52 protein-coding genes and 1 tRNA gene (2 of these 53 only partly in view) are annotated in these 57,671 nt (G+C 52.7%); 19 read left to right on the forward strand and 34 right to left on the reverse strand.

Translation table 11 applies throughout. The features are described 5' to 3' along the window. The 4 genes in view from U5L07_02900 to U5L07_02915 are tightly spaced (at most 3 nt apart) and all read right to left on the reverse strand, a layout consistent with a single transcriptional unit that may run on beyond the window. A protein-coding gene (locus tag U5L07_02900) for a histidinol phosphate phosphatase domain-containing protein (protein MDZ7830680.1) crosses the window boundary here: on the reverse strand, positions 1–595 show its 5' portion. The gene continues 68 nt to the left of window position 1, outside the view; the window shows 595 of its 663 coding nt (coding positions 1–595); its start codon is at positions 593–595; its stop codon lies off the left edge, out of view. A 3-nt stretch (positions 596–598) separates the two neighbouring features. After that, the gene (locus U5L07_02905) at positions 599–1,096 is read right to left on the reverse strand and encodes a bifunctional nuclease family protein (protein ID MDZ7830681.1); all 498 of its coding nucleotides are present in this window, start codon (positions 1,094–1,096) and stop codon (positions 599–601) included. Then, entirely contained in the window at positions 1,086–2,516 is a 1,431-nt protein-coding gene (gene miaB / locus U5L07_02910) for a tRNA (N6-isopentenyl adenosine(37)-C2)-methylthiotransferase MiaB (GenBank protein MDZ7830682.1), read from the reverse strand. The genes U5L07_02905 and miaB overlap by 11 nt, the downstream gene beginning before the upstream one ends. After that, positions 2,513–2,746 (reverse strand): DUF4911 domain-containing protein, encoded by a 234-nt coding sequence (locus U5L07_02915; GenBank protein ID MDZ7830683.1) that lies wholly within the window; start codon positions 2,744–2,746, stop codon positions 2,513–2,515. The genes miaB and U5L07_02915 overlap by 4 nt, the downstream gene beginning before the upstream one ends. 449 nt (positions 2,747–3,195) lie before the next feature. On the opposite strand from U5L07_02915, the gene recJ reads away from it, so the two are divergent. From recJ to U5L07_02930, 3 genes are all read left to right on the forward strand, one after another. Beyond that, positions 3,196–4,920: a single-stranded-DNA-specific exonuclease RecJ gene (recJ, locus tag U5L07_02920; protein MDZ7830684.1), complete on the forward strand. Its 1,725-nt coding sequence runs from the start codon at positions 3,196–3,198 to the stop codon at positions 4,918–4,920. Positions 4,921–5,023: 103 nt separating this feature from the next. Then, positions 5,024–5,446, forward strand: a complete 423-nt coding sequence (locus U5L07_02925; protein MDZ7830685.1) for a hypothetical protein — start codon at positions 5,024–5,026, stop codon at positions 5,444–5,446. Between the two features lie 3 nt (positions 5,447–5,449). Further along, complete coding sequence (locus U5L07_02930; protein MDZ7830686.1) at positions 5,450–6,475, forward strand: ribonuclease Z; 1,026 nt, start codon at positions 5,450–5,452, stop codon at positions 6,473–6,475. 32 nt (positions 6,476–6,507) lie between these two features. On the opposite strand, the gene U5L07_02935 is transcribed toward U5L07_02930, so the two are convergent. From U5L07_02935 to ileS, 10 genes are all read right to left on the reverse strand, one after another. Next, positions 6,508–7,125 carry a TetR/AcrR family transcriptional regulator gene (locus U5L07_02935; protein ID MDZ7830687.1) on the reverse strand — a complete coding sequence of 206 codons (618 nt, stop codon included), beginning with the start codon at positions 7,123–7,125 and terminating at the stop codon, positions 6,508–6,510. Positions 7,126–7,664: 539 nt separating this feature from the next. Continuing rightward, positions 7,665–8,066 (reverse strand): iron-sulfur cluster assembly scaffold protein, encoded by a 402-nt coding sequence (locus U5L07_02940; protein MDZ7830688.1) that lies wholly within the window; start codon positions 8,064–8,066, stop codon positions 7,665–7,667. A gap of 328 nt (positions 8,067–8,394) precedes the next feature. After that, positions 8,395–9,945 carry a DUF3369 domain-containing protein gene (locus U5L07_02945; protein ID MDZ7830689.1) on the reverse strand — a complete coding sequence of 517 codons (1,551 nt, stop codon included), beginning with the start codon at positions 9,943–9,945 and terminating at the stop codon, positions 8,395–8,397. After that, positions 9,942–12,020 carry a sensor histidine kinase gene (locus U5L07_02950; GenBank protein MDZ7830690.1) on the reverse strand — a complete coding sequence of 693 codons (2,079 nt, stop codon included), beginning with the start codon at positions 12,018–12,020 and terminating at the stop codon, positions 9,942–9,944. Before U5L07_02950 ends, U5L07_02945 begins: the two co-directional genes overlap by 4 nt. An 11-nt stretch (positions 12,021–12,031) precedes the next feature. Beyond that, positions 12,032–14,911, reverse strand: coding sequence for a DEAD/DEAH box helicase (locus tag U5L07_02955; GenBank protein ID MDZ7830691.1), 2,880 nt, complete (start codon positions 14,909–14,911; stop codon positions 12,032–12,034). A gap of 35 nt (positions 14,912–14,946) precedes the next feature. Next, the gene (locus U5L07_02960; GenBank protein ID MDZ7830692.1) at positions 14,947–15,150 is read right to left on the reverse strand and encodes a hypothetical protein; all 204 of its coding nucleotides are present in this window, start codon (positions 15,148–15,150) and stop codon (positions 14,947–14,949) included. A 224-nt stretch (positions 15,151–15,374) separates the two neighbouring features. Continuing rightward, positions 15,375–16,823: a hypothetical protein gene (locus U5L07_02965; protein MDZ7830693.1), complete on the reverse strand. Its 1,449-nt coding sequence runs from the start codon at positions 16,821–16,823 to the stop codon at positions 15,375–15,377. After that, a complete protein-coding gene (gene lgt / locus U5L07_02970; GenBank protein MDZ7830694.1) occupies positions 16,816–17,595 on the reverse strand; it encodes a prolipoprotein diacylglyceryl transferase in 780 nt (259 codons plus the stop codon). The genes U5L07_02965 and lgt overlap by 8 nt, the downstream gene beginning before the upstream one ends. 23 nt (positions 17,596–17,618) lie before the next feature. Next, entirely contained in the window at positions 17,619–18,113 is a 495-nt protein-coding gene (gene lspA / locus U5L07_02975; GenBank protein MDZ7830695.1) for a signal peptidase II, read from the reverse strand. Between the two features lie 13 nt (positions 18,114–18,126). Further along, positions 18,127–20,928: an isoleucine--tRNA ligase gene (gene ileS / locus U5L07_02980; protein MDZ7830696.1), complete on the reverse strand. Its 2,802-nt coding sequence runs from the start codon at positions 20,926–20,928 to the stop codon at positions 18,127–18,129. A 219-nt stretch (positions 20,929–21,147) separates the two neighbouring features. Between ileS and U5L07_02985 the strand changes: the two genes are divergently transcribed. The 3 genes from U5L07_02985 (at position 21,148) to U5L07_02995 (ending at position 23,434) form a co-directional block, all read left to right on the forward strand. Beyond that, positions 21,148–21,582, forward strand: a complete 435-nt coding sequence (locus tag U5L07_02985) for a four helix bundle protein (protein ID MDZ7830697.1) — start codon at positions 21,148–21,150, stop codon at positions 21,580–21,582. Between the two features lie 138 nt (positions 21,583–21,720). After that, positions 21,721–22,176, forward strand: a complete 456-nt coding sequence (dtd, locus tag U5L07_02990; GenBank protein ID MDZ7830698.1) for a D-aminoacyl-tRNA deacylase — start codon at positions 21,721–21,723, stop codon at positions 22,174–22,176. Between the two features lie 7 nt (positions 22,177–22,183). After that, positions 22,184–23,434 carry a D-alanyl-D-alanine carboxypeptidase gene (locus U5L07_02995; GenBank protein ID MDZ7830699.1) on the forward strand — a complete coding sequence of 417 codons (1,251 nt, stop codon included), beginning with the start codon at positions 22,184–22,186 and terminating at the stop codon, positions 23,432–23,434. Between the two features lie 247 nt (positions 23,435–23,681). On the opposite strand, the gene folE2 is transcribed toward U5L07_02995, so the two are convergent. The 9 genes from folE2 to lon form a co-directional block, all read right to left on the reverse strand. Beyond that, a complete protein-coding gene (gene folE2, locus U5L07_03000; GenBank protein MDZ7830700.1) occupies positions 23,682–24,467 on the reverse strand; it encodes a GTP cyclohydrolase FolE2 in 786 nt (261 codons plus the stop codon). A gap of 57 nt (positions 24,468–24,524) precedes the next feature. Further along, positions 24,525–25,247 carry an ATP-binding protein gene (locus U5L07_03005; GenBank protein MDZ7830701.1) on the reverse strand — a complete coding sequence of 241 codons (723 nt, stop codon included), beginning with the start codon at positions 25,245–25,247 and terminating at the stop codon, positions 24,525–24,527. Between the two features lie 31 nt (positions 25,248–25,278). Then, on the reverse strand, positions 25,279–25,500 hold the full coding sequence (gene rpoZ / locus U5L07_03010; GenBank protein MDZ7830702.1) for a DNA-directed RNA polymerase subunit omega: 222 nt from the start codon (positions 25,498–25,500) through the stop codon (positions 25,279–25,281). A 19-nt stretch (positions 25,501–25,519) separates the two neighbouring features. After that, positions 25,520–25,987: a transcription elongation factor GreA gene (gene greA, locus U5L07_03015; GenBank protein MDZ7830703.1), complete on the reverse strand. Its 468-nt coding sequence runs from the start codon at positions 25,985–25,987 to the stop codon at positions 25,520–25,522. Between the two features lie 3 nt (positions 25,988–25,990). Next, complete coding sequence (locus U5L07_03020; GenBank protein ID MDZ7830704.1) at positions 25,991–27,070, reverse strand: 3-isopropylmalate dehydrogenase; 1,080 nt, start codon at positions 27,068–27,070, stop codon at positions 25,991–25,993. A 47-nt stretch (positions 27,071–27,117) separates the two neighbouring features. Then, the gene (locus U5L07_03025) at positions 27,118–27,792 is read right to left on the reverse strand and encodes a phosphatidylserine decarboxylase family protein (GenBank protein MDZ7830705.1); all 675 of its coding nucleotides are present in this window, start codon (positions 27,790–27,792) and stop codon (positions 27,118–27,120) included. 138 nt (positions 27,793–27,930) lie between these two features. Beyond that, positions 27,931–28,314: a four helix bundle protein gene (locus U5L07_03030; protein MDZ7830706.1), complete on the reverse strand. Its 384-nt coding sequence runs from the start codon at positions 28,312–28,314 to the stop codon at positions 27,931–27,933. 309 nt (positions 28,315–28,623) lie between these two features. Further along, entirely contained in the window at positions 28,624–29,370 is a 747-nt protein-coding gene (gene tsaB / locus U5L07_03035; protein MDZ7830707.1) for a tRNA (adenosine(37)-N6)-threonylcarbamoyltransferase complex dimerization subunit type 1 TsaB, read from the reverse strand. Beyond that, the gene (gene lon / locus U5L07_03040; GenBank protein MDZ7830708.1) at positions 29,367–31,823 is read right to left on the reverse strand and encodes an endopeptidase La; all 2,457 of its coding nucleotides are present in this window, start codon (positions 31,821–31,823) and stop codon (positions 29,367–29,369) included. Before lon ends, tsaB begins: the two co-directional genes overlap by 4 nt. 348 nt (positions 31,824–32,171) lie before the next feature. On the opposite strand from lon, the gene U5L07_03045 reads away from it, so the two are divergent. From U5L07_03045 to U5L07_03055, 3 genes are all read left to right on the forward strand, one after another. Next, positions 32,172–32,954, forward strand: a complete 783-nt coding sequence (locus U5L07_03045; protein MDZ7830709.1) for a prepilin peptidase — start codon at positions 32,172–32,174, stop codon at positions 32,952–32,954. A 411-nt stretch (positions 32,955–33,365) separates the two neighbouring features. Beyond that, positions 33,366–33,635 (forward strand): HU family DNA-binding protein, encoded by a 270-nt coding sequence (locus U5L07_03050; protein ID MDZ7830710.1) that lies wholly within the window; start codon positions 33,366–33,368, stop codon positions 33,633–33,635. Between the two features lie 78 nt (positions 33,636–33,713). After that, on the forward strand, positions 33,714–35,030 hold the full coding sequence (locus U5L07_03055) for a DUF401 family protein (GenBank protein ID MDZ7830711.1): 1,317 nt from the start codon (positions 33,714–33,716) through the stop codon (positions 35,028–35,030). A 270-nt stretch (positions 35,031–35,300) separates the two neighbouring features. On the opposite strand, the gene U5L07_03060 is transcribed toward U5L07_03055, so the two are convergent. After that, positions 35,301–35,498 (reverse strand): hypothetical protein, encoded by a 198-nt coding sequence (locus tag U5L07_03060; protein MDZ7830712.1) that lies wholly within the window; start codon positions 35,496–35,498, stop codon positions 35,301–35,303. A gap of 369 nt (positions 35,499–35,867) precedes the next feature. On the opposite strand from U5L07_03060, the gene U5L07_03065 reads away from it, so the two are divergent. After that, positions 35,868–36,320, forward strand: a complete 453-nt coding sequence (locus tag U5L07_03065) for a four helix bundle protein (GenBank protein MDZ7830713.1) — start codon at positions 35,868–35,870, stop codon at positions 36,318–36,320. A 143-nt stretch (positions 36,321–36,463) separates the two neighbouring features. Continuing rightward, positions 36,464–36,883 carry a nucleoside-diphosphate kinase gene (gene ndk / locus U5L07_03070; protein MDZ7830714.1) on the forward strand — a complete coding sequence of 140 codons (420 nt, stop codon included), beginning with the start codon at positions 36,464–36,466 and terminating at the stop codon, positions 36,881–36,883. A gap of 345 nt (positions 36,884–37,228) precedes the next feature. Here the strand turns inward: ndk and lepA are convergent, their stop codons facing one another. Then, positions 37,229–39,022, reverse strand: a complete 1,794-nt coding sequence (gene lepA / locus U5L07_03075) for a translation elongation factor 4 (GenBank protein MDZ7830715.1) — start codon at positions 39,020–39,022, stop codon at positions 37,229–37,231. 125 nt (positions 39,023–39,147) lie between these two features. Here lepA and U5L07_03080 point away from each other — a divergent pair, with 125 nt between their 5' ends. Both U5L07_03080 and U5L07_03085 read left to right on the forward strand, forming a co-directional pair. After that, positions 39,148–39,669, forward strand: a complete 522-nt coding sequence (locus U5L07_03080; GenBank protein MDZ7830716.1) for a four helix bundle protein — start codon at positions 39,148–39,150, stop codon at positions 39,667–39,669. Between the two features lie 83 nt (positions 39,670–39,752). Continuing rightward, positions 39,753–40,664, forward strand: a complete 912-nt coding sequence (locus U5L07_03085) for a diguanylate cyclase (GenBank protein MDZ7830717.1) — start codon at positions 39,753–39,755, stop codon at positions 40,662–40,664. A 4-nt stretch (positions 40,665–40,668) separates the two neighbouring features. Here U5L07_03085 and U5L07_03090 read toward each other — a convergent pair whose 3' ends face one another. The 4 genes from U5L07_03090 to U5L07_03105 form a co-directional block, all read right to left on the reverse strand. Beyond that, positions 40,669–41,661 carry a rhomboid family intramembrane serine protease gene (locus tag U5L07_03090; protein MDZ7830718.1) on the reverse strand — a complete coding sequence of 331 codons (993 nt, stop codon included), beginning with the start codon at positions 41,659–41,661 and terminating at the stop codon, positions 40,669–40,671. A 62-nt stretch (positions 41,662–41,723) separates the two neighbouring features. Then, positions 41,724–42,596: a carboxylating nicotinate-nucleotide diphosphorylase gene (gene nadC / locus U5L07_03095; protein MDZ7830719.1), complete on the reverse strand. Its 873-nt coding sequence runs from the start codon at positions 42,594–42,596 to the stop codon at positions 41,724–41,726. 2 nt (positions 42,597–42,598) lie between these two features. Then, complete coding sequence (locus U5L07_03100; protein ID MDZ7830720.1) at positions 42,599–45,265, reverse strand: valine--tRNA ligase; 2,667 nt, start codon at positions 45,263–45,265, stop codon at positions 42,599–42,601. A 468-nt stretch (positions 45,266–45,733) separates the two neighbouring features. Further along, entirely contained in the window at positions 45,734–46,357 is a 624-nt protein-coding gene (locus U5L07_03105) for a hypothetical protein (GenBank protein MDZ7830721.1), read from the reverse strand. A gap of 187 nt (positions 46,358–46,544) precedes the next feature. On the opposite strand from U5L07_03105, the gene U5L07_03110 reads away from it, so the two are divergent. Both U5L07_03110 and U5L07_03115 read left to right on the forward strand, forming a co-directional pair. Next, positions 46,545–47,294 (forward strand): 16S rRNA (uracil(1498)-N(3))-methyltransferase, encoded by a 750-nt coding sequence (locus U5L07_03110; GenBank protein ID MDZ7830722.1) that lies wholly within the window; start codon positions 46,545–46,547, stop codon positions 47,292–47,294. Positions 47,295–47,336: 42 nt separating this feature from the next. Continuing rightward, a tRNA-Phe gene (locus U5L07_03115) sits at positions 47,337–47,412 on the forward strand. Positions 47,413–47,529: 117 nt separating this feature from the next. On the opposite strand, the gene U5L07_03120 is transcribed toward U5L07_03115, so the two are convergent. The 5 genes from U5L07_03120 to U5L07_03140 form a co-directional block, all read right to left on the reverse strand. Then, entirely contained in the window at positions 47,530–47,763 is a 234-nt protein-coding gene (locus tag U5L07_03120; protein ID MDZ7830723.1) for a S16 family serine protease, read from the reverse strand. Next, the gene (locus U5L07_03125) at positions 47,672–48,424 is read right to left on the reverse strand and encodes a PglZ domain-containing protein (protein ID MDZ7830724.1); all 753 of its coding nucleotides are present in this window, start codon (positions 48,422–48,424) and stop codon (positions 47,672–47,674) included. The genes U5L07_03120 and U5L07_03125 overlap by 92 nt, the downstream gene beginning before the upstream one ends. A 19-nt stretch (positions 48,425–48,443) precedes the next feature. Further along, positions 48,444–49,910 (reverse strand): ATP-binding protein, encoded by a 1,467-nt coding sequence (locus U5L07_03130; GenBank protein MDZ7830725.1) that lies wholly within the window; start codon positions 49,908–49,910, stop codon positions 48,444–48,446. A 549-nt stretch (positions 49,911–50,459) separates the two neighbouring features. Further along, positions 50,460–50,942 (reverse strand): permease, encoded by a 483-nt coding sequence (locus tag U5L07_03135; protein MDZ7830726.1) that lies wholly within the window; start codon positions 50,940–50,942, stop codon positions 50,460–50,462. Continuing rightward, positions 50,939–51,487 carry a permease gene (locus tag U5L07_03140; GenBank protein MDZ7830727.1) on the reverse strand — a complete coding sequence of 183 codons (549 nt, stop codon included), beginning with the start codon at positions 51,485–51,487 and terminating at the stop codon, positions 50,939–50,941. The genes U5L07_03135 and U5L07_03140 overlap by 4 nt, the downstream gene beginning before the upstream one ends. Before the next feature lie 318 nt (positions 51,488–51,805). On the opposite strand from U5L07_03140, the gene U5L07_03145 reads away from it, so the two are divergent. The 4 genes from U5L07_03145 to U5L07_03160 all read left to right on the forward strand — a co-directional run. After that, a complete protein-coding gene (locus tag U5L07_03145; GenBank protein ID MDZ7830728.1) occupies positions 51,806–54,076 on the forward strand; it encodes a hypothetical protein in 2,271 nt (756 codons plus the stop codon). 318 nt (positions 54,077–54,394) lie between these two features. After that, the gene (locus U5L07_03150) at positions 54,395–54,991 is read left to right on the forward strand and encodes a hypothetical protein (protein MDZ7830729.1); all 597 of its coding nucleotides are present in this window, start codon (positions 54,395–54,397) and stop codon (positions 54,989–54,991) included. Positions 54,992–55,072: 81 nt separating this feature from the next. After that, a complete protein-coding gene (locus U5L07_03155) occupies positions 55,073–57,202 on the forward strand; it encodes a copper-translocating P-type ATPase (protein ID MDZ7830730.1) in 2,130 nt (709 codons plus the stop codon). Positions 57,203–57,312: 110 nt separating this feature from the next. Next, positions 57,313–57,671 carry the 5' portion of a multicopper oxidase domain-containing protein gene (locus U5L07_03160; GenBank protein MDZ7830731.1) on the forward strand. 256 nt of this gene lie beyond the right edge of the window, so only the first 359 of its 615 coding nucleotides appear in the window; it begins with the start codon at positions 57,313–57,315; its stop codon lies off the right edge, out of view.

Consider the following 57,671-nt stretch of genomic DNA (forward strand, 5'->3'; position numbering starts at 1 on the left):
CCTCTTCCCCCAGTCCGGCCCCGGCCGCCACCCGGCGGGCCATATTTGAATCAATCAGATCCCCGGGCGCATGCGCATCCGTATTAATCACCATTTTAGCGCCGAGATCCTTTGCCAATCCAGCCACATGCCCGTTGGTCAGGCAATGGCCCTTGCGGGCGGAAATCTCTATCAACACCCCATGCTCACGGGCGGCCATCATACATTCTTCGCTGATTAAGCCGGGATGGGCCAGCACATCCACCCCCGCCTTGACGGCCGCATGATTGGTCCCCGGCGCCACGGGTTCGGCGATGGTTTCCCCGTGCGCGATCACTATCTTTGCGCCCAGTTCACGGGACTTGGTCACAATTTCGGCATACAGGTCGGGCGGCACATGGGTAATCTCGATGCCGGGGATCACGTGAATGCGCATCACCCGGTTCAGGATTTCAGCGACCCCCAGAACCCGGGGAATGATAAAATCAATATTGGAAAAATCACCGTGATCAGTGATCCCGATGGCGGTCAAGCCCTTATGCTCGGCCCTTCTCGCCAGTTCCGAAGGGATCAGGGCGCCGTCGCTGAAAATGGAGTGGGCGTGCAGATCAATCATATATCAAACTTTATACTTGCCGAAATCATCCGGGGAGAGGTTTTTGAGATATTCTTCCCACTCTTTGCCCTGTTCGCTGTCATCCAGGCTTTCATACTCGCCGTCCTTGACTTTCAGCCGCTCGACCACCCGCTCATCAACAAATATGGCGCTTTTCAGCCGAAGCGCCAGGGCAATGGCGTCGCTGGGCCTTGCATCCATGATGAACTCTTCGTCCCCGGCGACGCAGTAAATCTTGGCAAAAAAGGTATTGTCCTTTAGATCACAGACCTCTATTTTGGGAACCGTCACATTGAGTTTTTCAATGAAATTCTTGAACAGGTCATGGGTCATCGGGCGATCAAAGGAAATATCCTGCAGCACCGATGCGATGGAAGCGGCTTCCAGCAGGCCAATCCAGATGGGGATGGAAAAATCCTTATTAACCGCGTTCAGCAGAAGAATCGGGGCATTGGATGACGGGTCCATGGCCAGACCGCCAACAGACACCTCATGCAACATATACATACCCTCCTTTGGTTTGAGGCTCGGCAGATGCCGTCTCAGCCGGAATCCCCCAGAGTGAATTGGAAAATGCCTTTTCAATCTTAATACTTATAATCTGTCCTTTTAAATCCCGGATGTCAAGGCTGCAATCGGTATTCCGGTAAAAGTTGACGATTCGGTTGCCCGATGTCCGGCCGGTCAATTCAAGCGGCGCCTGAGCGTCTTTGTCGGTTAGCTTTTGCTGCCGCTTGCTCTCCCCTTCAATCAACACTTCAACGGTTTTTCCCACCATGGCCTGCTGTTTCTTTCGGGAGATCGTCTCCTGCAGGGCAAAGAGTTCACGCAGCCGGCGGTTTTTCTCATCCGGGGCCACCTTGTGCTTGAAGTGGCGGGCCGGCGCATCCGGCCGATCCGAATATTCAAAGGCAAACAGGCTGTCGTATTCAACCTGCTCAATCAAATCAAGCGTCTGCTTGAAATCCTGTTCGGTCTCGCCCGGAAACCCGGCAATAATATCCGTGGTAACGGCCATATCCGGCGCTGCCGCCCTGAGACGGCGGACTTTATCCAGGTATTCATCTGCCGTATATTTCCGGTTCATCTTTTTTAAGATCCGGTCAGAGCCGGACTGGACCGGCAAATGGATGTGGCGGCATAATTTTTCAAGCCGGGCAAACGCGGCAATCAGCTCATCCGATAAATCCTTGGGGTGGGAGGTGACAAACCGGATGCGTCTCAAACCGCTTATGGCATTTACTTTTTCAAGGAGCTCCGGAAAGGCGCACAGGCCCTCTTTTTTGCCGTAGGAGTTGACATTCTGGCCCAGGAGGGTCACCTCTTTCATGCCGGATTTGACCAGGGCCCTGATTTCCGAAACAATATCATCCGGATGCCGGTTGATCTCAGGGCCGCGCACATAGGGCACCACGCAGTAGGTGCAGTAATTGTCGCAGCCCCGCATGATGGTCACAAATTCGGAAATATCCGTCTGGTGATGCGCAAGCAGCATCTCCGTATCGGTTTTTTCAAGGCTCTCGGTCATTTCCGTCTCAACCAGCGGGCCGCCGCCGGCTGAAACTTGTTCCAGCATGGCCGGCAGGCGCGGAAAGGCGTGGGTGCCCACCACAATATCGACATACGGAAACCGCTCGATAATTTTTCTGCCCAGCTGCTGGGCCACGCAGCCGGCCACCACGATCCGGGCCCCCGGGTTTCTGCTTTTAAGCCCGGAAAACCGGCCGATAAAGGAGGCCATTTTCTGAACCGCCTTTTCCCGGATGGCGCAGGTGTTGACAATAATTACATCCGCCGCCTCCGGCGCCCCGGTTTCCTCAAACCCCCGGGCATTTAAAATCGCCATCATCTGCCCGGAATCGTAAACATTCATCTGGCAGCCGATGGTGTTGATATGAACTTTTTGACCATATTCAATCAATTGATATGCTCCATCAAATATTCTTTCCGCAAATCATTTAATACCGCGTCCACCTCAGCTTCGCATCCGGGTGCGACATATAGGGCAATTAAGGCCGCATGGGGATCAATGGTTTCCATCTGGGCGATACCGTCATAGGCTTCGAAGATAAACTTGATATAGCACACCGCCTTTCGGTCCACCCGGAATAACTGCCGGCTGGTGGATTCAAATGTTTTGTTTTCCTGCATCGTAATTATTTACCATTGCGCCTGAGGGCTGAGCAATAAAAAATAAGGTTTTTGGTGGATGCGCTGCCGCTTATCCACCCTACGGAATCTACGGAATCTAACCGCAAAGCCCATAACCGCGGTCCTGTTAACGGATCGATAGTCGGCACGGTGGCCGACTCTACGACGCATGTCGCCGTAGGGCAGGCCACCGTGCCTGCCTAAAAAAAGACAGAACAAATTTACCGTGAAGGTTTTTGGTGGATGCGCTGCCGCTTATCCACCCTACGAAACTGCCGCTTATCCACCCTACGGAATTACGAAACTCAATTGAGGAAAAAATAAGGTTTTTGGTGGATGCGCTGCCGCTTATCCACCCTACGAAATCCTGCCAGGCAATAGCAAACAGACTGCTGCCGGCGCCGGAAAAACCATTGTCTGTGCACTGATCATAGGGTATACAACGGCATATGGAAAAACGCATTCACCTGATGAGCCCTGATGAAAACCTGATCCGGCAGGTCCGGCAAAAGGCCCGCTGCCATCCGGTGACCGCGGCGGTACTTGCCAACCGAAACATTACAGACGAAGCCGCCATCCGGGAGTTCTTTAATCCCACGTTCCAATCCATTCCCAACGGATTCTCCATGGCCGATATGACGCCCGCCGTTAATCGCATCGCCCGCGCCATCTGCCACAGCGAAAAAATTCTGGTCTTTGGCGACTATGATGTGGACGGCATCACCGCCACCACCCTGCTCCATGAATTTTTGACAGCCTGCGGCGCATGGGTTTCCTGGTATATCCCGCATCGCGTGGATGAGGGCTATGGCCTGAAAACGGATCACATTCATGACGCGGCCGCCAAAAACCATATTGATCTCATTATAACGGTCGACTGCGGCTCCGGCAGCGGAGACGCCGTTATCGAAGCCAATCGCCGGGGAATTGACGTTATCATTACGGATCATCACGCCATTTCAGATCCCATGCCCCCGGCGGCCGCGGTGGTGAACCCCTGCCGCTGCGACTGCACCGCAGGAACCGACTGCCTGGCCGGGGTAGGCGTGGCCTTTCTGCTGCTGGTCTGTCTGCGAAAGCACCTTCGCGATATCAATTACTGGACGGACCATGAAGAGCCCAATCTGAAGGCCCTGTGTGATCTGGTGGCCCTGGGCACGATCGCCGACATCGTTCCCCTGGTCAATGAAAACCGGGTGCTGACAAAAATCGGGCTTGAAGTGATAAACACCCGCCCCAGGCCCGGCATCCAGGCCCTGATCGAAGTCAGCGGGCTGGGCAAAAACTTTATTTCCGCCGAAGATATCGCCTTTCGCCTCGCCCCGCGCTTAAATGCCGCAGGCCGCATGGATCATGCCAAACTGGCTGTGAAACTACTTCAGGAAAAAACCCCTGAGACCGCCCGGGAACTCGCCGAAACCGTCCATCATCTGAATACCCGGCGGCAAAACATTGAAAACCAGATTTTTAAGCGCATCTGCATGTACCTTGAGGAAAAGCCTGAACTGCTTGCCAGAAAATCCATGGTGCTTGCCAGTGATGACTGGCATGAAGGGATCCTGGGCATCGTGGCCTCGCGCCTGGCCAGAATTTACTGGCGGCCGGTGGCGCTTCTCTCGTTTAAGAATGGGGTGGGCAAAGGCTCGGCCCGGAGCATTCCGGCTGTTGATCTGTATCAGGCCATTTCTGAATGCGCACCCTGCCTGGATAAATTCGGCGGACACCCCATGGCCGCGGGCTTGAGCCTCAAAACCGAGAGCCTGGAAGAATTCAGGGCGGCCTTTGAATCTGCGGTATCCGCAATGGCCGGACCGGCGGATTTTGAGCCCTATGTCCATATTGACGGCATCCTCTCCCTTGACCGGATTTGCGAGCAGCTCATCAATGAACTCGAGTCCCTTCAGCCTTTTGGGCCGGAAAACGAAGAGCCCCTTTTCTGCGCCAAAGATGTGGCGGTGGTAAACGCCCGGCCGGTTGGCCAGGGGCATCTGCGGCTCATTTTAAAACAGCAGACAGCCAGACCCCATAGACCCATTGATGCGATCTGGTTTAATGTGCCGCCGGCATATCAGGATGCCCGGTTTTTTACGCAGATTGTCTACAAACTCAAATGGAATTACTGGAACGGGGACCGCCGGATGCAGATGATCATTGAACAGGCCTCGTTTGATTAAACCCCGGACGCCGGAGTTTTCCCTTGAAATCCTCTTGTTTAAGGACTATGATGCAAATCCGAAAATAACCATGAATCCAATTACGATATAGAGGGCAACGATCATGTCAAAGCGATTCCGTCCCAGCAATCACGGAGAAGCAAAACTGATCTCAAAGATTGAATCTTCAAAGGAATATGAACGCAGACGGGCCATCCATCTGGTTGGCGACCGGCTGGAGACCCTAAGCAATGAGATCTCCATGAAGCTGGTGGAAAATGATCTGGTGGAAACCAGCAGCAAGAATTCACTGCAGGAACAAATCGCCTACTGCCTGGAAAAACTGATCCACGCGGACGATTTTGATATCGACTACCAGATCGCGCCGGTCCGGCACATTGTCTCCAACCCGCATGTGGTCAGTCTCTATGTGACGGCGTTTGTGATTGAAAAGCTGATCAACCACAAGGATGTTGTTGATATCTACGGCTCAGACGAGGAAATTTATAACTGCATCAACCGGCAGGTAGCCAAACAGCTCGCGTAACGCATGCCCCCGTTTGTCTCCCCATGGCTTGTCAATGCGCCATCCGGTGATCCGGGCCTGTTTGTGCCCTTCTTATACGATCGATTTGCCTATCTTTTCGACATGGGCGATATCCGCCCCCTCTCATCCCGAAACCTGCTGAAAATCAGTCATGTATTCGTAAGCCACACCCACATGGACCATTTTATCGGGTTCGATGCCCTGCTCCGCATCATTCTGGGCCGGGAAAAAACGCTTCACCTGTTCGGGCCGGCGGGATTTCTGGCCAATGTGGAGGGAAAACTCTCCGGATATGCCTGGAACCTGGTCAACAATTACAGCAACTCGCTTGTTCTGAAAGCCACGGAGCTGACGGATATGTACCGGATCACCCGCACGTTTTCCTGCCCGCATCAGTTTCAGTCAGTGGCCGAGGATGTGCGCCAGAGCACCGATATGCCGGCGGTTTTATATCAGGATGCCGGGCATAAGGTAACTGCCGCGATCCTGGACCACGGCCTGCCCTGTCTCGGATTTTCGCTTGAAGAGCATTTCCGGATCAATATTCGAAAGGATGCCCTGAATCGCCTCGGCCTGCAGGCCGGTCCCTGGCTGTATGCGCTTAAACAGGCCATATACAATCAGGAAGCACCGGATACGCCCATCTCTGTGCCGACAGATCAAAATAACGGTGAGGAGCAGATTTTTCGACTGGGGGATCTAACGGATGAACTGGCAATAATCAGCAAAGGACAGAAAATCAGCTATATCGCGGATGCGGCCTATACCCCGGCAAACCTCTCAAAAATCCGAAAACTGGCAATGCAATCGGATCACCTGTTTATCGAGGCACCTTTTCTTGATGCGGACCAGGCGCATGCCACGCGGAAAAACCATTTAACCGCCCGCCAAGCCGGTGAAATCGCCGGTCTGGCAAATGCCCGGCGGTTTACCCTGTTTCATTTCTCACCGCGGTATACAGCAGCCGCAAGTGAATTTTATGCAGAGGCAAATACAGCCTATGAAGCGGCGGCGGCAAAGCAGACATAATGCCAGGGCTGGACTGGAGACGTATCAGCTGATCAGGCTTTTTCCAGCGCATCAATTGCGCTCTGATGCATGATCAACAAGGCCAGCTTGTGCATGGCCCGGCGTTTTTCATCGGCCGTGCGGCCGGGATAATTCCGGAAGGTCAGCACCACGCCGGCAAGGGATGCAAAAAATGCCTGGGTGTTAAGCCGCAGATTCTCTGCGCCTTCCATCTGCTTTAACACATTTTCAAACATTTTTAAGAAATAACGCTGCACCCCGTTGAACTTTTTCAGGGCCTGGGGATTGAGTTCCCCGCGAATCATGAAATGGCACATCATCTGGAATGTCGCCTCATTGTCAATCAGATAATCAACCACCGCAATGCCCAGATCCTCAACGCTCTCCCCCTTATCGACCCGCTCCTGCAGGCGCTGTTCAATGTGATTGATGTCCTGGATCAGAGCTTCCACAAACAGGTCATCCCGGCTCGGAAAATAACGATAAATGGAAGCTGCGGAAACCCCGGCTTTGACGGCGATATCGCGCATGCCGATGTCATGAAACGATTTTTCCTCAAAAAGCTCCATGGCCGCTTTAATAATAAGCTGCTTTCTTACCTCCCTTTCATCTTCCCGTAACTGTTTGAAAGTCGATTTATCAGACGGCATTCTTCCCACATCCTCCAAATAAAAGTTTTTCAGGCAGGCACGGTGGCCTGCCCTACGCAAGGGTCGGCCACCGCGCCGACCGTTCTTTGTTCTGTTTTTCTGGCAGGCACAGTGGCCTGCCCTACGCATTTTCTGGCAGGCACGGTGGCCTGCCCTGCGCAAGAGGAAGACCCGCCCGTCGTAGGGTCGGCCACCGTGCCGACCATTCGGGCTTAAAATATGGTAATGTATCAGACTGTATGCAAATTGTTAATTCTTTATCAAAGTTTTGTATAATAAACAATGTTTTTTCAATTGACACGTATCAACGGGATGCAACGCAACAAAGATATTGGATTCCCAACGAACTAAATAATATATGTTGTAATTCCAAAGTCTTTTGCCACTGTCATTCCGAGGAACGATAGTGACGAGGAATCTTGTTGTAAAGATTTCTCGCTGTCGCTCGGAATGACAGTATGGACGAATTTTCAGGGCCCTTTGAGCTACTTTCTGCAAAAATCCCGTAGCGGCGAAAGAAACCACTTTTTGTAAAGCCATCAAAGATTGACGGCTTTCTTATTGTAATCCGCCAGGGCCTGATAAAGGGCCCCGACCGCCAACTCGGCACAGTGGTAGTGATCTTTTGGCAGGGTCTCCAGATAATCGGCGATCATTTCCGGCGTCACCGCCCATGCCGTGTCGATATCCTTTTTTTCAGCCAGCTCGATAAGCGCATTGGTGCAGGCATTGGTATTGACGCAGCCGTTTACTTGATAGGTGATTTCCTCAATCATGCCCTTATCGACGATTAGGAATATTTCTACGGTATCCCCGCAGTCACCGGTCCGGATACCGTATCCGTCCGGATGCTCGAGCCGCCCCTCTTTATCCCTTCGAAAGGCCATTTCCAAATACTGCACGGAATGGTCCTGCCAAAAATTGAATGCGTTATCTTCCATTCGGTCCCAATTTTTCTATATCTAAGCTTTGAACTACTCAATGTCATTAACTTTAGCATTCCGCCCCTGTCATTTCGAGGAACGACAGTGACGAGAAATCTTAAAATCATGCAATGACAAGATTTCTCGCTGCCGCTCGAAATGACAACCGAGCCGATTCTCGCTCTTAAGTTAATGGCATTGGTTAATTACTATTTAATAATCTAATCTGAATCGAGCGATTTTCAAGTTTGCCGCAGGTACAAGGAAAATGATGTCGAGCTATAGGGACCTATGCGAGACATCATTTGACGCCGTAGATGCGGTGAAATTGGAAATCGCAAAGGTTTTAATCCGGATAGCGGTTGTTGATTGCCTCAAATTCATCCACGCTTTTTAAGAAAATATCCACCAGCTGCGGATCAAAACGGCGCCCCCGCTGGTCTCGAATAAGCGCTACGACTTTATCGATATGCCACTTCTCCTTGTATACGCGCCAGTGCGTCAATGAGTCAAACACATCAGCCAGACCGGTGATCCGGCCGAAGATATGAATCGCTTCACCCTTAAGGCCGTTGGGGTAGCCGGTGCCGTCCCAGTGCTCATGGTGCTGCTGGGCCACAATCGCCGAAGCCTTCATAATTCGGCGATCTGAGCTTTTAAAAATATCATACCCGATGGTGCTGTGATGCTTGATCTCTTCAAATTCCTCGTGCGTCAGGCGGCCGGGCTTGAAAAGGATTTCATCTGATACGGCCACCTTGCCCACGTCATGCATCGGCGCCACAAGCCGCAGCAGATCAGCGTCATCCCGGCTCAAGCCAGCCTTTAATGCCAGAAGATAGCAGAATATGGCAACCCGGTGCGCATGCTTGCCGGTTTCCTTTGATCGATTTTCAAGCACCTCGCCCAGTCTCAGCAGCATTTCCTTGTGCGTATCCACGATTTCTCTATTCAACAGCAGGTTATCAAACGCCACCGCCACGTTATTAGAAAAGATCCGGACCAAATCCCGATCCATTTTGCTCAGATGGCCGCAGTTTCTTAGGAACAGCAGATGTTTTTTTCCGCTTTTGGTTTCAAAATAGCCTACGTAAACATCGTCCACGAACAGGCTTTCATTTCTGTCAATGGCCATCTGCAGATAATTCAGCACATCTTTGGAAAAAATCCGGCTCACATACTGATCCACGGCATGTTCATACTTACCCGTGCCGGCGAGCACCAAAAAATCATTTTTCTCCTTGAATGCGCTGAAGCCTGAAAACTCAATATACACCGCGCTTTCATCCAGGCGCAAAATGGAGATCAGCTGCGTCAGCACGCCCTGGGCAAATGCCTTAAGCGACTTATGCTCAAAGAGCTTGCCGGTGGAGTGAATGATCTGCTCCAGGCCGTTTCGGTTTTTCTCAATAATCCGCAAATCCCGGTGTGCCCTAAGCGCAGAGGTGATGGTGGTGAAAAGCTTCTGAACGGTTAACTCGGTTTTCTCTTTGTATTCATTGATATCATAGTTGATAATCACATCTTTTTCCGGCGCCTTGCCCGGCTGACCGGTCCGCAGAATAATGCGGACAAAATGATTTTCAAGCTCACGCCGTATATGGCGCACCACCTGCAGGCCGGAGTCATCGGTTTCCATCACCACATCGAGAAGAATGATCGCCGTATCCGGGTGGGCGGCGATTAACGCCTTGGTTTCTTCGCCGGAGTAGGCGCTTAAAAACTTAAGCGGTCGGCCTTCAAACTCGTAGTCATCAAGCACCAGTCGGGTAATGTTGTGCACATCCGGATCATCGTCGGCAATAATAATTTTCCAGGGCGCCGGCCCGCCTTGTGATGCATTGTGCCGCCGGGTCTCGGACCGTTGGCCGCTGCTGGTATGGACGCGCTCCGTCATTTCGCTTCCTCGCACTCCTCCAAGGGAATCATAATACTAATATTTATACCATTGCCGGGTTCGCTTTGACAAGCAATCTCTCCGCCCAGGCTCTGGGTGACGAGGTTGTAGACGATATGCATGCCCAGGCCCGTCCCCCCCTGACTCCGCCGGGTGGTGAAAAACGGTTCAAACATCTGGTCAAGGGTTTCTTTCGGCATCCCCCGGCCGTTGTCCTGATACCCGAGATAGAGGCGGCCATCCACCCTTCGGACGCTGATGTCAATCCGGCCCTTTTCCATGCCATCAAAGCCATGATTCAGCGAATTCATGACCAGATTGGTAATAATCCGGGAAAATACGCCGGGATAGGAATTTATCTCAATATCTTCATCACAGTTTACGGCGATGGTGTGGCTGGTGCGTTTAAACTTGGGGTGCAGGCTCAAAAGGATTTCATCCAGATAGGCCTTGATATGAAACCACCGCCGGCTGTCGGCGGACTGATCCACTGCCACCTGTTTAAAGCTCTGGATCAGCTCCGCGGCGCGTTTTAAGTTGTTTAGGATGGTATGCGAGATTTCTCCGGCGCTTTTTAGAAACTTCTCCAGGGATTGATCGCTCAGGCGGCCCTCATCGATCTGCTTTTGCATCTCCTGGGTCTTTTCCGCCAAAAACGAGGCCCCGGTGACCGTCACCCCGATGGGGGTGTTGATTTCATGGGCCACGCCCGCGACGAGCCCGCCCAGGGAAGCCATTTTCTCGGTCTGCACCAGTTGATCCTGAGTTTTTTTAAGATGCGCCATAGAGGCTTTAAGCTCCTGGTTGGCAGCCTCCAGCTCCGTGGTGCGCTCCCGCACCAACTCCTCCAGCTCATGCTTGTGACGGGAAAGCTCCGCATTCATTGCCTTCATCCGGTCGCCGATGCCGAGCGACAGCAGCAGAACCACCAGGCAGGAGCCAAGCTGGTGACTCGCATCGGTTAAAATGTTGCTGGGCAGAAATCCATAGGATTTGGCGGAAATCATCAGCACCCCCACAATAAACACGAGCCAGGCCAGTATAAAGAATCCCGCTTCCCGCTGGCGCCTGAACAGCTGCACTATCCCGGTTGTGATGATGGCGATTGCGCAGACAGCTGCAAATAATACGCTAACCTGCGTAGCATAGTAATAATCCACCCAAGGCGCCGCAAAAGCCAGCATCGCCCCGCATGCCATCAGGATGACGAGTATTCGGTCAAAGTTAACCGCCTTATATCCGGTTAAAAGGAACCTTCGGCTAAACATCAAAACCGTAAGTCCGCCCAATAACACCATCATCGGATGGCAGATGCTTGCCCACCAGGTCGCATTCGGCCACAGGAGCTGAAACGCATGGCCGTTATGCGCCATGGTGAAAAGGGTGATTGTCAGGGTAAACAGCACCAGATACAGGTAGCTGGTCTCCCGAATGAACAGGAAGATAAAAAAATTATAAATCCCCAGGGCGAGCATAATGCCGTAATAAAGCCACATCAGGGAAAGATCATGGGTCTTTTTGGTTTCAAAGGCCGCCTGGGACCAGGCGTTTAACGGCAGCACGATGGAGCCCTGGGAGGCAAGCCGGATATAGCATTCGTGCGTGCCGGGCGGCGTGTCTACCGGAAAGACGATGGTCCGGAAAGCAATGGGCCGCACATGAAACGGCCGGTGATCCCCGCTTTTAAAGTGAAGCCCCGTATCCGGCATGAAAAAGTCGATATAATCAACCACCGGATAGTCATACTCAAGCATCCAGGTAATTGACCGGCTGGCGGGATTTTCCACCGTAAACCGGAACCAGAAGGCGGCCCGGGAATAACCGAAGCTGCTTTTCGCCCCGTCTCCGGGAAGCGGCTGCCATTTTCGGGCGGGCGCTGTAACTTCATCAATCGAGCGCTGCCCGGTTTCATCCACCAGGTATTCCACCTGATTCATCAGATGGGCGTGATTAAATCCATCATGAATAACCAAAGGCTTTGCCGCCCATAACATCTGCGAAGCGGCTGACAACTCTGCGCCGATTAAAACAGCTATTAGCAGCAAAGCCTTTGAAATAAATTGATGACGCCGCATCGTTTATTTTCCTACCAGTCGACGGGAATCCGAACCGCCTGCCCCGCCTTGTTCTGAAACAGAAGGTAGCCGTTTTTCCGGCCGTAAAGATAAACCTCATGGGTAATTTGAACATCTATCCGGCAGTATTCGACGATATCATCCAACCGGCCTTCTTTCCACCATTTTAGCGCTTGCAGCCCATCCGCGCTTTTTTCGATACCAAGGCTCACCTTGGCCAGATGGTTAAGCGAAAGCCGGTAACCCAGCCGCTGATAAATAACCTCCAGCATATCCAGGGTATTCAAACAAGAAAAATCAAAATCCGAATACCCGCTTAGCACCTGATAGTCAAACCGTTTGATGTTAAACCCGATAATGAGTGCCATCTGCTGCATGTGGGCAATCAGGGCCGGCACATCCGATTCATAGTAGTTATGATATTGGCCGGTCTTCGAATCATAGAGGACCACGCAGCTAAGCCCCATTTTATGCGACCGGTGCCAGCCGCCAACCTCATCGGCTGAGCGCTGGGTTTCAAGGTCAAGCACGCCGTAATAAATTTCTTTTTCAGCGTCCTTTTCTGCCGGCTTGGCCGCCGTCTGGTTAGGGGTTGTATCTGTTCCGGCATCGCCTGCGGGCGTTAAGGGGGTTTCCGGATCGACAAGCTTGTCCAGAACGCTTAAAGCGGCCAGTTTATCGATCGGCCGGTTTCCGGAGCCGCATTTGGGCGAGTGCACGCAGGAGGGACAGCCGGCCTCGCAGTCACAGGTGTTTATCACTTGATAGGTATGGTCCATCAGGTCTTCGGCCCGGGCATAGGCCTGGCGCGTCAGGCCGATCCCGCCCGGGATGCCGTCATAAATAAATACCGCCGCACATCCGACCTGCGGGTGAAACGGGATGGATATGCCGCCCAGATCATTCCGATCCGTCAGGATAAGGAGCGGGCAAATGCCGATGGCCGCATGCTCCACTGCATGGATGCCGCCCATGAAATGCATCTGCGCCTTTTCGACCGCCGCCTGCACCGGGGGCGGAATCTGAAACCACAGGCCATCGGTTTCAAAAATCTGGGGGGGCAGATCCAGGTCAATGATGTTCATCCGTTTTTTTGAGTGCAGGTGCCATTTTTCATACCCGGTGACCTTGTCCGTGACTTTAAGCCGGCCGAAAAATATCCGGGTGCCGTAGACCGCCTTTTCCGAATACACATCGAGGATCTCCGTCTGCTTATCCGCCCGGACCCGGGTATAATAGGTGGGCCGGGCCGGGGTGACCGATACGGTCATGGTGCTGATATCCAGTTTCTCCACGCGAAAGGTCTGGCCCATGTGAAGGTATATGGCGCCGGGATGGGTTTCCCGGAAGGCGCGGAACCCGTCAATATCGCCCAGATTCTCCCCGGTGCTGGACTCAATGATGCTAAACTGGTCCCCGCCCCCCCGAAGATCCACAAACCGGTGCGGCGACTTTAATGCCGAAAAGTAGCAGTCCCCTTTCGCACTTTTTAAGAGCTGGCCGTTTTGCTCCAGTTTTTCCGCAGAGCGGCGGACCGGACCAACCTTAAGCCACTCATCACGGGTATCCAGCGGCAGTTCCGCGGCCGCGCAAAGGAGATGCTTTTTCAGAATATCCGGATTATAGGGATTTATCACCGCGGACTCCGGGCCCTTTTCAAAAAAAGCGGCCGGATGCCGCATGATATATTGATCCAGCGCGTCCTCACCGGCGATCAGCACCATTGCGGAGTCGTCTCCGGTTCGGCCCACCCGGCCGCCCCGCTGCCAGGTGGACATAATGGTGCCGGGATAGCCCACCAACAGACACAAATCCAGATCCCCGATATCAATACCAAGCTCTAAGGCGCTGGTTGAAATTACGGCCAAAAGCTCGCCGGAGACCAGCTTCTGCTCGATCTCCCGGCGCTGACCCGGCAAAAACCCCGCCCGGTAGGCGCTGATTTTACCGGCAAACTGGCCGCTCCGGCTGCCCGCCCAGACGGAAATGAGCTCGGTCATTTTCCGGGACTGGGTGTAGACAATGGTTCGCAGGCCCCGGTGAAGGGCGGCCTTTAACAGCATAATCGCCGCATTGGAAGGACTTGCATCCGGATTTAAAAACACCAGATGGCGTTTTCCCCGGGGCGCGCCGGATCTGGATTCTGTCACCACCGGCATGCCGGTGAGCGATTCACAAAGCTCCGCCGGATTGGCAATGGTGGCGGAGCTGAAGACAAATGTGGGGCGGCTGCCGTATTTTTCGCATACCCGGCGGAACCGTTTAAATATCTGGGCCATGTGCGAGCCCATAACCCCCCGGTACGTATGCACCTCATCCACCACCACGGTTTCCAGGTTGGCAAACAAATCCGCCCATTTGTCATGATAGGGCAAAAATGCGAGATGCAGCATTTCCGGGTTGGTCAGAATCACATTCGGCAGATTGCTGCGGATTTTTTTGCGATGCCAGGCCGAGGTGTCCCCGTCATAAATGGCGGCCCTTGGCGGATTTTCGTCAAAATGGGCGGCCATGGCTTCAAATGTGCGCAGCTGATCCTGGGCCAGCGCTTTCAGGGGAAACAAATAGATGGCCCGGGACTTTGGATTGGCCTGGATGCGCTCTATCACGGGGAGGTTATAGATCAGGGTCTTGCCGCTGGCCGTTGGGGTTGAAATGACTGTATGCCGGCCGTTTCGGATTTCGTTAACGGCATTATACTGGTGGGTATACAGGGCATCGATATCCAGTGCGGACAGCATCTGGCGGATGCCCTGTGAAAAGGCGCTTTTGTCTGTCACATAATCCGGCGGCTTTTGGGGAATTTCCCGGTGGTAAACCACCTGATGCCGCATCCGCCTGGATGCGCGCAGCGCCTCGATGTATTCATCAATATTTGCCTCAGGGTGCATGGCGTATATGGCGCGTTAAGAAAATATTCAGCGGTTCACCGCTTTGCGGAGAACATGTCTTTCAGAATGGCCATCACATTGCCGCCGCGCTGCCTGGCGATGCTATGGGCCTGGGAAACGACATCAGCCGCCTGCTGCTTCAGTACTGATTTCTCCGGCAATGGCTGCTCCTGCTGTTTATAGCGCCATTCAAGCAGCTTTAAGGCAAATTTTTCTTCCTGTTTTCTGATAAATCCCATTTTTAATAGGTATTGGGTGTTGGGTTTTAGGTATTGGGTATTCGGTTTTAGCCAAAATATAATACCCGGTCCTCAGCTAATTACCGCATTAATGTCATTAACTTTAGCCTTTCGCCCCTGTCTTTCCGAGGAGCGCAAGCGACGAGGAATCTTAAAAGTTTATGCAATCAAAAGATTTCTCCCTGTCGCTCGAAATGACAACCGAGTCAATTTTCACTCTGAAACTAATGGCATTGATTGTTACAAATCGAAATAATTACTTCCTGCAGCACGAATTCCGGGACGCGGCCGGTTGTCTTAAGCGAGACATCGGCCTCATGCAGCCGGTTTATCGCGCCGACCAATTCGTTCCGGGAAAAATTGGCCGCTTTTCGAAACTGCTGATAAACCGGATACGGATTGTTCGGCTGCCGGGCGATGATCTGCTCGGTGGCCGGTTTCTTCTCCCGGCCGCCGCCGGCTTTATTTGAATCATCCGTCCAGGTGCCGATTTTATCCATTAACGCCTTATCATAGGATTGAATCACCGGCATCACAAGATTTTTAAACTGATCATAGGAGATTCCCGGCTGCCATCGGTGCCCGGCGTCGCTGTCTATAAACCCCTTGATCAACAGGAGGCGCCGCATTTGATTGGTAATCGCCATCAGCACCTGGAGGTAATGATAGCCGGCATCCAAAAGTTCGGAAAGCAGCCGCAGGGCAGCCGCCGTATGCTTATCCGATACCGCGCCGGTTAATTCATAAATCGGCTCTTCCCGGCTTTTGGAAAGCACCGCCTGAACATCTGCTGCCGCGATGGTCTGCCGGGTCCCGGTATAACTGATCAGTTTTTCAAGCCCCCGGGAGAAGGCGTGCATATCAAACCCGATCAGCCCATACATGGCGTCAAACGCCCCGGGCGCCATTTTTTTGCCCGCTGCTGAAAGAATCTCTCTGGCCTGATTATATATCAAGCCCTGCCGGGCATCGCGGTCTTTTTTCCGGGTCCCTTTGGCCACTGAACAGTCGATTGCGATACCGCTGCTTTTGATGGCCTTATACAGGCCGGTACGCTTGTCCGCGGCATCCGCGGTTAAAATCAGATAATGCCCCTTGGGAAATCCGCGCTTGATGGCATTTAAAAGAAGCGTCGCCTCATCCGAGACTTCCGGCACCTGAAGGCCCTGATTCTGGCAAAACCGGACAATGCTGTTTATCCAGTCAAGCCCGCCATAGGCATCTGCATCCACTTGGAATTTTTCGGCAAATGCCTGCGGCCCGACATCCTCAAGCGCCATATGGGACCGGCCCAGCAGGCGTAAAAACAGATCCGCCGCCTTTTCCCAGTCACTGTTGTCACATGCTTTTTTGATCTTCTTGATCGCTTCCGCCTGGTTCCGGGTACCGGTAAACACCATGGCATTGCGCAGCACCACGATCCGGCTGCCTGAGAAAAAGGAATAGGTGTTTAAGTCCTCCAAAAGATCCGCCACCTGACTCTGGTCCCGGTGCTCGAGCGATTCAACGCTCTTCGCCTGCTCCGCGGGGTCGGGAACAATCGCGTCGATCAAATCCTGGCAGGCCTTCTGGCAGAGATAGGGCTCGCCGAAAATAAGATAAACCGGGGAAAAACCGGATTTTTTGGCCTCGGAAAGATATTTGGCAAGCGCCTGATGAGCGATTTCAGCCATTTTTGTCCGAAACTTTGGCCTTTTTGGAAAGGATTGTCAGCATGATCAGCGCCACCACCACAGAGCCTATACCGATGACCTGGGAGACGGAGAATACATCCAAAACCATTGCCCCCCGGTAATCCCCGCGGAAAATCTCGATCGTCGACCGGGCCGCGCCGTAAAACAGGACATACAGCCAGAATATCTGGCCGTTAAACCGTTTGCCGCGGCGCAAAAAAAACAACACCAGAAAGATCAAAAGATTGGCAGCCGAATGATAGAGCTGGGTGGGATGAAGCACCACATTGAGCGGAGCCAGGGATTGCGGATGGGTAAATGTAATCGCCCAGGGCAGCTCACAGGTCCGGCCATAACAGCATCCGGCGAACAAGCAGCCGATGCGGCCCATAAAATGGCCGAGCGGAAGGGAGAGCCCTGCAATATCCGCGGTTTTGCCAAGCGGCAGGCGATAGACCCATAAGTAAATGAGCACCACACAGGCCGCCCCGATAAACCCGCCGTAAAAGACCAGCCCGCCGTTCCATATCATAAATATCTCAATCGGATGGGCTATAAAATAGGATATGTGCGTGGCCACGTAAAACAGCCGGGACCCCGCGATGGCGGCCAAAATGATGTAAAAGCAGAGGTCCAGGATTCTGTCCGCGTCCAGGCCCAGCCGCCTGGCTTCATAGCGGGCGAAGAAAATGCCGGAGAGCACGCCCAGGGCCACGAACATCCCGTATGTGTGGAGGGCGAACCCGTTAAACTGAATTAATATCGGAAACATAGAAGCTTATGCCCTGGCTTGAGTTATTCAACCGGATATTTTTTGGTAATCAGATAGCCGGCGAAAATGATCATGCCGATGGTAATGGCGCTGTCCGCGACATTAAACGCCGGCCAGTGGACGGTGCCGACGTACAAATCGATGAAGTCCACCACATGACCGAAGCGGATGCGGTCGATTAAATTGCCGACCGCGCCGCCTACAATCAGGGAAAAGCCGGAGAGGAGCCATTTGTACTTCGCCGGCGTGCTCCGGTACAAATAAAGGATCAGGGCAACTGCGAGCAGAGAAAAAAAGATAAAAAAAAGCGCCCGCACCTGCGCGCCCTGCCCGGCAAAAAAACCGAACGCCCCGCCCGGGTTCTGCACATGAACGAGGTTGAAAAAACCGGGAATGACCGGGATCACCTCACTGCGGCCGATACCCTGAAGCACCCACCACTTGGTGAGCTGATCCGCAATCACCACTACGCCGGCGATCATTAGCAGCCGTGCATATTTTTTAATCCAGGGGTTCAAAGCGGACGCTCCCTTAGCCGGTAATTTGAACAAGGGCCTGGCGGCAGCGGCTGCAGATTTCGGGGTGCTCGTTATCCGCGCCCACCGAAGTATCATGCACCCAGCAGCGCGGGCATTTGTCCCCGGGCGCGGGCATCACCCTGATAAACAAATCCGTCATATCCGTTCCCTCGCCATCGTTATTTGCGTTTTCGGCGGGTTCTAACCGAACATCGGATACAATGAATATGGCACGCAGATCCCCGGCATAGGGCAGAAGCAGTTCATACAGATCCTTCCCGGCAAAAAGCCGCACCGAGGCATCCAGGGAATGGCCGATGGTTTTTTCCGCCCGGGCTTTTTCAAGCGCCTTGGTAACCTCGCCGCGCACCTCAAGAATTTTCTCCCATCTCGCAGCCAGCTCATCATCCTGAAAATCCGGGTTTGGGGCGGGAAAATCCGTCATATGCACGGTATGCGCCTTTTCTCCGGCATAGGGGATGAACTGCCAGATCTCATCCGCGGTAAACGGCAGAATCGGCGCCATGATCTTTGTCAGCCCATCGATCAGCATGTGCATGACCGTCTGGGCGCTGCGCCGGTCCACGGAGTCCGGCGGAGACGTGTACAGACGGTCCTTTAAAATGTCCAGATAAAAGGCGGACAAATCAATGGTGCAGTAATTGTAGAGGGTGTGGTAGACCCCATGGAACTCGAATTCATCATAGGCGGCCCGGCATTTGCCGATAAGCGCCTGAAGCCCGTGCAGCATATACCGGTCCAGCTCGGGCATGGATTTACTTGCCACGGGGTGGTCCGCCGGATCATAATCATAGAGGTTGCCTAAGATAAACCGGCAGGTATTGCGAATCCGCCGGTAGGCATCGCTTAACTGCTTCAGGATGTTATCAGAAATCCGGATATCATCCTTGTAATCCGAAGCCGCCACCCAGAGCCTCAAAATTTCCGCGCCGTACTTGTCTATCACCTTTTTCGGGGCGATGACATTGCCCATGGACTTGGACATCTTCTTGCCTTCACCGTCTACTACAAAGCCATGGGTCAGCACCATCCGGTACGGGGCCTTGTTCTTAGAGCCCACTGCGGTTAAAAGCGAGCTGTGAAACCAGCCCCGGTGCTGGTCGCTGCCCTCGAGATAAAGATCCGCGGGCCAGCGAAGATTTTGCCGGTCATCCAAAACCGCGGCATGGCTCACCCCGGAATCAAACCAGACATCCAGGATATCGGTCTCCTTATCAAACTCCGTGCTGCCGCAGGCCTCGCATGAAGTGCCCTCAGGCAGAAACAAGCCCGAATCACTTTCAAACCAGATATCTGCGCCATGTTCGGCAAACAGCTCAAAGATCCGGTCAATCACCGCCTGATCTACGTGGAGTGCGCCGCACTTTCGACAGTAAAAAACAGTAATGGGCACGCCCCAGGAGCGCTGGCGGGAGACGCACCAGTCCGGCCGGTTGGCGATCATCCCGTAGATCCGGTCACGCCCCCAGGACGGGATCCATTTTACGGTATCAATGGCCTTAAGGGCTTTTTCGCGCAGTCCGGTTTTATCCATGGAAATAAACCACTGCGGGGTGGCCCGGAAAATCACCGGTTTTTTGCACCGCCAGCAGTGCGGATAGGAGTGGCTGAAGGTATCGGATGCAAGCAGGGCCCCGCTTGATTTTAATGCTTCAATAATAGCGGTATCCGCTTTAAACACGAACTGGCCGGTAAAAAGATCCACTTCGTCGGTAAAACAGCCCTTGTCATCCACCGGGGAAAATGCGGGCAGATCATAGTGGCGGCTGATGTCAAAGTCTTCGCGGCCGTGGCCGGGCGCGGTATGCACGCACCCGGTGCCCGCCTCCAGGGTCACATGCGAGCCCAGGATAATCAGAGACTCCCGGTCATACAGGGGGTGCCGGCATTTCAGATTCTCAAACGCATGGGGATCCACATCCGCCGGAATTTTATAATCGGCTATCCCGAACTGCTTCATACAGTTTTCCACCAGGTCCCGGGCCAGGATATAGACCTCGCCGCCGGCCGCTTCAACAGCCGAATAGGTAAAATCCGGATGCAGCGCCACGGCCAGATTGGCGGGAAGGGTCCAGGGCGTGGTGGTCCAGATCACCAGATAAACGGACTTTCCGGCAACCTCGGGAATCTTGTCTGCAACGTCATCCTTTAAGGCGAATTTGACATAAATGGACGGGGAGGCTTCATCCCCGTATTCGATCTCTGCCTCAGCCAACGCGGTTTTACAGCTGCAGCACCAGTGGATGGGCTTTTTGCTGCGAAAGAGGCTCCCGTCCAGGGCAAACTCGGCGCATTTTTTGGCAATGGTGGCCTCATACCGGTAATTCATGGTCAGATACGGATCATCCCACTGCCCCATCACGCCCAGCCGCTTAAACTCATCCTTTTGAATCCCGATGTATTTTTCCGCAAACTCCCGGCAGGCCTTGCGGATTTCAACCCGGAACATATCCTTTTTCTTCGGCCCCAGTGTCTTGTCCACGGCGTGTTCGATGGGAAGGCCGTGGCAGTCCCAGCCGGGAACGAACACGGCGTCATAGCCGCTCATCTGATGGGAGCGCACCACAATATCTTTTAATATCTTATTTAACGCGGTCCCGATATGGATGTTGCCGTTGGCATAGGGCGGGCCGTCATGCAGGATAAAAGGCTCCCGGCCGGCGGACCGGGCCCGGATCTTCTCATACAAGCCGTCCGCCTCCCACTGCTTTAACTGGGCCGGCTCTTTCTGCGCCAGGTTGGCTTTCATCGGAAATTTGGTTTGCGGCAGATTCAGGGTATCCTTGTAATTCATGAAAGTGGCTCCTCGTTCACTGAATCATAAAAGCGATCGTATGGCCGGCGCTTTTCTGCCGGAGATGCGGTCGAGCGATATATTTGACGAAATTTAAAATTTATTAAAATAAGCCAGAAAAGATTTCTATGTCAAGGAAATTAGCAGGAAATTCAGGGCTAATTTGTTCTGTATCCAAATCGAAATCGCTATCGGGATCGGGATCGAAATCGAAAAAATATGACCCTTGGACACGAAAAACTGGACGTCTATCGCCTTTCAATAGGCTACGTTGCATGGGTTTACGAGAAGGCCGACAGCCTGAACGGAGTCCATCGGCCCGCCCGGGATCAATGGCTTCGGGCCAGCCAGTCGATACCGCTCAATATCGCCGAAGGTAATGGCAAGACCGCGGAAGCCGACCGAAGGCGTTATTTCGAAATCGCTCGTGGCTCCGCGCTTGAGTGCGCGGCGATTCAAGATGTGCTGGTTGTCGGCAAGGCGCTGGACAAGATGGAAAGCCGGAACCGCAAGGATGAACCCGACCGTATGGCCGCGATGCTCAGCCGTCTCGGCGGAAGAGGATACCAAGTTCGAGAGGATCAGGAAGTCTACAGCATCGATTTCGATCCCGATAGCGATTTCGATCCCGAGGAAAACGAATCCCAACCTTAGCGTTAACAGGACCGGGGGTATGGATTTTGCGGTTAGAACAAATTAGCCGTGGCAGGAAATTAGCATGCCTTGACATCCGGGCCGGGGTCTGTTTAAAAAAGTAGATGAAGTGAAATTGGAAATCGGGGAGAAAAGGCTATGAAAGCGGTGATCCAGCGGGTAAAGGAAAGCGCGGTATCGGTTGACGGCAAAACCATCAGCCGCATCGGCCCGGGGCTTCTGGTGCTTCTGGGCGTGTCCCGGACAGATGGCGAATCCGACGCGGCCTTTCTGGCGGATAAAGCCATAAACTTACGTATATTCGAGGATGAAAACAATAAAATGAACCTGTCATTGCTGGACACCGGCCGCGCCATGCTCGTGGTCTCCCAGTTTACCCTGCTCGGCGACTGCCGCAAAGGCCGGCGCCCCTCATTTATCAATGCAGCGAAACCGGAGAACGCCGAGCACCTATATGAATACTTTGTCCGGAAGGTAAGAGAAAACGGGGTGCCGGCTGAAACCGGCCAATTCCGCGCCATGATGGATGTCTCCCTGATAAATGACGGCCCGGTCACCCTGATCCTGGAAAGCCCGCCGGCGGAAAACGGATAAGAGCGGCATGAAGAACTGGATGGGCCGCCAATGCCGGCACAAATCTGTTTATTTCCTGTTTTTCCTGATATCTGCTGTTTTCTGCATTTTCGCTTTCTGGATTTCCGGGCCGGCATGTGCGGCCGCAGAAACGCCGGCCGGGGCCATCAAGGCCATGGCGGGAAAAAATGATGCGGTACTGGTGAGCACGGAATCCGGAGAAGCCGTATTTTCCCATAACAGCCGCAAAAAGCTCGCCCCCGCCTCCGCGCTCAAGGTCTTAACCGCATTGGCCGCGCTCCATTACTTAGGCCCGGATTATCGATTCCCCACTGAATTCTACCGCACTCAAACAGATGATCTGCTGATTAAGGGCTATGGCGATCCGATGCTTGTTTCAGAGGCGGTATCAGACATTGCCAAGGTTTTAAAATCCCGAATTGACCGGGTTCAGAATATTGTGCTGGATGGCACCTATTTTAAAAACCCTGTTGACGTTCCCGGGGTGGCCGCCGACACGGAGCAGCCCTACAATGCGCCCAGCGGCGCACTTTGCGTTAACTTTAACACCATAAATTTTAAAACCCGAAACGGCCGGATCGTCAGCGCCGAGCCGCAGACCCCGATGCTTCCGGTGGCCTTAAGCCGGATTAAAGAAAAGAATCTGTCCGCAGGCAGGGTTCTCTTATCCGATCATTTTGGCGAGACGCTGGTTTATGCCGGCCAGCTGTTTGAACATTTCTTAACCCAGGCCGGGATCACCGTGTCCGGCCGCATCAGAGAGGGGGCCCTTAAGCCGCAAAAGGCGGATCTTATCTATCGGCATGCGTCCGAATATCCGCTGACTGAAATCACAAGGAGACTTTTTAAATATTCAAACAACTATATGGCCAATCAGGTCCTTCTGGCTGCCGGGGCAGCGGTTTACGGACCGCCGGCCACCCTGGAAAAGGGCGTGACCCTGCTTAGGCGATACTGCCAAAAGCAGCTTGGCATAACCGACATTGAACTGGCGGAAGGATCCGGCATTTCGCGTAAAAACCGGGCATCTGCCGCGATGTTTGATCGGATTCTCGCGGAATTTGCCGGATATTACGAATTGATGCCGAACAGCGGTAACATCTACTACAAAACCGGCACATTGGACGGGATTCAAACCCGGGTGGGCTATATTAAATCCGGGACAGGGCTTTATCGATTTGTCATCCTGCTAAATACAAAGGGCAAGCGGACGGAACCGATACTCGCAGAAATCAAAAAGTTGATTCAGGAACAATGACTTCTAAGTAACTTCACGGGTATTAGGTTTTGGGTATTAGGTATTAGGTTAATGAAATCAAAAATTTATGGTCGGCACGGTGGCCGACCCTACGATGAATCGGGTTTTTCCCCATTCGTAGGGCGGGCCACCGTGCCCGCCTGAAAAATAGATAGAACAAATTTACCGTGCCTCAGTGCCTTTAAAGTTATTTATAGGCTCGGTCCCGGGCGCACGGCCCGGGGGGAATACTTTCAAGGACAGCCTGCTAGATTTTTGGTCGATCCCCGCTGGTAATACACGCATAGGCGTTGTGGTTGTGGATGGACTCATAATTCTCCACCCCCACATCAAACCAGGTGATATTTGCGTCCGACTGCAGTTCAAGGGCGATATCCCGGACAATATCCTCCACGAACTTGGGATTGGCATACCCCTTTTCCGTAATAAACTTCTCATCCGAGCGTTTCAGCACCGAATAGATATCACAGGAGGCCGCGCGCTCAACCAGCTCCACCATGTCCTCAATCCAGATAAACTTTTTAAACCGGGTCCGCAGGCAAACCTTGCCCCGCTGATTATGCGCGCCCTGATCGCTGATTTCCTTTGAACACGGGCAGACCGAAGAGATCGGCACAACGATCTCGGAAACCAGATCCACCTTGCTGTCAGAATTGATCGAGCCCACAAACTGGCACGTATAGTCCATCAATCCCGGGGACTTGGACACGGGGGCGATTTTTTCAATAAAATAGGGAAACGTCACCTCGATATGGGCGGAGGCCGCATTTAGGTGGTGCTTCATCTGGCCCAGAATATCGGAAAAAGTTTTCAACGACAGCTTGGGACGGAAAAGATGCAGCATCTCCACAAACCGGCTCATGTGGGTGCCCTTGCATTCATGGGGCAGATCCACATACATGTTAATGGATGCCACGGTGTGCTGATGCCCGCGCCCGCGGTCCAATACGGTAATCGGATAGCGCAGGTTCTTGATGCCGACCTTGTTTATCGGCATATTGCGGTAATCCCGCTCATTCTGAACATCTCTCATGGTATTACAGTGTCGCATGGCTTCGGCTGGTCCTGGTTTGCTCCAGTTAAAAATCATCTACAGCAGATACTCCTGGTTCACATGACTCAACGAACGAAATATGTTGTCTTTTATATTTTTATTGCCCTGGTAAAGCCGGCCCAGGATATCTTTAATCTCCCGCCGCTTTGATGTTTTGGCAGTCGGACAGGGATTGTCAAACTCCGGGAACCCCTGATCGTCTGCAAACCGCTGGAGACGGGCCTCGTCAACAAATGCGAGCGGCCGTATAATGTGGAAACGGCCCTCAAACATCGGCTGCACCGGGCACATGGTGCCCAGGACGCCGGTGTAGCACATGTTGATAAAAAATGTCTCGACAATATCATCCTTATGGTGGCCAAAGGCGAGTTTGTTGCATCCCAGCTGCTCGGCGATTTCAAAGAGCCGCTGACGGCGGCGGCGGGCACATAAAAAACAGGGGTTCTCCAGATTTTCGCGGCTGTGGGCCACCACGCCGTTATCCGTATAATCGATGCGAAGCGAAAAACCTTGTGCTTCCGCCCACTCGTTCAGGCCCCGGTCAAATCCGCCGGGGAAGCCGGGATCGATATAGACCGGAAAGACCTCATAGGAGATCGGTATCCGGGCCAGCCGCTCGGTTAAAAACCACAGAAGGGTCAGGCTGTCCTTTCCGCCGGAGACCCCGACCAATATTCGGTCCCCGTCGGCGATCATGTCATACTGATGGATGGCCCGGCCAAGATCCCGGTTGATGGCTTTGTAATTATATTCTGACATGGCAGGTGGAGATTCGGCCCAGATCAGCCGATTATTCCGTTGATTCTTCTTCTGCCTCGGTTTCCGCTTCCTTGATAAAGACGTGACCCGCGGCAATTTCGCGCAGCGCAGTCACCACATCCTCGTTATCCGAATCTTTAATCAGGCGCGGGGCGCCCTCATTTAATTGACGGACCCGTTTGGTCGCCACATGGACCAGAAAAAAACGGTTTGGAATTCGTTTCAGGCAATCCTCTACGGTCACGCGTGCCATTGTTAACCCTCCAAATAATTTACAATATATCGATTAATTCGTAGTTGCGTTTGCCGGCCGGGGCCTGTATCACAATTTCATCGCCGAGCTGCTTGCCGATAATGGCCCCGCCGAGCGGGGATGTCACCGAGATCCGCCCCGCTTTGATACTTGACTCCTCCGGGCCCACCAGCTGATAGGTCACCTCATCGCCGGTATCAATATTTTCAAGCACCACCGTACAGCCGAATACGGCCTTATCTTTGGAGATATTGCGGGGGTCAATGATGTCGGCATTGGCCAGCTTATATTCCAGTTCGTTGATTCGGCTCTCCAGAAAACTCTGTCTTTCCTTGGCTGCATCAAATTCGGCGTTTTCAGACAAATCCCCGTGGGCCCGGGCGTCTTCAATGGCCTGAATATTACGCGGCCGTTCAACGGATTTCAATTGCTGCAATTCGGTTTTCAGGGTTTCATAGCCCTGGGGGGTCATGGGTATCTGTTTCACTGCTTAGGCTCCTGTTTGTCCGGATTTAATATAGCTTGCGACGAGATCGCCGACCTCGCTGGTCGAGTATCCCATCTTTCCGGCAGAAACATCCTTGATGTCATCCTTTAAAACTTTTTGAACCGCGGCCTCAACCGCATCCGCAGCCGGCTGTTCGCCGATCGTCTCCAAGAGCAGCTGTGTCGATAAAATGGCGGCGATGGGGTTAATAATCTGCTTCCCGGTGTACCGGGGGGCGGAGCCGCCAATGGGCTCAAACATGGAAACCCCTTCCGGATTAATGTTGCCGCCTGCGGCAATGCCCATGCCGCCCTGAATCATGGCGCCCAGGTCTGTGATGATGTCGCCGAACATATTGTCTGTGACGATTACATCGAACCACTCCGGATTCTTTACCATCCACATGCAAATGGCATCCACATGGGCATAGTCGGTTTCAATGTCCGGGTAATCCTTAGCCACTTCATAAAAGGTGCGCTCCCAGAGGTCAAAGGCATAGGTCAGCACATTGGTCTTGCCGCAAAGGGTGATCTTTTTGGACTTATTCCGGCCCCGGCAGTACTCAAAGGCAAACCGGATGCAGCGCTCCACCCCTTTCCGGGTATTGATCGATTCCTGAACCGCCACCTCGTCCGGGGTGCCCTGCTTTAGAATGCCGCCTGCCCCGGCATAAAGCCCTTCGCTGTTTTCCCGCACCACCACAAAATCAATGTCATCGGAGGTTTTGTTTTTTATTGGGGTATATACCCCTTCATAAAGCTTTACCGGCCGCAGATTAATATACTGATCCAGCGAAAACCGGAGATTTAACAAAAGCCCCTTTTCCAAGATGCCGGGCTTGACATCCGGATGGCCGATGGCGCCCAGAAAAATGCTGTCCACCTGCCTGAGTTCCTCGATCACAGAATCGGGCAGCACCTCGCCGGTTTTCATGTAGCGCTCGCCGCCCAGATCATAGTGATGATATTTCATTTCAAATCCATATTCAGCGGCTGCGGCATCCAGGGCCTTAAGCCCCTCGGCCACCACTTCCGGGCCGGTGCCGTCACCGGGGATTACTGCAATATTGTAGGCTTTCGTCATTCCTGTCGCTCCTTACGGTTGAATCAGTTCCAAAATTTAAATTTTTTCTACTCTAGATATCCGATAATCGATTGTCCCGCTTTCACCTTGTCGCCTTTGGCCACTTCGGCCGAGGCCTCCGCCGGCAGGTAGACGTCCAGCCGCGATCCGAAACATATCATCCCGAATCGCTCCCCCCGGCTTACTGCATCCCCGGGCTGGACCCGGCAGATGATGCGCCGGGCCACCAGGCCGGCGATCTGAACAAATCCGATTTTTTGCCCTTTTTCCGTTTCCAGGACAAGCGCCTGCTGCTCATTTTGCAAGGAGGCGGCCGCTTTGTCTGCTGAAACAAACTTGCCGGGCTTGTAAATCGTATTTTCAATGGTACCTGTATACGGAATCCGGTTTACATGCACATTAAAAATGGACATGAATATGCCGATTTTTAAGCACCGCCCCTCAATAAAGGGATTCTGATCAACCACTTCCGCCTGGACCACCCGCCCGTCCGCAGGGGATACCACGGCATTTTCCGGCGACGGCACAAACCGCTCCGGATCCCGAAAAAAATAGGTAATAAAAAAAGTGGCAATCAACCCCAGAATAGCGAGCCATGCGATTTCGAGCAGGGCAAAAACAAACGTGCAGAATGCGGCGGCCCCGATAAAGGGATACCCCGCATTTGCAACGGGCAAAGCGCTCGTCTGGGGAGGGTCCACTCGATTAAACCGATAATCCATGACCATCCACCCAGCTTGATATGTATAATGTAATCAAATTAATATACTTTAAGGAAGGAATTTTGTCAATAAATTTGGTGAGGCTGTCACGGCTAATTTGTTCTAACCGCAAAATCCATACCCCCGGTCCTGTTAAAGCTAAGGTTGGGATTCGTTTTCTTCGCTATCGGGATCGAAATCGGGATCGAAATCGCTATCGCTATCGAAATCGATGCTGTAGACTTCCTGATCCTTTCGAACTTGGTATCCTCTTCCGCCGAGACGGCTGAGCATCGCGGCCATACGGTCGAGTTCATCCTTGCGGTTCCGGCTTTCCATCTTGTCCAGCGCCTTGCCGACAACCAGCACATCTTGAATCGCCGCGCACTCAAGCGCGGAGCCACGAGCGATTTCGAAATAACGCCTTCGGTCGGCTTCCGCGGTCTTGCCATTACCTTCGGCGATATTGAGCGGTATCGACTGGCTGGCCCGAAGCCATTGATCCCGGGCGGGCCGAGGCTGTCGGCCTTCTCGTAAACCCATGCAACGTAGCCTATTGAAAGGCGATAGACGTCCAGTTTTTCGTGTCCAAGGGTCATATTTTTTCGATTTCGATCCCGATCCCGATAGCGATTTCGATTTGGATCTGGCCCGAAGCCATTGATCCCGGGCGGGCCGATGGACTCCGTTCAGGCTGTCGGCCTTCTCGTAAACCCATGCAACGTAGCCTATTGAAAGGCGATAGACGTCCAGCTTTTCGTGTCCAAGGGTATATTTTTTTCGATTTCGATCCCGATAGCGATTTCGATTTGGATACAGAACAAATTTGCCCTGATGAGGCTGTCCCGGGGATTATCCGGCTTGCTCCTGGTTTGCCCGGCCTAATAAAGATTGACCGCCCATTTTTTGTTCAGCATCAGAAGGCCGAATATACCAGGGATTCAGCTGGTAAAGCGGGGAGAACTGCCCTTGGATTAGCCGCCCTATTCCCAGTTTCCCGACGGTGGCGGCCCGAATGTCATCCTGTCCGGCCGGCGCAAAAGCGGCCCGGCGGCCGAGCAGCCCGGCGATTTTGTCCTGATACAGGCGGGCGCCGCTGCCGACAAACAGACACTCCCCGGCTATACCGTCGGATATGCCTGTGGACATGCCGGCCACTGCATCTTCAAGGGTTACGGCCGCGGCCGGCCAGACTTCTACCGGTGCGCCATTCCTCAATATATATCCCGCCGCATAAACCTCCCCTTTTCTGGCATCAATCATGGAACAGATCGGGCGGCCGGCACAGGAAAACTGATGGGCCAATACCTCCAGGGCGGACACGCCGGCAGCCGGCTTTCCGGTGGCAAAAGCAAGCCCCTTGATCGTGCTCAATCCGATGCGCAAACCGGTAAAACTGCCCGGGCCGATGGTCACGGCAAAGCCGTCCAGATCATGAACAGAAAGCCGGCACTGGGAAAGAAGCTGGTCGATCATGGGCATCAAGTGCGTGGAATGGGTATGCCCGTGATTGACCGTCAACTCGGCAAGCAGTCCCTGATTTTCAACCACGGCCACACTGCAGACCCGGGTGGCCGTGTCAACAGCAAGCACCCTCATTTGGCAGTACCCGCCCGGCCTTTATTCGCCGGCTTTTTGGTCCGGGCAGCGGTCTTTTTTTTGGGGGATGCTGATTGGATGAGGTCATCGCCAATGGCAATGGCAATCACTTCATCAATGGAGCCTACCGGGATAAAGCGGATTTTTCGCTTCACGCTCTTTGGAATCTCCGGGAGTTCATTCTTGTTTTTCTCGGGTATGATAATGGTCTTAATCCCGGCGCGCAAGGCACCGATAGCTTTTTCCTTAAGCCCGCCAATGGGCAGGACCCGGCCGCGAAGGGTAATTTCGCCGGTCATGGCCACAAAGGTATTGACCGGCCGATTGGTTAAGGCCGAGATCAGGGCGGTGGCCATAGAAATGCCGGCAGACGGCCCGTCCTTGGGAATTGCGCCGGCCGGGACATGGATATGCACATCCAGATTTTCAAAAAAATTTTTTTTCAGACCAAAATCCTCGCGATGCGCCCGCGCATAGCTGACTGCGGCCCGGGCCGATTCCTGCATGACCTCCCCCAGCTGGCCGGTGATGATCAGATCCCCTTTGCCTTCCAGAAGCGAGGCTTCCACATAGAGGGGCTCGCCGCCCGCCTGGGTCCAGGCAAGCCCGGTGGCCAGCCCTACCTGGCTTTCCTCCTGATCCATTTCCGGCTGATATTTCGGCACTCCCAGATAATGATGCAGGTTATTGCGCGATATATGGAAAGGGGGTTTTTTGCCTTCCGCGATGTTGCGGGCCACCTTACGGCAGATGCTGCCGAGCTCGCGCTCCAGATTCCGCAAACCCGCCTCTGACGTATATTCGGTGATGATCTGATTGAGCGCCTGGTCGCTTATCCGCAGATCCGCATCTTTTAGGCCGCACTCGTTTTTCTGGCGGGGGAACAGATGCTTTTTGGCGATAATCTCCTTTTCCTCCGTGGTATAGCCGGATAAGTGCACCACCTCCATCCGGTCAAGGAGCGCCGACGGAATGGTATCGGTCAGATTGGCGGTCAGGATGAAAAGCACACTGGACAGATCAAACGGGACATTCAGGTAGTGGTCGCTGAAGTTGGCATTCTGCTCCGGGTCGAGCGCCTCCAGAAGCGCAGCCGAGGGATCGCCCCGGAAATCACTGCCGACCTTATCGATTTCATCCATCATAAAGACCGGATTTTTGGTGCCGCACTGCTTCAACCCCTGAAGAATGCGGCCCGGCATGGAGCCGATATAGGTCCGCCGATGGCCCCGGATCTCCGCCTCATCATGGATGCCGCCCAAAGAAAACCGGAAAAATTTGCGGTTCATGGACGTGGCAATGGCCTGGCCAAGCGAGGTTTTGCCCACCCCGGGGGGACCCACGAAACACAGGATCTGCCCCTTCTTTTGGGGATTGAGCTTGCGGACGCTTAAGTATTCGAGAATCCGGTCCTTGACGTTTTTCAGGCCGTAATGGTGCTCATCCAGCATTTGCTTGACCCGCGGGATCTCAAGTACATCCTTGGTGGTCTTGCTCCAGGGAAGCTCCACCAGCCAGTCGAGATAAGTCCGGACAATCGTGGCCTCAGAGGAATCCGGGTGCATCTGCTCCAGCCGTTTTAACTGCTTTTCCGCTTCCTTGGCCGGCTCCTTGGGCAGCTTGGCCTTTTTGAGCTTTTTGCGGTAATCAGAGACCTCCTCTGTTTTCTCGTCATCGCCCAGCTCCCGGTTGATGGCCCGGACCTGCTCCCTGAGAAAATAATCCCGCTGGCTCCTGGAGATCTCATCGCGTACATCCGACTGAATCTTGGCTTGTACCGTAGAGAGCTCAACCTCCCGGGTCAGCAGATCATTGACCTTTCTGAGCCGTTCAATCGGATCCGAAATCTCAAGCAGCTCCTGGGCCTCCTCGATCTTTAGCTTTAAGTTCGAAGCCACCAGATCGGCCAGTTTGCCGGGATCTTCAATATCCTCTAACAGCATACCGATTTCGCTGGTATACTCACCGCGAATGTTTAGAATTTTTTCGCAGCTTTCCCGGATGTTACGCATCAATGCCTGATGTTCTACTTCAACAGATTCATATGAAATATCCGGAATTAAATTAATTTTTACATTGTAAAAATACTTTTTGGCGGTAAAGCGGGCGACCTGTGCTTTTTCAAGGCCCTGAATCAGCACCTTGAAATGGCCTTCCGGAAGTTTTAAAACGCGCAGAATCCGGCACACCGTACCGATCCGAAAGATGTCATCCGGCCTGGGATCTTCCACCGACGGATCCTTCTGGGTGGCGAGAAACAACATCCGTTCGTTGTCCATGGCCGCTTCAACCGCCTGGATGGATTTCTCCCGGCCGACATAGAGCGGCAGGACCATATCCGGAAAAATTACCACGTCCCGGACCGGCAGCAGCGCTAGTTTTTCAGGTATATCCTCAACCTGGTCATCTTCCTGGAGCAGAGTAACAAGATCATCTTTATCTGTTTCAGCCATGTTTCTCCTATATATCGGATAAGTAAATTTTTTTAATTTTATTTAATTTTATATTGATGCTCAAGCGGACGGTTATAAAGACCGATTTATATCACTAAACAAAATAATCACATACCAGTAAAACTCAATGGCACAAAGTCAGATTCATTCATCCATGCGGGCCCGGCGGACATATCCGCTCCCTCCCTATAATAATCCCTGCAATCTTCAATACCAGCGAACAGATGTCAATAATAAAAAAACATCTTAACCTGACGCCGCACTTGTGCTATGACAGGCAAGGCTTGCGGATTTATAAAACACGCGGGGGTACCCGCCCATCCAATCAACGCAATAGTATTTCAACAGATGACAGCCTATCCTCTCATATTGATCATGGCCTTTATCGCCGGGGCCTGCATCGGCAGCTTTTTAAATGTCTGCATCGCCCGCATTCCGCGTGCCGAATCCCTTGCCTTCCCGGGTTCCAACTGCCCCGCCTGCCGCCATTCCATCCGTTTCTATGACAATATTCCGATTCTAAGCTATATCTGGCTGCGGGGCAAATGCCGGCATTGCAGCCAGCCGATATCGTTTCGCTACCCTATGGTCGAAGCCCTCACCGGTCTGATGGCCGCGGTGGTGATCCTATATTTCGGCCTGAGCGTGGATGCCCTGATCTATTTTATACTGATCTGCGCATTCATTATTGTCATCTATATTGATCTGGACCACCAGATCATACCGGACGGCATCTCCCTGCCCGGCATTCCCATTGGCTTTGCCGCCTCTTTTTTCCTGGATCGGCTGAGTTATATCGATTCGATTATCGGCATTCTCCTGGGCGGCGGCCTCCTTTTTGCCATCGCCTGGGGCTATTATTTAATCACCCGCAAAGAGGGCATGGGCGGCGGCGACATCAAACTGCTGGCCATGATCGGGGCTTTTTTGGGATGGCAGGGCGTTTGTTTCACGATTTTTATCGCATCAGTTACCGGCACCCTAACCGGTGTCCTGCTTATGCTGCTTGCCCGGAAAGATTTAAAATTTGCCCTGCCCTTTGGACCGTTTCTTTCCATCGGGGCTATCGTGTACCTGTTTCTCGGCCCCCGGCTAATCGCTTGGTATTTTTATGGCATTGCGCCATTTTAGGCGAAAGCCTGATCAACCGGCATTAGTTCTTTCAGGATAAAAATTAAAATATAAATTTCAGCGGCTTAATATATAGTTAACTTTTTTCATTGCCAAAAATTATAAGCTGACCGCATCGATACAAACGCTATGACGGCAAACGGCATATCGGAATTTTGCTTGACACGTGAAATTCATGTAAGTAAGGTCTGTTTATACTACTGATCGCTGTTGATGGCGCCATTTAAGCGGCCGGCGATCCGGGGCGATATCCAATTTATTGATTCGATTTATTAAATTGATGATTTAATACCGTATGATAGGGTAGGAAAAATCGCCTGATCATATAAAACCCGGTATTCGGGTTCAAGTTACGGAAGGGGCCAAACGAGTCTTTTAATCCATTTGAACAACAAAGAAAGGAGTCATGCGGTGAACAAAAAAGATTTAGTCAACGAGGTGGCAAAAGTCGTCAGTACCAAGAAGGAAGCCCAGGCAGCCGTGGATTGCATGTTATCCACCATCACTGATGCCATGAAAAAAGGAGATTCCGTCACATTGGTCGGATTTGGGACATTCAAACCGGTAAAACGGGAGGCCAGAAAAGGCCGCAACCCGCAGACTGGCGCCCCCATCGACATCAAAGCCAGAAAAGTGCCCAAATTTACTCCCGGCAAGGCGCTCAAAGACGCCGTCAGTTAATTCTCCCGTCAGTCAATCTTTCACCAGGCTTTTAATTATGCCTCAATGTTCGGTTGAAACAATCGGCTTGAGGCATAATTGCTTCAACTGACCGCACCGGACATGCCCATCCTTGATCACATCCCGGCGATTATCCGCGTCTGCATTGTTTTTGCGGCGATTCTTTTTGCCATCCGCAAAAAATTCTCCCTGGGAAACGCATTTCTGTTGGGCGCCCTGCTGTTAAGCCTTCTGTTTACCATGCCGGTGCTAAACCTGCTGGCTGCCTCAGGAAAAGCGGTGATCTATCCAAAAACCCTTTCATTGGCCCTGATCGTCGCCCTCATACTGATCTTAAGCAGCAGCATGGAACAAACCGGACAAATGCAGCGGATGCTGGATGCCTTCAAAGGCTTGCTCGCCAATCCCCGGCTAAACCTTATCGTGTTCCCCGCCCTGATCGGTCTGCTGCCCATGCCCGGCGGCGCGGTATTCTCGGCGCCAATGGTCAAACAACTCGGCGAGGACTCGAATTTATCCGGCAGCCAGTTGAGTTTTACCAATTACTGGTTCCGGCATATTTGGGAATACTGGTGGCCGCTCTATCCCGGGATTCTTCTGGCCACCGTATTGGCAGATGTCAATCTGGCCCTGTTGGTATTGATCATGTCTCCGCTAACCGTGATTGCCGTTTCCTTTGGCTACACGATCCTAAAACAGGCCGGTGCGGACGCCCCCGATGCCAAGCCCGCAGGCCATCGCCCGGCTATGCCGTTCTGGATCGAATTGCTGCCGATTCTTATTGTGATCGTTCCGGGGCTCTTGATGGGCCTGCTTATATCCCGGCTCGCTCCGGAAATCCACGTCGGAAAAGAGATTGGTCTGATCATTTCGCTTTTCCTTGCCATCGGATGGGTGGCGCATAAAAACCGCCAGGGCATTCTCCTGCTGTTTAAACGCTCAGCCAGCCGGGAGCTTTTGAAGATGGTGTATATGATACTCGCCATTCTTGTTTTCAAGGAGATCCTGGAAAAAAGCGGAGCGGTGGAAATGATCAGCGAGGAACTGATCATGTTAAAAATCCCCATTTTTTTGATCGCCCTTGTGCTGCCCTTTCTGGTGGGCACAATCACCGGGATCACTGTGGCGTTTGTGGGCAGCACGTTTCCGATTTTAATCCCCTTGATCCATTCCCTGGATCCCGGCGCCTCCCTGATGCCCTATATCATGCTGGCCATGACCTGCGGGTTTGCGGGCGTACTCATCTCCCCGCTGCATCTTTGCCTGATTCTCTCAAATGAATACTTTAAGGCGGATATGAAGGCCGTCTACCGGCTCCTCTGGCTGCCGTGCCTTGGCCTCATTATGGTGAGCTGTCTTTATTTTTTCGGGCTGCAGTTGTTTTTTGGACAATAGAAGACTTTAGAAGTTTTGGGTATTGGGTGTTGGGTATTAGGTGTTGGGTGTAAAGTTCAAGGTTTCAGTGTTCAGTGTTCAGGCTTCTAAGGAACTTTATCGTACTCAGTCCCGCGAGAGCGGGACGGTTCTCGTACTCGTACTCGTACTCGTTAAAATTAAAAGCCGATTACGAGCACGAGTACGAATCAGTAGGGTGGATAAGCGAAAGCGCATCCGCCAAATATTTTTGAGATCACAGTTTAAAAGACTTAGTGCCTCAGCCCTTACCTAGCAGCAGGTGCTGGATGTACCGCACCCCCCGCAGCCGCCGGCAGACGGCTGGAAGCTGGATGTGATTTCAAAACCGACATTTTTGAAATCAACAGTCACGGGCTGCGCCTCAGCCAGCAATTCTTTGTTGGCAACAAACTGAAACCCGTTAATATCAAACACCTTGTCTTGTTCTGTTGGGTCATCCAGACCCAAAGCCAGTGACGGCCCGCCTCACCCAGCGGAATTCAAAAACAGCCGAATCGGGCGTATTTCCTTATCCTGAAAAAACTCCTTAATTTTTTCCTGTGCGGATTCGGTGACTTCAAACATGATTCCCTCCTATGCATAAATAAAAATGATAAAATTTTTTCTCCTGAAGAAAAATGTAAAAGAAGTTAGTCACATAAGAAGCCGCTGTCAACCATTTTATTCACTGCCGCCCAAAAAACCGGGGGGGCAGCTACCTAAGCGAGTCAATATACGTGACAATAATAACCTGACAACGTTGATCATCGCCAGGGCTAATTTGTTCTGTATCCAAATCGAAATCGCTATCGGGATCGGGATCGAAATCGAAAAAATATGACCCTTGGACACGAAAAACTGGACGTCTATCGCCTTTCAATAGGCTACGTTGCATGGGTTTACGAGAAGGCCGACAGCCTGAACGGAGTCCATCGGCCCGCCCGGGATCAATGGCTTCGGGCCAGCCAGTCGATACCGCTCAATATCGCCGAAGGTAATGGCAAGACCGCGGAAGCCGACCGAAGGCGTTATTTCGAAATCGCTCGTGGCTCCGCGCTTGAGTGCGCGGCGATTCAAGATGTGCTGGTTGTCGGCAAGGCGCTGGACAAGATGGAAAGCCGGAACCGCAAGGATGAACTCGACCGTATGGCCGCGATGCTCAGCCGTCTCGGCGGAAGAGGATACCAAGTTCGAGAGGATCAGGAAGTCTACAGCATCGATTTCGATCCCGATAGCGATTTCGATCCCGATTTCGATCCCGATAGCGAAGAAAACGAATCCCAACCTTAGCGTTAACAGGACCGGGGGTATGGATTTGGCGTTAGAACAAATTAGCCGTGGATCATCGCCGACATGGCTTGACTTCATAGGGGGCCGTCTGATAGAGGAAGCATTTCAATTTACCGACCAAACCAAATGAAAGGAGTAAGCATATGGAGCGCACACTATCAATTATAAAGCCGGACGGGGTGCAGCAGGGGCTGATCGGCGAGGTCATCAAGCGGTTTGAGGCCAATAATATCCGAATTGTCGCCATGAAAATGCTTCAAATGGATAAGGAGCAGGCCAAGGGGTTTTATGCCGTCCATAAGGAGCGCCCGTTTTTTGACAGCCTGACCGATTTCATGTCCTCCGGCCCGATCGTGGTCATGGTCCTTGAAGGCGAGCAGGTAATCGAGAAAAACCGCACGTTAATGGGGGCCACCAATTACAAGGAAGCAGCTGAAGGGACCATCCGCCGGGATTTTGCCACGGATATCGAAAAAAACGTGGTGCACGGCTCCGATTCCCCGGAAACCGCGGAATTTGAAATCAACTATTTCTTTAACAGCTTTGAAATCTGCGGCAAATAATTTCCCGGATCAATGCCGTTAATTTAAGACCCAAAATGGACTCGGCTGTCATTTCTGGATGCGATCGAGTCATTGAACCGTGAACTGTGAACTCGAAACATTTGGCGGATGCGCTGTCGCTTATCCGCCCTACTGATTCGTACTATAGCAAACAAGATTTCTCGGCGCTCACGCGCCTCGGAATGACATCAGCCAAAGCTTCTGGAGTAAATATTATTTTTGAGATGGCAAAGCAAAATGTTCAAGATCGCGGCGCGCAAATCCCGAGGAATGCATCGTACTGACTCGTACGTGAAATTCCGAGGGATGCAGCGCAACAAAGATATTGGACTTTTTGCGAAGCCATCAATCCTTACTCTTTAACACCGCCAGGAAAGCCGACTGCGGAATCATCACGTCCCCGGCCATCTTCATCCGCTTCTTGCCCTTTTTCTGATTCTCCAGAAGCTTGCGCTTCCGGGTCACGTCTCCGCCGTAGCATTTGGCGGTGACATCCTTGCGATAGGCGTTAATCGTCTTTCGGGCGATGACTTTGGCGCCAATGGCTCCCTGCAGCGCAATCTTGAACATATGCCGCGGGATTTCATCCCGCAGCTTTTCACACGCGTACTTGGCCCGCTCCACGGCCTTATCCCTGTGGACCAGCTGGGACAGGGCATCCACGCGCTCGCCATTTACAAGGATATCGAGTTTCACCAGATCGGATTCCCGGTAATCAATGATTTCATAGTCAAAAGAGCCGTATCCCTGGGTCACGGTTTTGAGCTTGTCATAGAAATCATAAACAACCTCGGCCAGCGGCAGCTCAAATATCATCTCCAGCCGGTTGCTGGTAAAATACTGGTAATTCGTATTAACACCCCTTCGTTCGAGGCAAAGGTTCATCACAACGCCCATGTAGCTGTCCGGGACAATAATGGATGCCCGGATGTAGGGCTCCCGGGTGGCGGCAAGTTTCCCCGGATCCGGGTAATCCGCCGGATTGTCGATGATCTGCCTTGTGCCGTCGATGTATTCGATCTCATACTCCACAGACGGCGCCGTGATAATGAGCGAGAGATCGTATTCCCGTTCCAGGCGCTGCTGCACCACCTCCAGATGAAGGAGTCCCAGAAATCCGCACCGAAAACCGAATCCCAACGCCACGGAGGAGTCTTTCTGATAAATCAGGGATGCATCATTTAGCTTTAATTTGTCCAGAGCGGCCGCAAGCTCAGGATAATCATCTGTAGAAACCGGATAAATGGAGGAGAACACCACCGGCTTGGACTCCTGGAATCCGCTTAAGGGTTTGTCGCAGGGCGCTTTTTTATGCGTAATCGTATCCCCGCACCGGGTGTCGCCAACTGTCTTGATGCCGGCAATCAGATACCCGACCCGGCCGGCGGCCACCTCTTTCTGGGGTACGCGCTTTAGCTGGAACATCCCCACCTCTTCCACTGTATAGGAGGCCCGGTTGAACATGAACATGATTTCATCGCCCGGCCTCACCCGACCATCCAGTACGCGGAAATGCACGATGGTGCCCCTGAACTGATCATAATGCGAATCAAAGATAAGGGCCTTTAAAGGCGCCTCCGGATTTCCGACCGGCGGCGGCAGCCGGGTAATAATCGCCTCAAAAATATCCTCAATGCCGATCCCCTCCTTGGCGGAGCAAAGAATCGCCTCATCCGGGTCCAGGCCGAGGTCTTCGGCGATCTGCTCCTTAACGTTTTCCACTTCAGCCGAGGGCAGATCAATTTTATTGATCACCGGGATAATCTCTAAGTCATTGCCAACCGCCAGATACATATTGGCGATGGTCTGGGCCTCCACGCCCTGGCTTGCGTCAATCAGAAGCAGTGCTCCCTCGCAGGACGCAAGCGCCCGGGATACCTCATAGCTGAAATCCACGTGTCCGGGGGTATCAATCAGGTTCAAATAATACAGCCGGCCGTCCGAGGCCGTGTAAGGCAGACAGATGGTCTGGCTCTTTATGGTAATGCCCCGCTCTCTTTCGATATCCATGTTGTCCAGGATCTGATCCATAAAATCCCTGTCCGCGACTATATCCGCGGTTTGGATCAACCGGTCGGACAGGGTGGATTTACCATGGTCGATATGGGCGATGATACTGAAATTCCTTATATTATCCATTTGGCTATCCGTTTTTCGCCTGTTTGGCGAAAAGAAATTTGACATATTTTGATTTGGCGTGATATATATTAGCACTTAATCTTTTTGAGAACACGCATACTTATCAATTATCCGGATTCATGTCAATGCGTCTTTCAATCCCTTACACGGCTAATTTGTTCTGTATCCAAATCGAAATCGCTATCGGGATCGGGATCGAAAAAAATATGACCCTTGAACACGAAAAACTGGACGTCTATCGCCTTTCAATAGGCTACGTTGCATGGGTTTACGAGAAGGCCGACAGCCTGAACGAAGTCCATCGGCCCGCCCGGGATCAATGGCTTCGGGCCAGCCAGTCGATACCGCTCAATATCGCCGAAGGTAATGGCAAGACCGCGGAAGCCGACCGAAGGCGTTACTTCGAAATCGCTCGTGGCTCCGCGCTTGAGTGCGCGGCGATTCAAGATGTGCTGGTTGTCGGCAAGGCGCTGGACAAGATGGAAAGCCGGAACCGCAAGGATGAACTCGACCGTATGGCCGCGATGCTCAGCCGTCTCGGCGGAAGAGGATACCAAGTTCGAGAGGATCAGGAAGTCTACAGCATCGATTTCGATCCCGATCCCGATTTCGATCCCGATAGCGAAGAAAACGAATCCCAACCTTAGCGTTAACAGGACCGGGGGTATGGATTTTGCGGTTAGAACAAATTAGCCGTGCAATCCCTTAAAAAAGCAGCGGGCAGCGCTATATGTCGGCCAGAATTTTAATCGTTGATGATGATCCGGCGGTTAGGGATTCCATCCATGAGTTCCTGACCATCATGGAATATCAGGCATATGCCGTGGGCAGCGCGGAAGAGGCCATGGAGCTTCTCCGCAGCCAGCATATGGATGTTATTATCACCGACATCATCATGGACGGCATGGACGGACTGGAGCTGACCCGCCATATCAAGGGACACTATGACAGTGATATAATCGTCATCACCGGCTACACCGGTGACTACACCTATGAGGAAGCGATTTACAAGGGCGCGGATGATTTTGTTTTCAAGCCCATCAAGTTCGAGGAGCTTCAGCTGCGCTTAAAGCGCGTTTTGCGGGAACGCCGCCTGACCCAGGAGCGGGCCCTGATTCTTGAACAGTTAAAGGAACTGGCCATCACCGACGATCTGACCAAGCTGTTCAACTCCCGCCATTTCTACAATCAAATCGATCAGGAGGTCAATCGGTACCACCGCTATAAGCGGCCGTTCTCCATCCTGCTCATTGATGTGGACCACTTCAAACATTTCAATGATACTTACGGGCATCTGGAGGGAGACCGGATTCTCAGGCGGGTGGCGCGCATGATCACTTCATGCATGCGGACCATGGACACCGCCTATCGATACGGCGGCGAGGAGTTTACAGTCCTTCTGCCGGAAACCGCCTGCGATGCCGCCCTGACCGTGGCGGAACGGATCAAAGAAGCGGTTAATACGGAAACCCTTGATCATATCAATGATTCGAAAGTGACTGTCAGCATCGGGGTTACCGAGTATACGGATACGGATTCGGTTTCAGACCTGGTCAAACGGGCGGATCGCGCCATGTACATCGCCAAGCAGAATGGCCGCAACCGCATCGCCCATCTGCTGCCGGAACAGCCGCCCGGCTGACCCTTTACCGGTGCTGATTAAAGGGCTGTTCAATCTTTACGCTTAAATACAGATCCCCCCTCTCCCCGTCCGGTGCCTGCCTGCCCAGCCCCCGCAGCCGCAGCACATTGCCATCCTTTATGCCCGGCGGAATAGTGACCCGATAGAACCGGTTATAAAACCCCCATGGGATATTAACGGTTTTTCTCGCACCGGCTGCCGCTTCATAGGGTGTAATGCCTATGGTTTCATAAAGGTCTATATCCTGGCCGCGACCGGACGGCTGGATCATCTGGAGCCGCGGCGACTTTTTCTTCTGCATGGAGGCCCGCCGCAGGGTATCTCCAAACTTGGTTTCCGGAAAGATCCCCAAAGCTTTTAACGCGAGAACCCCGAAAACAAAACCGCCGATGTGGGCCCACCAGGCAATGCCGCTCATCGCGCCCCCGCCCAGTGTGGCATTAAAAAGCTGCAGGAAAAACCAGAGCCCCAGAAAGAAAAACGCCGGAATCTCGATAAACAATGGAAAAATGAGAATGGGGATAAGCGTTAGAATCCGGGAGTGGGGATAAAGAATAAAATATGCGCCCATGACCCCGGCAATCGCCCCGCTCGCCCCGATAGTGGGGGTGGTGGAGGTCATGTTGAGAAAAAAATGAAACAATCCGGATACAATGCCGGCCAGAAGATAAAACCCCAGATAATAAACCGAGCCCAGCCGATCCTCCACATTGTCGCCGAATATATACAAAGACCACATATTGCCCAGAATATGCAGGAAACTGCCGTGCAAAAACATAAAGGAAAACAGGGAAAAAAGAATTTGGCCGGGCGTAAAATGCGCAGCGATCTGGGGCACCGTGAGTTTGGCCGGCACCAGGCCGTAAGTGTAGACAAATTCGGTGAGCTGGCGTCCCTGGGCCATCTGGACAAAGTAAATCACGACATTGATCCCGATCAGGCAATTATTGACGATCGGATAGTTCCTGGACGGAACGGTGTCGCGAATGGGGATCATGGATCAGGGGTCACCTATGTTGGGTTGTTCTTTTATGTTAACGGTCTGAAGTAAAGCCGTTACTAAGATTCTGCCGGGGCCGACAGCTGGATGCGCATGCTCAAGTCAACAAACCGGGCGGCGTGGATCAAGGCGCCAACGGAAATGATATCAACGCCCATATCAGCCAGGGATTGCAGGCTGCTGCGGGACACCCGGCCGGAAACCTCTATTGAGGCACGGCCCTTGATTTCAGAAACCGCCTGCCGAATATCGGTATCGCTCATATTATCCAGCATAATCACATCCGCGCCCGCTGCAAGCGCTTCTTGAACCTGGTTAAGGCTTGAGACCTCAATTTCAACTTTTAAGAGGTGGGATGCGGCTTGACGGGCGGATGCCACCGCAGTGCGGATATCGCCGAATGCCGCAATATGGTTGTCCTTAATCAGGATGCCGTCATAAAGCCCCATGCGGTGATTGGCTGCCCCGCCCATGCGGACCGCATATTTTTCAAGCGCCCGCCACCCGGGAATAGTCTTGCGGGTATCCACCAGCCGGACCGGCTTTGCCGCAAGCTCCCGGACATAGCCGCGCACATGGGTAGCGATGCCGGATAGCCGCTGCAGAAAATTAAGGGCAATCCGCTCGGCCATTAACAATGAGCGAAAATCGCCCGCAACCCGCGCAATCTCCTGCCCGGCAGGGGCTTCATCCCCATCTGAAGCGAGGGCGGAAAAAGCAACCTTGGGATCAATGCGCTCAAACACCCGGCGCGCCGCCTCAAGCCCGGCGATGACCACCGGCTCCTTGGCAAGAATAACCCCCTCGCCGCTTGAGGGGCGGTCGGGCAGCGCGGCGGTGGTGATATCACCCGGGCCGATGTCCTCGATAATGGCAAGCTCAATCAGCTGATCCAGGTGGTACGGGGCAAGGCTGAAGTCTTCGTTTTCCATGGCTACTGCGAAATCGTTTGTATCATGTGAAGATTGTTTTTAAGCTTTTCCTTTTTTCCCATATACTCGCTGTGCTGGTTCCGGGCCTTTTCAATCACCTCAGCCGGCGCCTTGCTGATAAAGTTTTCATTTTCCAGTTTTTTGGAAAGCGCCTGAAGCTCTTTATCCAGCTTGCCGATTTCCTTTTCAAGCCGCTGGGACTCCTTGGCAAAATCAATAACCCCCTCCAGATAGACCGAGATCACCATATCCGCAACAATGGCTGTGGCCGTGGCCTTTGGCTTTTCCCCTGCAGGCGCCGCATCCAGGGATTCGAGACGCGCCAGGCTGGCGATCAACTCCTGATTGCCCCGGATGAGCGATTGGTGGTCGGCATTGTCGGTCTGAACCAGCACCGACAAATTTAGTGATGGGGCGATATTCATCTCGCCGCGAATATTTCGGATGCCGGTAATAATCTCTATCACAAGATCCATGTCCGCTTCTGCCGCCGGGTCCTTTTTGATTTGATCAAAGTCCGGGGCATCTGACGGATAAACGGCCTCCATGATGGAGCCTTGCGTGCCGGGCAGCAGATGCCAGATCTCTTCGGTGACAAACGGAATAAAAGCATGCAGAAGAATGAGCGTCTCATGCAGAACGCGCCAGGACACGCTCAATGCCGCCTTCTGGCAATCCGCCCCCCATTTGCCGTATAAGGCCGGCTTGGCCGCTTCGAGATACCAGTCGCAGAATTCATGCCATACAAACTGGTAGATCTCATTGGCCGCGGTGTTGAAGTGATATCCGTCAATGGCTTCCGCCATATTATGGGTCACCGTATTCAGGCGCGAGAGCATCCACCGGTCTGCCAGGGATAAAATCGCCGGATCAATGGGCCCGGGCTTTTCCGTCACGTGCATCAGGGTCAGCCGGGCGGCATTCCAGAGTTTGTTGATGAAATTCCGATATCCCTCGATCCGCTTTTCAGAAAGTTTGATGTCCCGGCCCTGGGCGGCAAAGGCGGCCAGGGTAAACCGCAGGGCATCGGTGCCGTATTCCTCGATGATGACCATCGGGTCAATGACATTGCCGGAGGATTTGCTCATTTTCTTGCCGCTTTCATCCCTTACCAGGGCATGGACATAAACATCTTTAAACGGCACCTCCTGCATAAAATGGCAGCCCATCATCATCATCCGGGCCACCCAGAAAAACAAAATATCGAACCCGGTCACCAGGACCGAGGTGGGATAAAAGGTTTGCAGTAATTTGGTCTGATCCGGCCACCCCATAGTGGAAAACGGCCACAGGGCGGAGCTGAACCACGTATCCAGCACATCGGAATCCGGTTCGAGCCGGTCGCTGTCGCAGGCCGGGCATATTTTGGGATCTTCAAACGCCACCGCCAGGTGGCCGCAGTCCGCGCATTTCCATGCCGGAATCGGATGCCCCCACCAGATCTGGCGGGAAATACACCAGTCCCGAATGTTTTCCATCCACTTGTAATAATCATTCTGCCATTTTTCCGGGACAATGCCGGTTTCGCCGTTTTTTACCGCATCAACGGCTTTTTCAGCCAGCGGCCGGGTCCTGACAAACCACTGTTTGGAAAGATTGGGCTCCACAAGGGTCTGGCAGCGGTAGCAGTGGCCGATGCTGTGCTTGTAATCCTCGACTTTTTTGAGCAGGCCCTGATCCTTAAGGTCCGCCACCACCCGGCGCCGGCATTCAAACCGATCCAGACCGGCATAGGCGGCACCGGCCGCCTCCGTCATGCGGCCGTCTTCGCCGATCACCTTAACAGTGGGCAGTTCATGGGTCTTTCCGATTTCAAAGTCATTGGGATCATGGGCCGGGGTGATCTTCAAGGCGCCTGTGCCAAAAGAGACGTCCACATAGGCGTCCGTTATCACCGGGATGTCCCGGTCAGTGAGGGGCAGCCTCACGCTTTTACCATGCAGATGCTGATACCGCCCATCTTCCGGATGAACGGCCACGGCCGTATCCCCCAGCATGGTCTCCGGCCGGGTGGTGGCCACGATAGGGCCGTCGCCGCCATCTGCCATCGGGTAATGGATATGGTAGATATGGCCGTCAGACTCCTCGTGCTCGACTTCAAGCTCCGCAAGCGCGGTCTGGCATCGCGGGCACCAGTTGATAATATAGTTGCCCCGGTAAATGAGGCCGGCTTCATAGAGCTCAACAAACACTTTGCGCACCGCCCGCGAAAGCCCCTCGTCCATGGTGAAGCGCTCCCGGTCCCAGTCGCAGGAGGCCCCCAGCCGTTTTAACTGATTGATAATCGCATCCCCGTATTTCCGGCGCCACTCCCATACGGCCTCGACAAATTTCTCCCGGCCGATCTGGTGCCGATCAATCCCCTTTTCCGCAAGGTTTCTCTCCACCACATTCTGGGTGGCAATGCCCGCATGGTCCGTGCCGGGCATCCAGAGCACATTGTCGCCGCGAAGGCGGCGGTACCGGCAGAGGATATCCTGCAGGGTAATATTCAGGGAATGCCCCATATGCAGCACACCGGTGACATTGGGGGGCGGAATGACAATGGAATACGGCTTCTTTGCGCTATCTTCGGACGCAGCGAACAATCCGTTATTTTCCCAGTATTCATACCATTTGGTTTCAACTTCCTCAGGCGCGTATCCTTTTTTCATTGCTTCTGCTTCCATTTTCAAAAATCCTGCGTGATGGACTCGTAAAAAGTCGATTCTGGGACGGCAAAGAAAAAAGTTCAAGATCGCGGCGCGCAAATCCCGAGGAATGCAGCGTACTGACTCGTACGTGAAATTCCGAGGGATGCAGCGCAACAAAGATATTGGACTTTTTGCGAAGCCGTCCTGCGTGGCACTAAAAAAATGGGGATTAATGCATAACCAACCCCCATTTCAAAAGTTAATTAAACCTAAATTGAGCGATTTTCAAGTTTGCCGCAGATACAAGGAAGATGCAGGCGAGCTATAGTGAACTATGCGAGGCTGCATCTGACGCAGTAGATGCGGTAAAATTGGAAATCCCGGAGGGTTTCAGAGTGTTAAAATATAAATTGGTATAATCCTTTACAAAATCATATTCTTAAAAATCTGAAACGGTCAATTTAGGTTAAACGGTCAATTAATAAGGTTTGCCAAAGGCTGGCGCTACTTCTGTCCGGCCTCAAGCAGTTCCTGCTTCAGCTGTTCCATGGATTCTTTAAGTCGGGCATCGATGATGTCGGCGAACATCTTTTCAAATCGGTCCGCAAACTTCTCCTCGATAACCCGCTCGATGGTGGCTTCCAGTTCCGTGTGAGGGGTGTCCGGCCCGGATGGCCGTTCTGATTCAGCCGCCTCTTCCGGCGGCTGACCGGTTTCCGGGGCAGAAGGCGCGAATTGACCCGTCTCATCCTCTCCGAAGAAATCATCCAGTTCCTGGGAAATATGTTCTTCAACCTCCTCGGATTCTTCTTCATCCAAACTCAGAGGCTCCTGAGGGGTAACTGCGTCTTCCCCTTTGCTTAATGCTGAATCCTCGAAAGTTTCTCCTGCGCCGAATTTTTCAGCTTCGGAGAGATCGAGCGTCTCTCCCTCCTCAGAATCCCCGGTGGCGCTTGAAACCGCCCCCATGGCCTCATCAAGGACCTCTTCGGTTAACTCTATGATTTCTTCATCCTCCTGCGTGGTGCCGATCGCGATATCGGACAACTCAATCACATCTTCGGATGCCCCTGACTCCTGACCTGGCTCCTTATCTTCAGGCCGGTTTTCGGAATTTTCGACCATCATCCCCACCCCTTTGGCATAAAATTATATAAAAGTATCAAAAGATTATCTTATTTTTTTAGCAAAACCGGCAGTTGGTGTCAAGAAAATTGAATTTTCGGTTATTGACGTCAAGACCCGGGCAGCATAATCTCTTTATCAGTATTTCATTTACTTTAAAATACAGAATCCAAAGTTTTTAAAAAAACAAATGCGGCGCTTTTTTACTGAAAACAGACTGTTTCCGGATTCCATGGCTACCATTTCCGGCACCGAGGCCCGGCATATCAAAACCGTGCTGCGCATGCAGCCGGGCGATTTCGTCGAACTCGTGGACGGCTCCGGTTATGCCTATATCGCGGAAATTGAAGAGATAACCGATACCCGCGTGCAGGTTCGGGTGCATGAAAAATATGCCACGGGCTCTGAATCGAATATCAGGGTGACCATGGCGATCGGATTTTTAAAAGAAAAAAAAATGGATCTCCTGGTCCGCCACCTGACCGAACTCGGCATTGCTGTGTTTTTGCCCATAATCACCGCCCGCTCCATCGCCCGGCCGCCTGAAAAACGACTCGCCTCGCGCATTGAGCGGTGGCAGACCATTGCCAAAGAAGCGGTGAAGCAAAGCCAACGCGGCCGTATTCCCGAAATCGCATGGCCAGCCGCTTTTGACGAGGCGCTTGAATTGAGCCAAAAGGCGGATAAAAAGCTCATCTTCTGGGAAAACGCCGAAGCCGCCCTCCCCGCAGCGGATGCGCCGGTTCCTGATACCGCAGAGGCCTTTGTCATGATCGGCCCGGAAGGCGGTTTTACTGAAAAGGAAGCGCTGGCAGCCGCGGATCAGGGGTTTACCCCCCTTACCATGGGCCCTCGCATCCTGCGGGCGGAAACCGCTGCCATTGCCGCTTGCACGCTGATTCAATACCTCTATGGCGATATTCGTAAAAAAAGGCCTTGACAGGCAATCAGGTTATTCTTTATACCACTTATTAAATTTTGGGCCGAGGTAGCTCAGTCGGTAGAGCAGGTGACTGAAAATCCCCGTGTCGGTGGTTCGATTCCGCCCCTCGGCACCAATAAAATCAATGAGTTAAGGCGCCCCCCGCGGTCGCCTTTCTTATTTTTTATGATGTTCATTCATTAAAGGCCTTTTTCCGGCGCATCACTGTCAATGAGGCAGACGATACTCTATGTTACTCCACCCCGAGCGCCTTAAACACCGCATCCACGGGATCTGAATAAAAGCTGGTCTGGAACTTGGCAAAAAGCTCGCCCGGTACGCTGGGGATATCGTTTACATTGCTCATGGGAAGCAGGATCCGCTTTGCCCCGGAGTCAAAGGCCACCTGGAGGGTTTCTGCGATGTTGGCCCCGGGCACGATGTTTCCGCCAAGGCTCATGTCTCCGATCACCACGAGCTGACCCATCACGGGCTTGCCTATAAGCCCGTAGCAGAACGCAATTACGCTGCACAGGGTCAGGAGCCGGGCCGGTGTTGTGGATCTCAACCATGTGCATGTGGCAATCATGGTCTCCCGCCTTGCTAGCGGTGCCTTGATTTTTTGCCAGGATATTTTCGCGCTGCTTTATCGTTGATGTTGGTTTTCCGTCTGCCAGCACATCCCCGTTATCCTTGATCGACAACGTGTCATGCGGCAGCAGCGCTGCCATGCTAAGGGCCGTATATCCGGGCAGCACCCCGAGCATGCCCGAGATCTCCGCCAGAAAGGCGCCTGCCCAGTAGCCGTCAAGCCGCCTGTTGATAATTTCTTTTGCCGGTTTGAAATCCCGCTGTCCGTTTTCAACAACCGCATCCCGCAGGCGGATGTCAATGAGCCAGTCGTTTTCCGGCGCAGGCACTTCATGGGGGGCATACAGCAGATACCGGCCGCTGGTATCCCCGATTTCCAGGCGGATTTTTGCCTCCAGGGGGCTGCACTCATCGAGCCGCAGCACGCAAACATCCTCCATGCCCAGTTCCGGCAGAGCTTCTTCAAACTCCCGCACTCCGTCATACCAGAACACGATCCGGTGCTTTTCCCTGTCAAATATATCGCCCAGGGCTTCTGTTATCTGTTTGGTGTCCATGGGATCACTTTTAATGGTTTTAAGATTTCCCGTTCAGCAATCTGCTGCCTTTTTCAGTGAGACGATATTTCTGCAGCCTGCTTTTGGGCTTTTCCGGTATGGTCATTTCTACAAGCCCATTCTCAAGCGCGGGATGCAGGTAGTTCTTTCGCAATGTCGGCCGGTGCTTGAGTTTCAGCAGATCCCTTATCTCGGCTGATGATAACGGTCCATGCGCCAATATTCTTATGAGCCGGATTACCGGATCACTCGACTGGGTCGCTGACTGGGTCGCTGACTGGGTCGCCGACTGGGTCGTTAAATCCGGTTTTTCCGCAAACGGTTTTAAAGTCAGATAAACCGCACCTCCCGAAAGTGACCATTCCGGATCAGGATTCTTATTTTCCCTGCACCAGTCGATAATGTTTAACGTACCGGTTCCCCATTGCTCAATAATACCCGCCCGGTAAAACACATTGGCTATCAGGGGATTCCAGGGCTTGGACTCATGAGGCTCTGTCAGAATTTCCGGGGTCAGGCCAAAGTGCAGGGAGCCGGGGTTTACAATTTCCATTCGATCATCGTAGATCGCAACAGATACGGATGCACCCGGTATAGCGTAATCCCGGTGACAAATGGCATTTGCCAGAGCCTCCCGCACGGCACGAGGCGGATACTGAGGATGATCCTCCCGTTTCATCCTGCCGGGAATCACTCTTCCTGAAATTTGCATGTGATCCAGGACAAACCTTTCGGCCCGCTCAAGCAGCGAAAACGCATTGCCCCAGTATTTCCGGTTGTCTGAAAAGTCGGCCAGCCGATTTTCTCCCCGGAAACGGGCCAGATGAATTGCGCACTGGGGGTAAAAGGTTTCCAGTTTCTTGCTCTTGCCGTACAATACCACAGCAGCATTGGTCAGCCGCCCGTCAACAATCAGCCCCAGCCCCGTGAGGATGGATTGAGTGTCGATGTTTCTCGGCCTGTCAATCCTCCCGGCCTCTACTGCGTTAGACAGGGTCATCTGGATTTCTTCTTCATCCAGGTCTTTTATGGACACGCCTTTTGCAACCGGTTCGTTTTCCCATCGCCGGGTGGAATGCATGCGGTCCATGAGCCGGCGCTCGTATTCTTCCCGGGGCATGACCCGTGTGGCCGGGCCGGTTCGGATATAGGGCCTGCCGTCATATGTGTATACCCCGCCGCCTCCAGGCACGCGCAGTGCGATAACTGATTTTCCGTTTTCCAGGGTTACGGTTTCGATATCCGGAAAAGCCGGGGGGTCGATCCGGCTGAGTTCGGCGGAAATGGTCTCCATGGTATTTGCGTTGATATCCTGGCCGCGCAGCTCGCCTTTATCCGTAACCCCGAAGAGCACAAACCCGCCCAGCCTGTTTAACATCCCGCAGACTGCCTTCATGGCGGCGGTACGCTGGCCGGTGGAATTTTTGAATTCCATATTTTCGGATTCGCCGGCAGAAATCAGCTTTTTCAGCATTTTCAGGTTCATAGAACGTTTATCGCTTGATCATTTTCCGCAGACTGCCTTGGTTTCTGCAAGCAGGTTGTCGAATTTGGTATAATTGACCTTGACGCCGTCGTCGAGGTCGAGGGTGATTTTCTGGTCTTTAGGATATCGATTAGCAGATGAAACAAATTGATGTGGGAAACCCGGATATCCGGGTGTTTTTCCGCAACCAGCAGGGAACCGGCAACAATCCCGCCGTCATATGTTTTCTTACTATTTTGCTTTGAATGAAGGGGCATGGCGATTTATCGCAAACAAAGGTTAAATTGCCTGAAAATAAATCAAATACCATAAAACCTGGGTGCTTTCCAATGGTTTTCAAAATGATTTGATTTCCCCGCGTAGGGGGTTTCATATTCATATTTACTCATAAACTCATAAGCTATTTCTTAGATTTATAACCGTAATCGGTTTTTAATTTTTTCGAGTACGAGAACGAGAACGAGAACCGTCCCGCTTGCGCGGGACTGAGTACGATTAAATAAATGCAGGAGGGATAAGCGAGAACCCATGCGTCAAATCGACTGCCTGTCAGAAAAACATATTGGCCAATATTCCGGCAATTGGAGGAAAAATCAAAACCAGGCCCAGCCTTAGCAGAGTAAAGCGGTGCCCGATGATAGCGAGCTCAAACATGGTGGTAATCACCCCCCATAATGCCCATCCGGTAACGCAGGCAACTGCGGTGCCGAGTCCCGCGCCCGCCTTGTATATGGTGGCAATGATGGGAAAAGCGATATAGGGGCCCCCGGGAATCAAAGCGCCCCCGATGCTTCCGATAAAAATCCCCTTCAAACCGGCTTCTTCCCCCAGCCAGCTTTTGATCAACTCCGGCGGGATAACCACCTGCATAAATCCGGCCAGTATAAACGCGATAAAAAGCAGGGGCGCGATATTGATAAACGTGTTGCCGGCAATTTTAAAACCCCGCACATGGGAGCCGTCGCCTTTTTTGTAAGCGTAAGCCGAAGCTGCGGCAGCCAAAATAATTAAGATAATAAGGGCGGCAATCAAGTTTCTTCCCCCGCCCCTTGTATATGCCGGATCTGGTCCCTGACTTTATCCACGTAGCCCCTAAAAAAGGTGTTGGCGATAACACCGATGATAATCGGGAATATAAAGGTTACGATGAATCTGATAAAGGTAAGTTCCGGTCCCAGCAAAGCAACCTCCATTGGCAGGCGGCTCAGACTCCAGAGGTTTTTGGCCACCACAAAAGTGACCACCGTGCCTATTTCAGCACCGGAAAGCAGAAAAGAGGCGGCGATCGGATAAAAAATATACGGTCCCCCGGGGACCAGCGCGCCGGCAATACCGCCAAGCATTATCCCTTTCATGCCGGAATCTTTTCCCAGCCATTTCCTTATGGTCTCCCTGGAGACGAGCACCTGAACCATTCCCGCAAGTATAAAAGCGGCTATTAACAGGGGCATGACTTCTATCAGCATTTTTCCCCCGACCATCAGGGCCTGGATAATGATTGCCGGTCCCTGCCGGACAACGCCGACCACGGCCAGAAAGATTGTTATCCCGCACATTGCAAGCACCGTATTTTTCATTCATTCCGATCCTTCCGTATATTGAACAGATCTGCCGGCGTCGTGTAATCCGCAGTTAAAAAATGTTTAAACGCGCCTATATGTTTGTATCCATAAAAATGCTGACCTTCCAAAAAATAAGGTAAACATAACCGTCCGCAAGCTTCTTCGTCATCCCTCACCCTTTTTATGAGAACAATACAGATTCGCAAAAGATGCATATCGGCAGGATATAAGCAATTTAAAAAAAAGTGGATGAGCTTGATGCAGCATTGTGGTATATATTTAAAATAGGCGAGACATTTTTCCGGACCCAAAAAATATTGAGAGGTAGCCACTATGAAGCGTGTCATCTGTATCAGCCTGGGGGAAAGCCGGGTCAATTATGAGTTTGAAACCGAGTTCCTGGGCCAGGATTTTTTTGTCAAACGGGTGGGAACAGATGGCGATTACAGCAAGGCTGAATCCCTTCTGAAATATTGGGATGAAAGAGCCGATGCCATTGGGATCGGCAGCATACGATTTCCCTATACTATAGGGCCGCCCCGGTTAAATACCAAACAGCATAAGTGGATAGCGAAAATGAGCGCCCGGATGTCAACGCCGATAACCACCGGCGATGCATTCCGAAAAGTCTCCTTTGAATGGTCCATCCGGCACCTGCAGTATAAGATGAACGAAATCTTTACCAATGCCCGGGTGATAGTGCTTTCCGGGCTTGTTAACTACAACTTGGCGAGCATACTCTCCGAATTTACCGACAACCTCATCTTTGCCGACCCGTTGCTCGAGCATGGCATACCGAAATTCTTAAATTCGCTAAAGGATGTGGAGCGGTATGCCAACGGCGTGCATGAAGTCCTCCAATACGTGCCGGGCAAGCGCCTGGCCACCTCAACCGTTCCGATAAAAAAATTGAATGAATACCTTCTGCGAAAAGCCATGCAGAAAAACTCTATGATCATGGTGCCTTACCAGGATTTCTATCGCTACATGGAGGTTGCCGGCCTCGAAGAGCTTGGGGGCAAGACGGTGATTTCTTCCACCGTCTATGAGGATCGGGTTGAATTTCTCAGACAGCGCGGGGTAGACATGATTATTGACAATACCCCGAAAATACTTGAAAGAGTTGTGGGCACAAATGTGCTGGAAGCCATGATCACAGCGGCCATGGAGAAACCCAAGGCTGAAATCACCAATGATGAACTCATGGAGATCATCAGTGAGCAGTACCTGGAGCCCCGGATTGTCTATCCGCAGGGAGAAGAGCATCGGGTCAACCGGTTTGCGTTTGTGATACATCCCCTGTCCCAGGATGACTTCAGAAAGGATAAGACGGTTGGCATGTTCACCAAGCTTCCCGGGTTTGCCGACACTCTCGAGAAAGTGATGGCCTATTCCCCGCCGTTTGTTTATTCAAAAATCGAAGGCGTCAAATCCCCCCTGGGCGTCGAAGCCGAAGGGTGGCTGATTAGTGTCGGGGGCACCCCGAAGCAGATGCTGGCCCATTCCCCGGAATTTACCTACAAGCGGCTTCTGCAGGCGGCAAGAATGGCCAAACGATTGGGCGCCCAGATCATGGGCCTTGGCGCCTTTACCAAGGTGGTTGGGGATGCCGGGCTAACTGTTTCCCGAAAAGCTGAAATCCCCATAACAACGGGGAACAGCTACAGCGCCTCGGGCGCGCTTTGGGCGGCGGCAGACGCGGTCCGGCGCATGGGGCTGATAAAGATAGGAAAAGGAAAATTGCTGAATGCCAAAGCCATGGTCATGGGGTCAACCGGTTCCATCGGGGCGGTGTGCTCCCGCCTGCTGGCCCTGGTGGTCAACGACTTGACGCTGGTGGGCCGCAATACCGCTAAACTCCTGGCGCTCAAGGAATCGATCCAGGACGAAATGCCGGATTGCAAGATAACGCTCTCGACCTATGCTGAACAGCATGTTCACGAAATGGACATGATTGTTACCACCACGTCAGGCGCCGGCAAAAAAGTACTGGATATCACCAAAGTCAAGCCTGGATGCGTTATTACGGACGTGGCCCGCCCCCTGGATCTGTCCCCCGAAGATGTGGCCAAGCGCCCGGATGTCCTGGTTATCGAATCCGGTGAAATCGAGCTGCCGGGCGGAAACATCAAGATGAAAAACATCGGGCTGCCTGAAAAGGTGGCTTATGCCTGCCTGGCCGAAACCATTGTCCTGGCACTTGAAGGGCGGTTTGAAGTCTTTACGGTGGGCCGGGAGATCGAATGGGAAAAGGTCAAGGAAATCTACAAGCTGGGGTTGAAGCACGGCATGAAACTGGCGGCCATCTCGGGGCACAAGGGCGTATACACCGATGAGGATATCCAGAAAGTAAAGGAACTCGCCCTGGAAGCCCGGGCCAAAATGGGAATGGAAACGAACAAAGCCGTCGAGGACAAGCCGGCTGAAAAACCGCAAAAGGCATCCACCGCGAAAGCCAGGACTCAAAAAGCCGCGTCCAAAAAGACACCAACGCAAAAAACGGAAGCGAAAAAAACGACAACGAAAAAGACAACCGGCGCTAAGGCCAAATCGGCAGAATCCCCATCAAAAAAAGTTAAAAAAGGAGATGCCCCCTCCTCATAAGCGGCAACCCGATCCCGAATTTAAAACGGTTACCGGCTCCCTTCCCACTCGAACCGGCCATACCATGTAAGACGTATACTTCATGCCCCGGTAGACTTTGGCCCCGCCCAAATGGACATACCATGCCTGTGAAGGCACCCGAACGCAGACAGTCCCTGGTTTTTCCAAACCTCAAACGGCCAGACTGATGTTTAGTTTGCGCAACGTCTCTTAGCTATTATGTTTTAGTCATACAATGTGGCAACAGCAAACGCCATCCTCGAAAAGCTTCACAAACAAGACAAAAAAACCGAACAAAATGAAAAGGAGAGTTTAATTATGAAACGATTTGCGATTCTTGTCACTGCGGTCTTTTTTCTTACCGGTCTGGTGGCGGGTTTTACCGCCAATGCTCAAATGCACGACGGCAATGACCAGCAGACGGAGCAGCACCAGGACATGATGAAGGGCGATATGAAGCCCAGCGGCATGCAAGGCATGAAAAAAGGGAAAACGGGCATGAAACATCACGGTATGATGATGCAAAAACCCATGAAAAAATACATGATGATGGTTCACATGCTGCCGGCCATGCAGGACCAACTATCCCTTAGCCAAGACCAGACGGTAAAACTGATCGACTTGCAGACGAATTTTAAAAAACAGCAGGTGGATTTTGAGGCCAAGCTGACCAAGGAGAAAATGAAAATGAAAAGCCTGCTGGAAAAGGAGGCAGCCGCCGATAAAGTAAAAAATCAAATGTCGACTTGCGCCGGCATCAAAATCGATATGAAGGTTGCCGCCTATGAAACGGCAAAAAAGATGAAGGCCGTGCTCACTGATAAACAGATCGAACAGATGAAAGATATGATGATGCAGCACGGCGGCATGATGAAAGGTGGCATGATGCACGGCGGCGGCATGATGGGAAAATAGGTTCACCTCACAGGATAAAAGTTTCCTCATTTACGGAAAATGGATTGCCGTAAATCAAAAGGACAAGAGCGGAAGAAAGTTATGATCACAGCATCGAATGGCAATCACACCTCACATAACCGGCAGAGCCAAGCCCATGAAAGCCACGGGACTACTCATCATCAGAGCAACAAAGCATCGGGCCGCCGGAATCAAGGCGCGCATGGCAGCGGACACGGTGGCCACGGGAGCCATCATGCCCATATGGTGGCTGATTTTAAGAAGCGGTTCTGGATATCCCTTGCCATAACCGTTCCCGTCCTTTTTCTATCTCCCATGATCCAGTCGTTTCTGGGTCTGGAAGAGCTTGGGTTCACAGGCGATCAATACGTCTTGTTTGCCCTGGCATCGGCGATTTTTTTCTACGGCGGATGGCCGTTTTTAACAGGGATCTTTGACGAGCTGAAAAAATTACAGCCCGGCATGATGACCCTGATCGCCGTTGCCATTGCCACGGCTTATATCTACAGCAGTGTCGTGGTCTTCGGACTTGCCGGAAAAGTGTTTTTCTGGGAGCTGGCCACCCTGATCGACATCATGCTGCTTGGCCACTGGATTGAGATGCGCTCGGTCATGGGCGCATCCCGGGCACTTGAGGAGCTGGCAAAGCTCATGCCCTCAGATGCCCACAAGGTAATGGACGACGGCAGCACAAAGGATGTTTCCATACAAGAAATACAGACCGGCGACCGGGTGCTGGTTAAGCCCGGAGAAAAAGTTCCCGTGGACGGCGAGGTCTCGGAGGGCCAGAGTGCTGTCAACGAGTCGATGGTCACCGGCGAGTCCAGGCCCGTTTCCAAAAGCGCCGGCACGCAGGTGATCGGCGGATCAGTCAACGGCGAAGGATCCTTGACGGTTACGGTGCAGAAAACCGGCAAGGACTCGTACCTGTCCCAGATGATCGACCTGGTGGAGCAGGCTCAGCAAAGCAAGTCCAGAAGCCAGGATCTGGCCAACCGGGCCGCGCTGTGGCTGACCATCATTGCGCTCACCTGCGGGGCGGTCACCCTGGTGATCTGGCTGGCCTTGATAGGAAGGGATTTCGCCTTTTCCCTGGAGCGCACGGTAACGGTGATGGTCATTACCTGCCCGCATGCCCTGGGTCTGGCTGTTCCCCTTGTGGTTGCCGTTTCCACCGCGCTTTCGGCCAAAAACGGTCTTCTGATCCGGAACCGGGCCGCTTTTGAGCGGGGGCGAAACATCGGGGCCATTATTTTTGATAAAACCGGAACTCTGACCGAGGGCCGCTTCGGCGTGACCGACACCCTGCGCTTTTCAGATGATTACAGCGAAGAGGCGCTGATTAGTTATGCCGCAGCCGTGGAATCCCAGTCCGAACACCCCATTGCCCGGGCAATCGCCGAAGCGGTGGAAAAACCGCAAAAGGCCGAAGACTTCAAATCGATTACAGGCAAGGGTGCACAGGCACGGGTTGAAGGCAAGGATGTGAAGGTTGTCAGCCCGGGCTATCTTCGGGAAAACGATTTATCCGTCGATGATAATCGGATTGACGAATTAAACGCCCAGGGCAAGACCGTTGTCTTCATCCTGGTGGATGAGAAGCCAGTAGGCGCCGTGGCGCTGGCTGACATCATCCGGGAGGAATCCAAACAGGCCATATCAAAACTCAAGAACATGGGCATCCAGTGCATGATGCTCACCGGCGATAACAAGCAGGTGGCTGCCTGGGTGGCAGAAGAAATCGGCCTGGATGACTATTTTGCCGAGGTGCTGCCCGAGGACAAGGCCAACAAGGTAAAAGAAGTCCAGTCCCGGGGTCTCACCGTGGCCATGACCGGAGACGGCGTTAATGACGCCCCGGCCCTGGCCCAGGCCGATGTAGGCATCGCCATCGGTGCGGGCACGGATGTGGCCGTGGAGGCCGCAGACATCATCCTGGTGAGAAGCAATCCCATGGATGCAGTCGCCATTCTGGACCTGTCCCGGGCCACCTACCGCAAGATGCTTCAGAACCTGGCATGGGCAACAGGGTATAACGCCTTTGCCATCCCTTTGGCCGGCGGTGTGCTCTATTCCTGGGGCATTCTTCTCTCTCCGGCAGTGGGTGCCATTCTCATGTCCTTGAGCACGCGTGATCGTGGCGATAAACGCCCGGTTTTTGAAGCTTTCGACATGAACCGGTGCAGGCAAGTGTCGGTCGGCCAATGCTAAGAAAATATGTAAGCACTCGTGATGGGGAAGAACATATTACGCGGGATAAAAAGGAGACACAGTTGTGAGAACACTCGGTTTGACGCGCCGCAATTTTATCAAGGGCGCCGGTGCGGGCCTTTTTCTCGCCGGGGTGCGGCTGTGCTCGGCCCCTGCCGGTATGGGCGGAATCACCGGACACCGGCATCGGTGCAATCCGGCCGCAGACGCGATACGATCTGACGATCGGGTATTCCCCGATCCGAATTGACGGGAAAAAGGGCGTTTCTACAGGTATTAACGGATCCGTGCCGGGACCTCTGGTTCGCCTGCGTGAGGGAGATGATGTCATCCTCAACGTGACCAATGACCTCCATGACACCGCCCATTCCTCCATACACTGGCACGGCATTCTCGTCCCTTTCCCCATGGATGGTGTGCCGGGGGTCAATTTTGCGGGCATCCCCCCGGGGGAGACCTACCAGTACCG

It is taken from the genome of Desulfobacterales bacterium (assembly GCA_034520365.1).
Lineage (GTDB): Bacteria > Desulfobacterota > Desulfobacteria > Desulfobacterales > Desulfosalsimonadaceae > M55B175.

Coding starts and splice junctions, on each gene's coding strand:
- U5L07_03025 (MDZ7830705.1), bottom strand. CDS start 27,792: ATGGATTATCGGTTTAATCGAGTGGACCCTCCCCAGACGAGCGCTTTG.
- U5L07_03140 (MDZ7830727.1), bottom strand. CDS start 51,487: ATGAAAAATACGGTGCTTGCAATGTGCGGGATAACAATCTTTCTGGCC.
- U5L07_03125 (MDZ7830724.1), bottom strand. CDS start 48,424: ATGGACACCAAACAGATAACAGAAGCCCTGGGCGATATATTTGACAGG.
- U5L07_02950 (MDZ7830690.1), bottom strand. CDS start 12,020: ATGCGGCGTCATCAATTTATTTCAAAGGCTTTGCTGCTAATAGCTGTT.
- U5L07_03005 (MDZ7830701.1), bottom strand. CDS start 25,247: ATGTCAGAATATAATTACAAAGCCATCAACCGGGATCTTGGCCGGGCC.
- U5L07_03145 (MDZ7830728.1), top strand. CDS start 51,806: ATGAAGCGTGTCATCTGTATCAGCCTGGGGGAAAGCCGGGTCAATTAT.
- U5L07_03065 (MDZ7830713.1), top strand. CDS start 35,868: ATGACCCTTGGACACGAAAAACTGGACGTCTATCGCCTTTCAATAGGC.
- U5L07_02935 (MDZ7830687.1), bottom strand. CDS start 7,125: ATGCCGTCTGATAAATCGACTTTCAAACAGTTACGGGAAGATGAAAGG.
- tsaB (MDZ7830707.1), bottom strand. CDS start 29,370: ATGAGGGTGCTTGCTGTTGACACGGCCACCCGGGTCTGCAGTGTGGCC.
- U5L07_03150 (MDZ7830729.1), top strand. CDS start 54,395: ATGAAACGATTTGCGATTCTTGTCACTGCGGTCTTTTTTCTTACCGGT.
- U5L07_03105 (MDZ7830721.1), bottom strand. CDS start 46,357: ATGATGGTCGAAAATTCCGAAAACCGGCCTGAAGATAAGGAGCCAGGT.
- dtd (MDZ7830698.1), top strand. CDS start 21,721: ATGAAAGCGGTGATCCAGCGGGTAAAGGAAAGCGCGGTATCGGTTGAC.
- U5L07_02930 (MDZ7830686.1), top strand. CDS start 5,450: ATGCCCCCGTTTGTCTCCCCATGGCTTGTCAATGCGCCATCCGGTGAT.
- U5L07_03130 (MDZ7830725.1), bottom strand. CDS start 49,910: ATGAACCTGAAAATGCTGAAAAAGCTGATTTCTGCCGGCGAATCCGAA.
- U5L07_03020 (MDZ7830704.1), bottom strand. CDS start 27,070: ATGACGAAAGCCTACAATATTGCAGTAATCCCCGGTGACGGCACCGGC.
- U5L07_03110 (MDZ7830722.1), top strand. CDS start 46,545: ATGCGGCGCTTTTTTACTGAAAACAGACTGTTTCCGGATTCCATGGCT.
- U5L07_02915 (MDZ7830683.1), bottom strand. CDS start 2,746: ATGCAGGAAAACAAAACATTTGAATCCACCAGCCGGCAGTTATTCCGG.
- lon (MDZ7830708.1), bottom strand. CDS start 31,823: ATGGCTGAAACAGATAAAGATGATCTTGTTACTCTGCTCCAGGAAGAT.
- U5L07_03155 (MDZ7830730.1), top strand. CDS start 55,073: ATGATCACAGCATCGAATGGCAATCACACCTCACATAACCGGCAGAGC.
- recJ (MDZ7830684.1), top strand. CDS start 3,196: ATGGAAAAACGCATTCACCTGATGAGCCCTGATGAAAACCTGATCCGG.
- U5L07_02945 (MDZ7830689.1), bottom strand. CDS start 9,945: ATGACGGAGCGCGTCCATACCAGCAGCGGCCAACGGTCCGAGACCCGG.
- ileS (MDZ7830696.1), bottom strand. CDS start 20,928: ATGAATTACAAGGATACCCTGAATCTGCCGCAAACCAAATTTCCGATG.
- U5L07_02985 (MDZ7830697.1), top strand. CDS start 21,148: ATGACCCTTGGACACGAAAAACTGGACGTCTATCGCCTTTCAATAGGC.
- nadC (MDZ7830719.1), bottom strand. CDS start 42,596: ATGGAAAACGAAGACTTCAGCCTTGCCCCGTACCACCTGGATCAGCTG.
- U5L07_02925 (MDZ7830685.1), top strand. CDS start 5,024: ATGTCAAAGCGATTCCGTCCCAGCAATCACGGAGAAGCAAAACTGATC.
- U5L07_03085 (MDZ7830717.1), top strand. CDS start 39,753: ATGTCGGCCAGAATTTTAATCGTTGATGATGATCCGGCGGTTAGGGAT.
- U5L07_02965 (MDZ7830693.1), bottom strand. CDS start 16,823: ATGGCTGAAATCGCTCATCAGGCGCTTGCCAAATATCTTTCCGAGGCC.
- ndk (MDZ7830714.1), top strand. CDS start 36,464: ATGGAGCGCACACTATCAATTATAAAGCCGGACGGGGTGCAGCAGGGG.
- U5L07_03030 (MDZ7830706.1), bottom strand. CDS start 28,314: ATGGGTTTACGAGAAGGCCGACAGCCTCGGCCCGCCCGGGATCAATGG.
- U5L07_02995 (MDZ7830699.1), top strand. CDS start 22,184: ATGAAGAACTGGATGGGCCGCCAATGCCGGCACAAATCTGTTTATTTC.
- U5L07_02960 (MDZ7830692.1), bottom strand. CDS start 15,150: ATGGGATTTATCAGAAAACAGGAAGAAAAATTTGCCTTAAAGCTGCTT.
- U5L07_03045 (MDZ7830709.1), top strand. CDS start 32,172: ATGACAGCCTATCCTCTCATATTGATCATGGCCTTTATCGCCGGGGCC.
- lgt (MDZ7830694.1), bottom strand. CDS start 17,595: ATGTTTCCGATATTAATTCAGTTTAACGGGTTCGCCCTCCACACATAC.
- U5L07_03120 (MDZ7830723.1), bottom strand. CDS start 47,763: ATGGGTCAGCTCGTGGTGATCGGAGACATGAGCCTTGGCGGAAACATC.
- lepA (MDZ7830715.1), bottom strand. CDS start 39,022: ATGGATAATATAAGGAATTTCAGTATCATCGCCCATATCGACCATGGT.
- folE2 (MDZ7830700.1), bottom strand. CDS start 24,467: ATGAGAGATGTTCAGAATGAGCGGGATTACCGCAATATGCCGATAAAC.
- U5L07_03090 (MDZ7830718.1), bottom strand. CDS start 41,661: ATGATCCCCATTCGCGACACCGTTCCGTCCAGGAACTATCCGATCGTC.
- U5L07_03080 (MDZ7830716.1), top strand. CDS start 39,148: ATGCGTCTTTCAATCCCTTACACGGCTAATTTGTTCTGTATCCAAATC.
- U5L07_02955 (MDZ7830691.1), bottom strand. CDS start 14,911: ATGCACCCTGAGGCAAATATTGATGAATACATCGAGGCGCTGCGCGCA.
- rpoZ (MDZ7830702.1), bottom strand. CDS start 25,500: ATGGCACGCGTGACCGTAGAGGATTGCCTGAAACGAATTCCAAACCGT.
- U5L07_02940 (MDZ7830688.1), bottom strand. CDS start 8,066: ATGGAAGATAACGCATTCAATTTTTGGCAGGACCATTCCGTGCAGTAT.
- U5L07_02905 (MDZ7830681.1), bottom strand. CDS start 1,096: ATGTTGCATGAGGTGTCTGTTGGCGGTCTGGCCATGGACCCGTCATCC.
- U5L07_03100 (MDZ7830720.1), bottom strand. CDS start 45,265: ATGGAAGCAGAAGCAATGAAAAAAGGATACGCGCCTGAGGAAGTTGAA.